Genomic DNA, 56,499 nt, shown 5'->3' on the forward strand with positions numbered 1-56,499 from the left:
TCGGCGCGGGTGAGGGAGAAGGTGGGCTCTTTGTCCGGCGCGGCGCCAAACAGCCGGCGCAAGGGGCCGGGGTTGAACAGATCCATCCCCAGCAGCTGAAAACTGCGCCCCTGTTCATCTTGCAGCCAGCCGTGCAGCTGGGGCATGGCGTCGAGGTTCGGCTGGCTGCGCACCAGCGTCACATAGATCTGCTCGTCCAGCCCGCCGTCCGGCGCCAGCCGGTAGTTCGCTTCCCCCGCCAGCTGGCTGCGGGCGGCGACGAAGTTGGTGCGGGCGCTGTGGTTCAAGAGCTCGATGGCCACCACCAAAGAGACCCCCAGGGTGAGCCCGACCAGGCTCATCAACAGCAGCCAGGGATGAGCGCGATAGAGGCGCAGCAGCGCCTTGAGCGGCAGCGGCAACATCACAGCCCTCCGTGGTGGGCGTCAGTCATGGCGGCGCCCCTTGAGCTCGACCAGCTGGCCCCCTTCGAGGCGCAGCACCCGATCTGCCAGGGCGCCATAGGCGGGGTTGTGGCTCACCAGCAAGAGGCCGGCGCCGGTGCCCCGCACCGCCGTCATCATCAGCGCCATCACCTGCTCGGCGTTGTGTTCATCGAGACTCCCGGTGGGCTCGTCGGCGAGTAGCCACTTCGGCTGGTGAATGAGGGCGCGGGCCAGCGCCACCCGCTGACGCTGGCCGCCGGAGAGCTGCTCCGGCCAGGCGTGGCGCTTGTGGGCGAGATCGAGGCGCTCCAGCAGGCCGTCGATGCGTGTCTCATCGCGGGCAAGCTGGTTGATGGCAAGGGGCAGGGCGAGGTTCTCGGCCACGGTCAGGGTCGGCAGCAGGTTGAAGTCCTGATAGACGATGCCGAAATGGCGGCCACGCAGGCGGGCCCGCTCGTCCGGCGACTGGTTGTCGAGGCGGGTCTCCCCCAGCCAGATCTCCCCCTCATCCGGGGGGAGGAGGCCGGCGATGAGGTTGAGCAGGGTCGACTTGCCGCAGCCGCTCTGCCCAAGCAGCAGGGTGATCTCGCCGGCCGCCAGGGTCAGATCAAGGTGGTGAAACAGCGGCAGCCGTTCGCTGCCGTTATCGAAGCTCTTGCCGAGATTGCGCAGATTCAGCATGGGATAACCGGTTGATGGCCAATGGCTTTCATTACGTGCCCTCGGCTCGCCTCAGGGTGAGTGCCACTATGCCAGTTAGTGATCAAGGCTGCAAAAGAGGTGAGGATCCTGGCTGGATCCCGCTCGCCTGTGGTGGTTAGAATAGGGGCCTCCATGGGTCACAGGATGCGCAAGGATGTTACACAAGCAAGTCAGTTTTATCGTCGACAGCAAGGGCGCCAAGCAGGCTGCCGTGGTCCCCATCGAGATTTACAACGAGCTGATGACCCTGCAAAAGGCGCTCTCCGACAACAAGCCGGGCGAGCGCGAGCTCTACCACTTCAACGGCAAGGGAGCCGAGGCGCACGGTTATCCGGTGGGCAAGCGGCAGAACCCCGGCTTCATGGTGCTGGCGGGCTCCACCGCCAACGGCGAGGATGCGGCTTCCCTGCGCGAGGCGGTGATCGAACTGCGCCAGGAGCTGCTGGGCAAGGGGATCCTGGCCCCGCGCAGCGAAGGGGGCTTCGTCTTTACCGCCGATCAGCTGTTCAACAGCCCGAGCCTGGCCGCGAGCCTGGTGGCGGGCAACAACCGAAGCGGGCTGGATGCCTGGCAGAACAGTGCCGGCTACACACTCAAACGCTCGGGGTTTGGCAAGAAATAACCCTGATGGCAGGGGCAAGGCGCGCCGCCTGATCTTGCGCCCCTGATGCAAGCGTTCGCCCACCCGGGCCTGGCGCGAGCAGGGAGAGGGCAGGGGGTGACCTCCCTGTCCACTGCCAGCCTCAAAACCAGACGGTTTCCAAGAGAGGGGCCCCATGTCTGGATCTGCACGTCTGTTTTCTTCGGCCATCCTCGGCCTCTTCTGCGCCCCCGCGCTCGCCGACGGCGGCCCTCTGCCCATGACGCACACCGGCGCCGGCCTCTTTGCTCTGGCCATCTTCGCCCTGGCCTATGCCCTGGTGATGGCGGAAGAGTACCTGAAACTGCGCAAGTCCAAGCCCGTGCTGGTGGCGGCCGGCATCATCTGGATCGTCATCGGTATCGTCTATGCCGGACAGGGGCAGAGCCCGCTGGCGGTGGCGGGATTTCGCCAGACGCTGCTGGCGTACGCCGAGCTGATGCTCTTCTTGCTGGTGGCCATGACCTATGTCAACGCCATGGAGGACAGGCTGCTGTTCGACGCCCTGCGCGCCCGCCTGGTACGCACCAGGCTCAGCCTGCGCTCCCTGTTCTGGCTGACGGGGATCCTCGCCTTCTTCATCTCCCCGGTGGTGGACAACCTCACCACGGCGCTCTTGATGTGCACCGTCGTGCTCCATGTGGCCAACGGGGAGCGCCGCTTCATCAACCTGGCCTGCATCAATATCGTGGTGGCGGCCAATGCGGGCGGCGCCTTCAGCCCCTTTGGCGACATCACCACCCTGATGGTGTGGCAGGCAGGCCAGGTGCCCTTCGAGCAGTTTCTGCTGCTGTTCGTGCCCGCCCTGCTCAACTTCCTGGTGCCGGCCACCCTGATGAGCCTGATGGTGCCGCGCCATGCCCCCACCATGAGCCATGAGCGGGTGGTGCTCAGACGCGGGGCCTTCACCATAGTGCTGCTCTTCCTGCTCACCATAGTGACCGCGGTCGCCTGCCATCACTTCCTGGCTCTGCCCCCCGTGCTCGGCATGATGATGGGGCTCGGCTATTTGCAGTTCTTCGGCTTCTACCTGCGCAAGACGCAGCCCGTTACCCTGGCCCGCGAGCGGGCGCTGTACGCGCGCACCGGCGACGAGGCCCGGCTGCTGCGCCTGGGCTCCATGGTGCCGTTCGACGTGTTCAACAAGATAGCCAAGGCGGAGTGGGACACCCTGCTCTTCTTCTACGGGGTGGTGATGTGCGTCGGCGGGCTTGGCTTCATGGGCTATCTGGCGCTCGCCTCCCAGCTGCTCTACCAGGGGGATCCGACCCTGGCCAACGTGGCCATCGGCCTGCTCTCCGCCCTTATCGACAACATCCCTGTGATGTACGGGGTCCTCTCCATGGTGCCGCAGATGAGCTCGGGGCAATGGTTGCTGGTGACCCTGACCACCGGCGTGGGGGGCAGTTTGCTCTCCATCGGCTCGGCGGCCGGGGTGGCCCTGATGGGGCAGGCGAGGGGCATGTACACCTTCGTTGGCCACCTCAAGTGGTTGCCCGCCATTCTGCTTGGCTATATGGTCGGCATAGGGGCGCACCTGTGGCTCAACAGCGCCCTGTTCTGAGCGTGATCATGGAGAGACAGACAAGATGGGACAACTGTTCGAGGCGCTCTCGCCGCGCCATGTGGCCTTCATCGAGGCACAGAAGATCTTCTTCGTCGGCACGGCGGCCGCAGAGGGGACGGTCAATCTCTCCCCCAAGGGCGGGGACTCGCTGAGGGTCATTGACCCCCACACCCTGGCCTGGCTCAACCTGACCGGCAGCGGCAACGAGTCGGCGGCCCATGTGCTGCAACACCCGCGCATGACGGTGATGTTCTGCGCCTTCGAGGGGGCACCGCTGATCCTGCGGGCCTATGGCCGGGCACGGGTGCTGCACCGGAGTGATCCTGAGTGGTCGTCGTCCTTGGCACGTTTCTCCCCAAGCGTCGCGGCCCGCCAGATCTTCCTGCTGGACATAGCGCGCGTCCAGGCCTCCTGCGGCATGTCGGTGCCTCTGTATGCGTACCAGGGGGACAGGGAGGATCTCGCCAACTGGTCTGAGTGCCAGGGCCGGGAGGGGATTGAAGCCTACTGGCGCAAGAAGAATCAGCTGAGCCTGGATGGGCTGGAGAGCGAGATCCTGGTGCGAAGCGGACTCTCGCCGGACCCCTGAGGGGCCGCGCACACGAAAGCGAACACAAAAAAGCCCTGTCCATGGACAGGGCTTGGTCATTCTTGGGGCCCTCAGGCGCGCTTGCCGGTGAGCAGCCAGTAGCAGAGCGCCGAGCCAAACCCGCAGCCGGCGATGGCGATGGCCATCGGCAGCGGCGATTCGGGGGGATTGAGGTTGACCAGCACCCCCACCAGGGCGCCGATGCCAAAGCGCAAGGTGCCCGCCAGCGCCGAGGCGGTGCCCGCGGACTGCGGGAAGTGACCCATCAGGCCGGTCATGGCGTTGGCCCCCACCAGGCTGATGTGGCCGACAAACAGCACCACCGGAATGACGATGCCCCACAGGCCGCCGGTCTGGCTCCAGGCGTTGTAGATAAGCAGGGCGCCGGCGCAGGGCAGCACCAGCAGGCCATATTGCAGCATGCGCTCGGCGCCCACCCCCTTCACCAGCCGGCTGTTGACGAAGGTGACCACCATCATCAGCAGGATGTTGAGGCCGAACAGCCAGCCATAGTGCTCGGTCGGCACCTTGAAGTACTCGATGTAGACATAGGGGGAGGCGCTGATAAAGGCGAACATGCCCGAGCTCGACAGGGCGCCGCACAGCACGTAACCCATGGCGCCACGATGGGAGAGCACGCCCCAGTAGTTGCGCAGCACCTGGCCCAGGTTGAGGGGTTGCTTGTGCTCAGGCTTCAGGGTCTCCTGAATTTTCCACTGCATCACCAGGCAGATGAGCAGGCTGATCCCCATCAGCAGCCAGAAGATCACCCGCCAGTCGCTGTGGGCACTGATGTAGCCGCCCACCACCGGCGCCACTAGGGGCGCGAGCGTCATCACCAGGATCACGAACGACATGGCGCGGGAGAAGGCCTCCTTCTCGAACAGGTCGCGCAGCAGCGCATTGACCACCACAGAGCCGGCCGCCCCGCCGGCTGCCTGCAACATCCGGTAGGCCAGCAGCTCGGGCAGGGAGTCCGCCATGGCGCAGCCCACCGAGGCGATGGCAAACATCACCAGCCCCGCCAGGATCACCGGTTTGCGGCCATAGCTGTCGGCGAGCGGGCCGTAGAACAGCTGGCCGATGGCAAAGCCGCCCAGAAAGGCGCTGATGGTGAGCTGGGCGCCGTCGATGCTGGTGGCCAGATCCCGGGCAATGGCCGGAATGGCGGGCAGGTACATGTCCACCGCGAGCGGCGTGAGGCCTGCCAGGGCGCCGAGCAGGATGAACAGAAAACGGGGGGAGAGGGGGGCGTGGGGCATAGGCTATCCAGTCTTGATGAGTGCGAAGTCAGGGAGTGACAAACATCCAGTCTACCAGTTTTGGTGACGGGGGTGATCCTGTATGCCGAGCCACAGGCCGGGCTCGGCGTGAAAGCGGGGGGCAAACCAGACTCGCTGGCCACCTGCGGGCAGATCCTCCGGGTCGAGGGGACGCCGGCTGAGCCGGCAGGCCCCTTGCGCCAATGCAAGGCGTGCATCCCCCTGATACCAGCCGTCGGTGACGGGCAGGGCCGTGGTCTCGCGCAGCAGCCTCACTCCCCACTGGGTCACCAGCGCCGGGCACGCCTGCTCGGCCAGTCTGGCGGCCCGGGTCATGGCTGGCGCCGCCGGCGGGGTGAGGGTGCAGAGCAGCAGCACGAGGGCTCCCAGCATGGCCGCCAGCTCGCCCCGGCGTGGCAGCATGCCCGCCAGCAGCACAAGGCCGAGCAGGGTGATGGGGGCCAGATGGCGGGGATTGTCCGGATTCTGGCCAAACAGGGTCCAGAGCAGCAGGGCAAGCCAGTAGAGGGACCAGGTCGGGGAGAGGGCGGCGCTATGGCCCTTGCATCGTTGCCACAGCGGCTGCACCAGCAGTCCCCCGACAGCTAGGGGCCAGAGTGGGGTGAGCTGCTCGTTGAAGGTCTTCGCCCAGCTCAGCAGCCGATCGCCGTGGGCCGCCGCCGTGTTGCCCCACAAGGTAAAGTGACCGTCGGTAAAGCGGCGCCCCTCGCTGAAATAGGCCCAGCCATCGGCCTGCCAGACAAACATCAGGCAGGCTAGCCCCACCAGCGTGATGGGGAGCATAAACCTGACGCGCATTCCCTTTTGCGCCATCCCCAGCCAAAGGGGCAGCAGGGCCAGCACGAAGTAGGAGGGGCGCAGCGCCAGCATCAGGCCCAGCAGCAGACCCGCCAGCGCGATTTTGCGCTGTTGCAAGGCCAGGAGAGCTCCGAGCCAGGCGGCCAGCGCCGGCCCGTCAGAGAGGCCGGAGAGCGCCAGAGTCGGGGTGAGCGGCAGGGCCAGCACCAGCAGCCAGACCGGCGCCAGCAGGCTGGGCCGTTGCCACAACTTGACCGCCAGCGAGGCGGCGAGCGGCGCCAGCAAACTGCTCCCCAACAGGCTTGCCCACTGCACCGCGCGGGCCGGTTCGTCCACCGCCAGATTGATCAGCCGCGCCAGCCAGATAAAGGCGGGGTAGCCCGGAAAGTGGGGGGAAAACTCCAGCACGCTGAAACGCACCACCCCGTGGGCGAAGTTGAGGGCATCGTCGGAATCGAGGGCCACCGGGAAGGCCAGCAGCCAACCAAGCCAGACCAGTTGTAGAAGGATCAGCAAGTAGGGTCGATTGGCGAAGCGTAATCGGCCATGGTGACGCCCCCCTTCTCCCCTTGTGGGAGAAGGGTCGGGGATGAGGGGGGCCGTCGTCATCAATGAGAGGTCATCAAAGTGCGTAGGGTGGGTAGCGCGCAGCGAAACCCACCGCTTGTCACAGCGAGGTGGCGCAGTGATGGGCAGGTAGCCATCAGAGCGGCGCCAGCACGGCCATCAGCGCTTTTTCTGCATCGCTAAAGGCGGCCGCATCGGCGGGCTTGGCGCCCACCCCGAACACCCCCGGGTTACCGATGGCATCGAGCACCTTGGCCAGCGCCTGCTCGGCGGCCTTGCGATCCCCTTCACTGAGGGAGGGGAGGATCAAATCGAGGAAGCGCTTGCTCTTGACCACCAGCACCTTGGCGGTCTGGTAGTCGCCAAGGTTCTGGCTGGCCCCCTCGAGGCGGCGTTCGATCTCCGCCTTGTAGGCCCGGTTGAGCAGAGCCGCGGTAGCCGCGGCGTCTTTGGCCTTGATGGCGGCCGCGAGCGGTGCTTGCAGCTCAACCTTGTGGTGCTCCTCCAGATAGGTCAGCTCCTCGGCGATCTCGCTCAAGGTGGCACTGGCATCCTTGCCGTCAGTGGCGGCGCCCAGCAGTGCCTCGCGAGCATCGATCAGCGGCTCCTTGCCGGCAGCGGCGTAGGAGTAAGCCTGCGCCTGCCCGCTCAGGGCCAGCAGCAGGGTGAGGGCAAGTAAACCCGGGCGGATGGTCATCCTCTTCTCCTTGTTTGTTTATGGCGCGGCCATCAGGCCACGCTCTGGGTCTCAATCACGGTATTTTCGTTGCGATGATTGAAGGTGTTGCGGCGTCTGTCTGCCTGTTGAACACCTGTCATCGTGCTCACGCCACGCTCTGGGTCTCGATCACGGTGTTTTCGTTGCGATGGTTGAAGATGGCGTGGCGTCTGTCCACCCCGTCGATCACCATGTCAGCGGCCATCATCCCCATCTCCATGGCGGTGTCGGTGAAGATGTAGCGGAATGTCCCCTGACGGCCGGTCATGATGAGGTTGGTGATGGGCATCAGCGCCTTGATGGCCTCGTTGCGGCGGGCCTGATAACCGAGGTCCATCAGCGGATAGGCGTACTCGCTGCGCGCTTCGAAGGTCTCATCGCCAAGTTTGGCGGTATCGACGCCGAGGCTGGCGAGATCAGTGGTGACCCGGCCGCGCAGATCAGCGAGCGGCGCCTGCCAGGTGGCATCCCCCGGATTGCAGGGGATCTCCAGCATCACCGAGGTCTGGCCCTGGGGCGCCATAAAGGGACTGCGGCGGCGCGGCTCCTGCAAGCGGGTGGCCAGGATATGGGGGTCGGAGAGGTACTGCCAGGTGTTGTCCGACAGGTTCTCCTGTTTGAGCGGCATATTGACGAAGCGCAGCGACCGGTAGTGCAGATCGCACGGCAAGCCCAGATGCTGGCAGGTGAGCGGCAGCGGCAGGGTGGAGATCACCTGATCAAATCGCTCGCTCTGTTCAATCCCCTGCTGTTGCCAATAGACCCGTTCGATACGGCCATCAGCCTGCTCAAGGCGGGTGATGGTGGCGCCGGTTTTCAGCTCAACCCCCTCGGCCACCAGCCGCTCCCCCAGGGTGGTGAAGATCTGGCCGAAGCCATATTTTGGGTAGCGGTACTTGCGGGCATAGGTGCGCACCGAGATGCTGCCGTTGCGTCTTGGCAGCAGGCGGCGCGCCACGTCTTTGAGGTCGATCAGGCTGATGCGCTGGCCAGCCCAGTCGGCGGAGAGCTGGTCCGGGTTGATGCCCCACAGCTTGCCGGTGTAGCCCTCGAAGAACTGGCGATAGAGGGTGCGACCGAAGTGGCTCTGGATCCACTCGGCAAAGCTCGCCTTGGCAAAATCGGTGGGCTTCCTGGCAAAGGGTAACAGCAGCAGATCCTTCACCGCCCCGGCCATCAGGGCGAGCGGCGCCGTCTTGAGCAGATTGGGCAGGTTCAAGGGGTAGTCATAGGTGCGCCCGCCAAAGCGGATCACGCTCTTGCGCTCTGCGTGGAGCAGATCGTCCCCCATCAGCTCGTCGATAAAGGCGAGCAGTTCGGGGTTCTTGGTGATGAAGCGGTGGCCGCCGTAGTCGAAGCGATACTCACCGTCGCGCCCCTTGAAGGTCTGGGTGGCGCACATGCCGCCCACCACGCTCTCCTGCTCGAACAGGGTGACCGCAAAACCGGCCTGGCGCAGGCGCCAGGCGGCCATCAGACCGGCCGGGCCGGCGCCCAGTACCGCAATGTGTTGTGTGTTGTTGTCGCTCATGACTCTTTATCCGAAATGCTGACCAAAAGAGAAAAAGTGGAAAAGGCGGCCCCGTTGAGCCGCCTTGTCATCCGCTGCCGCGCTGGGCGATCAGCGCTGGGGACGATAGTTGCGATGCCAGACGGTGACGAAGATCACCAGGTAGCTGGCCCAGGTCAGCAACTGCAGGCCGGCTGGTGAGGCATTGTAGCCAAACAGGGCGCGCAGGAAGGTACCAAATACCCCCTGATCGTCGAGAATGTGACTGATGTTGAAGACAGGCTCGGTCCAGAAGGTGATGAGCCCGGCTGCCTGCAGCATGTTGACGGCGGACGACAGCAGGCCAGCTGCGATGATGATGATAAGCAGACCGGTCCAGCGGAAGAAGGGGGCCAGCGCCACCTTGCGGGTGGAGCGCAGCAGCCCCCACACCAGCACCACCGACAGCAGCAGGCCGCCCAGCGCCCCCATCAGCCCCTCGTGCAGATCCACCCCTTGTCCGGAGTAGACCAGGGCCGAGAAGAAGAGCACGGTTTCAAACCCCTCGCGCATCACCGCCAGGAAGGCGAGCAGCACCAGACCGAACAGGTTGCCGCCGTCGATGGCGGCATCGATGCGCGCCGTCATGGCCCCCACTTGGGATTTGGCCTGCTTCTGCATCCAGACCGCCATGTAGGTGAGCACCAGGGTGGCGAAAATCAGGATCCCCGCCATCAGCAAATGGTTGTAGCGCTCGCTCTCGAACTGGCTCACCACCACCTGGAACAGGAAGGCGACCACGAGAGAGGCAAGCAGGCCCAGCACCACCCCCAGATAGACGAATTTGTTGTAGCGGCTCGCCCCCAGCTTGGCGAGGTAGGAGAGGCAGATGCCGACCAGCAGGAAGGCTTCCAGCCCCTCGCGCAGGGTAATGAGAAAACTTGCAAACATCAGGTTTGAGGCTCCGTAGCGGGCGTGACGGGGAGAGGCTGCAGGGTGAGTTGCAGCCGATTGAGTAGCACTATGGGTGGCTCCGGCAAGCTCGGCTCGGCGGCGCGCACCGCATCATTGACCCACTTGGGGTAGGTGCGGAAATTGAGTTTGATATCGGCCTTGAAGGGGCCCTGGGCATCCACCGGCAGCGGCCAGGCTTCATCGCGCCAGCCATCGGCCGGAATACGGGTATCTTCAAGGAGCTTGGCGTAGCGCCAGAACTTGAGCCCCACCGGCTTGCCCTCGGCATCACCGAATACTTTTCTGAACAGTCGCGCATCTTCAGGGACGGCGCCATCCACCGGCTGGCCGCTGGCAAGCACCAGCTTGCCGCTGGCATCGGTGACGGTCAGCTCCAGCCAGAGTTCACGGAAATCGGCGACCCCGGTGGGCAGGGCGTGGCCGGCGCCGGTATTGGCGACCCGCACCACCAGTGCAGGCTGGCCGCTCTGGTTTTCAATGCGGGCAGAGAGGGTGGCGCTTGAGCGCAGCAGCGCCAGGCTCTCCTGCTCGAGCGTTGCACTCCTCAGCCCCACCAGCTGGTGCTGGGCGCCGGTAAAGTTGTGGCGATAGAGCCGTTCTTTCACTGTGCCGTTTTCGGTGGACTGGCCGGCCACCGGCGCGCCGCCGTTGCCAGGTGTAGGGTTCATGTGACAGTCGATGCAGGTGCGCCGCTTGGCGGGATCCTCCGCCTTGGCGAAGCTGGATTTTTCCCACTCATCCCAGGTGTTGACGATATTGGCGCCGGTACCGGGGGCAAACTCGTTGTGACAGGACTTGCACAGGGCCGCGTCCCGGTAGAAATCCTTCTGGTAAGAGGCCTTGTGCATGGCGGGGCGGGCGTTGATCTGCCGCTCCGCCAGCCAGTGCTTGAGGCTGCCACCGGTGGCATCTTCGAACACATAGCTCTCGCGGTCTTTCAGATTCACGGTAAAGGCGCTGTTGCCGCCAGCATCCTCGAGTTTGGTGATGCGATGGCAGAGCACGCAGCCGGTCCCTTCCTCCACCACGGGCTCGCCTTTCTGGTGTGCTGCGATCAGCGAGGCACCACCCCGCTCAAACATGTGGGATCCCTTGGGCAGATCCTGCTGACCGTTCATTACCTGCTGGGGCATGTGGCAGCCCTGGCACCACTGGCCGAAGGCTTCGCCCTCGGTTTCGCGGGCCAGCGCCTGCACCACCTTGTAGTAGGGGTGGGAGTTGCCCATCAGCCGGTGGTTGCTCTCGCTCCAGTCCTGGAACGCCTGTTGGTGGCAGTTCTGGCAGGAGGCGGAGTTGAGCCACTCCTTCGGGTGAGTGGTCGGTGCCTTGGCGGGATCCCTGCGCGGGGCATCGAGCCGCAGCCAGTTGGCAAGATAGGGGAGGTTGCCATCGGCGGTGACGAAGGCGTGCAGATCTTCCATCATCGCTTTCACCTCTGCTTGGGGCTTGGCGGGGTCGACCGCCTCGGCGCCATCGCGAGTGTCATGGCCCATGCCGCCCTGGGTCTGCTGGGTCATGCGCAGGTATTCGCCGATAAAGTCCCCCGCCACCATGTTGGCGAGGTTGGCGTGGCCGTTGATGGCATTGTCACCGCTCTGCTGGCGGTGGGCCGCCATCAGATAGCTGTTGGTGAAGTTGAACCCGTCCAGATGGCAGGAGTTGCAGCTCATCCAGTTGTCCCCCGCCATGGGGAAGCGACTGTTGGCGGCGGTGTTGCCAAGGTTGAACAACCTCTCGCCGCGCTTGAGCGGTTCGGGGCGCGGATCCGTCTCTACCAGCCTGGCGAAGTGGGGCACATCGACTGTGACCCGGGCGAAGGGGCCGCTACCGCCGGTGTTGAGGCGGGTGAGATCCTGCCCCATGACGTTGTGCACCAGGATGTGGTTGCCGTCTACAAACAAGTCGCGCGGATTCTGGCCCGGCAGGTGGCGAAGGAGCTGGGTCGCCTTGGCGCCCCCCTGAAACTTCTTGCGTCTGTGGCGGTTGCTGTTCTGCTTGCCGCTGCGCGACAGGTCGAACACCAGCAGGTCCTCCGAGCCCGCCAGGGTCAGGTAGACCCGCTTGCCATCGGCGGCGAAGCGCGCCGCGAACGGGTTGGAGACGATCTGGCTGCGGTTGCCGGCGCTGGGCAGGTTGATCTGCAAGAAGAGCTGCTTTCTTTCATCGACCCGCTCTTTCTCTTCATCCAGATCGATGATGGAGACCGCCGGGAAGACGGTGCTCTGAAACTGGAAGGGGTGATCGAAACTCCACAGCACGTGGGGCAGCCAGGCTTCGCTGCCATCGGGGGAGAGGGCGATGCCATCCAGCAGGCGTGGCAAGCCCTGCGAGTCGCTCGGGGTATCGCTGTGGGTTTCAGCCAGGGTGATGAGTCTGGGCTTGGGCAGGGCAGCACTCTTCGCGTCCTTCTCAAGCTTGGCGAGATCATAGATGGCTAGCTGGCCGGTCATGGCGTGGGTGAGCAGCAGGCGATCATTGTCGGTCAAGGCCAGTCCGCGCGGGGTCTCGGCAGTGGCCACATCCAGCTGCAGCTTGCCCGCCGTGTCATAGGCCTGCAGGCGAGCTGATTCGAACAGCGTGACCCAGAACCACTGCCGCTTGGGATCGAAGATGACCCCGTAGGGTCTATGGCCGGTGGGGATCGCCTTTTCCAGCTCGAGTTCATCATCCAGCAGCAGCAGGCGATCGCCACGGTAGTCAGTGACCAGCAGGGGGCCATTATCGGCGCGGGCCAGCTGGCGCAGATCGCCTCCCAGTTGCACCTCTTTGAGTCGTTTGCCGCTATCGCGCTCAAGCAGGGTGATCGAGCCGGCGTTCTGGTTGGCGGTGACAAGGCGCGGGGCACTCCCCTCGTCATAGGCAATCATGGCGGTGCCCATCTCCTGCGCCGAGGCGGTCCCAAGCAGCAGGGTGGCCAACATCAGGGATAACAACAACTTCAACATAAGATCAGGTGCGCCATTTCAAGATGGTCCAGCGCCAGGCGTGGCGCAGCACCAGGGGAGTCAACGCGAGCGCGCTCAGCCAGTGGGCCCAGCTGGCAAGGTTGCCCATGTCATCGCCCGGGGTGCCGTGCAGCACCAGCAGCAGTCCGCTGGCCAGACAGACCAGCAGCAAGGCTTCGATGATGCGGCCGGTGGTGCGCAAGAATGGCTTGCGGCTTTTGCTCAGCAGGCTGCGATGGGAGAGCCAGAACGCGCCGAACAGCAGGGGAAACAGGGTGAGCGAGAGGGCGACGTGCAAAAACAGGTTCCAGCGTGCCAGCGACCAGAGCGGGGTCAGCGGTTCCCACAGCAGCAGGCCGGAGAAGAACATCAGATAGAGGGAGCCCTCGGCGGCCTGATGGTGATAGGCCAGCCACTGCCAGCAGTGTCGTGGTGAGAGGGAAAGGCTTGTCATAGGTGCTCCAACGCCCAGGCACTGCAGCCTGGGGGGAGCAAGTTTACAATGCAGGAAAGGTAATGAAAAGAGTTATCAATTCCGCTCTTAATGAATAAAGGCTGAATGAAAACCGGCGCTATTTATGGTCCGCCAGTCGCTCGGTGACCGCGTAGATGAGTGCCGCGGTGGAGAAGGCGAGAAACACCACCACGGACCACTTCATCTCCACCTCATTGGTGATCCCATCTTCGAGAAACGCCTTGAGCACCTCCACCCCGGCGATGGTGACCAGGGAGTTGATGACGATGAGCTTGAGGGAGGCAAAGTTGATCTTGCTGAGCCAGTTGTCGCCGATGGCCTCGCGCTGCTCCTGGGTCTGAATGAACTGCACATAGCCGCAGACCGCGACCAGGATCAGCATCTGGGCCACCAGTACGAAGTCCACCAGGGTGAGTACGCCGGTGATGAGGTCCATGTAGTGGATCTCGATGATGTTGGTGCAGAGCAGATAGAGCTGCATGGCAAATTTCACCATCAGCAGGGCCACGCACACCAGAATGCAGACATAGAAGGGGAACATCATCAACCGGCTGCCATTGAGCATGAAATTGAATCGACGCATGAAAACTCCTGAAGAGGGTGAGGTTGAGCTGATTATGGCGCGGATCCGCCATCGAGGGCATCCCGGTTTGCGCTCAGAGGGCTGATGGCGGCAAAGAAAGGGGAAACGAAAAAAGCCCAGCCATAAGGCTGGGCTTTAAAATGTGGCTCCCTCGACAGGACTTGAACCTGTGACATACGGATTAACAGTCCGCCGTTCTACCGACTGAACTACGAGGGAATTGGCTCCTCCTACTGGACTTGAACCAGTGACATACGGATTAACAGTCCGCCGTTCTACCGACTGAACTAAGGAGGAATTGCCTGTCTCGTCGAGACGCTGCGGATATTAATGGCCCATCCGCCGGGTGTCAACCCGCGATCCGCTGCAAAAAGGGGATTTTGGCCCGTTTGCCCAAAACTTGGCCGCTGTGGACTATTTTCAGCACAATCAGCAGCTTGGCGCTGCCCTCTCGGGCTCATCGAGACGGCTCAGTGGCATAAGGAGGGGATGGATGAGGATATGCCGATACTCGGGATGGCATGGTGCGGGATGAGCCGTTGTCTTATGGCCGAGCAATGGCAGATATAAAGGAGGGGAGAGACAGGGGATGCATAAGGGCGGGATAAATTGGTTAGCAGGCGAAGTGAGTGTGCTGCGTAATGGTGAGAAAAGTGGTCGATATGCTGACAATAAACGCTAATTTTGCGTGGTAACGGCCATTCATTGATCCCGCCCATCGAAATATTTCATCGGCTGGGGTATGGTTGGCCAGGATACCATCGCCGTGTCGACAGCTCTGCCGGCCCTTGATGATGATCGGGCGCCGGTTCAATCCGGCCTTTATCTCCCTCTTCTGGTATTACGAATACATGCACAACCAAGCACCTTTGCAAAGCGTGAAGCTGGCCATTGCTTTACGCCAATCCTGTATTGACGAACCCTACAGCGTTCCCCGTTTCGGCCGCGACCTGATCGCCGGCATCACGGTCGGCATCATCGCCATTCCGCTGGCCATGGCGCTGGCCATCGCCAGTGGCGTGCCGCCGCAGCACGGTCTCTATACCGCCATCATCGCGGGCATCGTGATCGCCGTGACCGGCGGCTCCCGCTTCTCCATTTCGGGGCCGACTGCCGCCTTCGTGGTGATCCTCTATCCGGTGGCCCAGCAATTCGGCGTGGGCGGCCTGTTGATGGCGACCCTGATCTCGGGCTTCTTTCTGGTGGCCATGGGGGTGGCCCGGCTCGGACGTCTCATCGAGTACATTCCGCCTTCGGTGACTCTGGGCTTCACCGGTGGTATCGCCATCGTGATTGCAACCCTGCAGATAAAGGACTTCTTCGGCCTGCACGTGCCCGAGATGCCGGAAACCTACATCGGCAAGGTCGAGGCGCTGGCCCATGCCCTGCCCAGCTGGCAGTGGGGGGATACGCTGGTCGGGATTGCGACCCTGGCGGTGCTGCTGCTCTGGCCGCGCCTGCGGCTGCCGGTGCCAGGCCACCTGCCCGCCGTGCTGGTGGGGGTGGGCCTTGGCTTTGGCCTGCATCAGTTCGGGGTGGACGTCGCCACCATCGGCAGCAAGTTCAGCTATACCCTGGCCGACGGCAGTCAGGGCATGGGGATCCCGCCTATCGCGCCGACCCTGGTGATGCCCTGGGCTCTGCCGGGGCCGGATGGCTCGCCGGTGGAGTGGAACCTGGCCGCCATCGAGCGCCTGTTGCCCGCCGCCTTTTCCATGGCGATGCTGGGGGCCATTGAATCCTTGCTCTGCGCCGTGGTGCTGGACGGCATGACAGGTCGCAAGCACAGCTCCAACGCCGAGCTGGTGGGGCAGGGGCTTGGCAACATAGTCGCCCCCTTCTTCGGTGGCATCACCGCCACCGCCGCCATTGCCCGCTCCGCCGCCAACGTGCGGGCCGGGGCTACTTCTCCCATCTCCGGCATCGTGCATGCGCTGGTGGTGCTGGCGGCCATCCTGGTGCTGGCGCCCTGGCTCTCCTGGCTGCCGCTCTCGGCCATGGCGGCCCTGCTGCTCATCGTCGCCTGGAACATGAGCGAGGCGCACAAGGTGGTAGAGCTGATCCGGCGAGCACCAAAATCCGACGTGCTGGTGCTGCTGGTCTGTCTGTCGCTGACCGTGATCTTTGACATGGTCATCGCCATCACCTTCGGGGTGATCCTCGCCTCCCTGTTGTTCATGCGCGAGATTGCCAAGATGACCAAGCTGCACGATCTGGCGGATCACAAGCGTTATGCCCATGAGGTGCCGGAGCAGGCGCTGCTCTACAAGATCAACGGCCCGCTGTTCTTTGCCGCTGCCGAGCGGGTGTTCGGCGAGCTGGTAGCCCAGGTCAAGGGCCACAAGCTGCTGGTGCTGCAGATGGAGGCAGTCTCCATCCTGGACGCCGGCGGGCTCTCCGCCTTCCTGCAGTTTGAAAAGCAGATGGCCAAGGCGGGAGTGCAACTGCGGGTCGCCGAGCTGCAGTTCCAGCCGCTCAAGACCCTGGCGCGCGCCAAGGTGCGTCCGGTGCCCGGTCAGCTGGAGTTTTACGGTTCGCTGGAAGAGGCGCTCAAAGGCGAGCACTTGCACGAAGCGACTGGAAATTGATGGAAAGGGATACGAAACGGCATGTTTTTAGTCACTTGGTTCGGATAATGAGCAAACGAACGCAAAAAGTGAAAAATTGCATTGACCGCATGCCGTCGTATCCCGTACATTACGCCCCGTTCCAGCGCAACAGCGCAGCGAACATCGTGCTGGCTGAGCACGTTAAACAGCAGACCAAAATTTGGTGAGGTGTCCGAGTGGCTGAAGGAGCACGCCTGGAAAGTGTGTATACGGCAACGTATCGAGGGTTCGAATCCCTCCCTCACCGCCAAATTACAAAAAACCGACCTGATGGTCGGTTTTTTGCTTTGGGGGAAGAATTATCAGCTCATGTCGAAGAGGGAGGGTAAGAACCCTCGCTGGGTTCGAGCAGAGCAGCTTGCTGCGATGAACGGCCACAGGCCGCCCCGAAGGGGTAAGCCACGTAGCGGCTAATCATCCCTCCCTCACCGCCAAATAAAATAAAGGGCCTGTCGCAAGACAGGCCCTTTATTTTATCCGATGACGGTAGCTCGGTTCGAGCCGCCCGCAGGGCTTGCCCGAGATGCCGCTGGCGGCGTTGCAGGAGGCCGGTGCCAGGCTGGGGGACGGGCTGCGGTGCATGATGCCTGACGCCCGCATCGAGCAGAGCCTGGTCGGCTTCGATTTTCCTTGAACCCGGCAGCAGGGACGCCCTTCATGCCAATGCTAAGAGGCAGGGGCTCCTTCTGTGAAGTTGCTGCTCTCGCTAGGAGGCTGGGTATAAGGCTTACCTGCTCCTGATTACGGCATTAAAGGGGCCACATCGCAGACCCGTACTCGCTGCTCAGGCAAGCTTCAGCATCGGCATCTGTTCGCGTTTGTCGCAGTGCGTCAGATGGACCCGGCTGGTCAGGCGGGTCAGCAGCTCGTAGGGGATGGTGCCTATCTTTTCGGCCACCTGTTCCACCGGCAGCCCTTCCCCCCACAACGTCACCTCGTCTCCCACCTTGTCGCGGGCCGCCGGCCCCAGATCGACGGTGATCATGTCCATGGAAACCCGACCCACGATGGGCACCCTGCGGCCATTGATCAGCATGGGGGTCCCTTCGGGTGCCATGCGCGGATAACCATCCCCGTAGCCCGCAGCCACCACGCCGAGAGTGGTATTTCGATCCGCCACCCAGTGCCCCCCATAGCCGACCGCTTCGCCCTGCGCGCAGGCGCGGGTGGCGATGAGCTGGCTCTTGAGGGTCATGACCGGGCGCAGGTCATGGTCGGCGGCGAGCTGACCGGCAAACGGGGAGGCGCCGTAGAGCATGAGGCCAGGCCGGATCCAGTCGCTGCGGGACGCCGGCCAGGCGAGGATGCCGGCGGAGTTGGCCATGGCCCGCTCGCCCGGCAGATGAGCAGAGAGGCGGTTGAATTCCTCGATCTGCAACTGAGTGGCCTGGGTATCCTGTTCATCGGATTGGCTGAAATGCGTCATCAGATGGAACGGTTGTACCACGTTGCGACAATGGCTCAGCCGCTCGATGAAGGCGGGCAGCTCCAGGGCGCGCAGCCCGAGCCGGTTCATTCCGGTATCGAGCTTGAGCCACACCTTGATGGGGGCGGGCAGACTGGCCTGCTCGAGCAGTGCCAACTGCTCCCAGGTATGCAAGGTGGTTTGCAGTTCGTGTTTCGCCAGCAGCGGCAGCGCCTCGGCACTGAAGAAGCCTCCCAGCACCAGAATGGGCTTGGTGATGGCGTTGGCGCGCAGCACCAGCGCCTCCTCGACCCTGGCCACCGCATAGGCATCGGCCTGGGCGAGTGCATGGGCCACCGGCAGCAGCCCGTGGCCATAGGCATTGGCCTTGAGTACCGCGATGATCTTGCTGTGGGGGGCATGGCGGCGCACCACGGCAAAATTGTGCTGGAGTGCATCGATATCGATGCTGGCCGTAACTGTATTCATCATGGGGTCGGGTGTCTGCTCGATGAGAAGTTGGCTGCTGGTTTCAATCCCGATCCGGTGATCCTGGCTGCCGGGACGGGCAAACGGGGGGTCACCGAACCATGTTGTTTTATGTGCTTTAAAATGTAAAAAGATGTTATCAGTTGTTTTTTTGTTGGTAAATTATGTGGCGAATAGGAATGCGTAAATGCGCAAAATACGGGATATTCCTCTGTATAAATTTGCCTGCCGACGCTTTCTCTGGCTCCCTATGACCCAGTATTTATCACTGGTTTTGTCCCTCAAAACGGGAGGGGAATAAGGCTGTTTTGGGCCATTTCTGATGGATGTTTGAGCGGATGCCGCTCTGATGTCGGCACTCCTGCACCGGACCTTCGGGAGCCCGTAGCAAAGAGGCGGGGTCAAGATGGGGTCTTGATGGCAGGATAAGGAAGAGAGACCCGCCAGGCCCATGGCTGGGCGGGTCTCGGTGTTTTTATTAGACCTTGAAGAACCCGATGCCCTGGTTGAGCTGCTGGATGATGGTGGTCAGCTGGGAGGCGTCGTGATTGACGCTCTCGGCAGCGGAGACGTTCTCCAGCGACATCTGGGTGATCTCTTCCACCGACTGGGCGATGAGCTGGCTGGCGGCGGCCTGCTCGTGGAGCATGGAGCTTATCTCCTGGATCAGTTCCACCACCTTGCGGGAGCTCTGATCAACTTGAGCCATGGTTTCACTGGATCCCTCGGTGGTTTCCCGCACCGTGCTCATGCTGTCGGAGCAGGCGCTCATCCCCTTGACCGCGCTGGTAGCCCCCTGCTGGATGGAGGTGAGCATCTCGTTGATCTCCTGAGTGGCCTGGGTGGTGCGCGCCGCCAGGGTCCGTACCTCGTCGGCCACCACGGCGAAGCCGCGGCCCATGTCGCCGGCCCGGGCCGCTTCGATGGCGGCGTTGAGCGCCAGCAGGTTGGTTTGATCCGCGACCCCCTGGATCATCACCGAGATCTGGCTGATGCGGGTGATGTCGTCAAACAGTCCCTGCACCTGCTTGGCGGAGTCGTTGACCGCCGTGGTGACCCTGAGCACCTCCTGGGAGGCGTGCTTGACCTGCTTCTCGCCGGCCTGGGCAATCTCTCCGGATTGCATCACCACGCTGTTGGCCTGATTGGCGAACGAGGAGAGCTGGGAGACGGAGGTGGTGAGCTGTTCGACCGAGGCGGCGGTGTTGGCGGTGGCGAGGGACTGCTGCTGGGAGCTGGTATTGACCTGCTCGGCCGCCGCCCCCAGTTGGGAGGCGCTGGCGGTGAGGCTTTCAGCGGCATGCTGCATGGTCGAGACGATGTCGCGCAGGCTGCGGCGGGTGCTGATCATCGCCTGCTGCATGCGGGTCAGCTCGTCGTTGCCCTCGGCCTGATCCGGGGCGGTGAGCCTGCCCTGCGCCAGTTGTTGCAGATCCTGCATGATGGCGAGCAGCGGCTGGTTGATGCTGGTGCTGAGCAACCAGCCCAGCAGCAAGGAGAGCAGTACCGAGATGGCGAGTATGGTGTAGGTGGCGGTGTTGATGTTGCTGGCAATCACGTCGCTCTCATGGAAGGCCTGCTTGCCCAGCCCCTGATTGATGTCGACCAGCTTGCTGAGCAGATCGTCCACCACCTTGAAGCTGGTGGCCGCGTCCCCCTTCATCAATTTGATCGCATTGTCGTTGTCATTGGCTGCACTTGCCGCCATCGCCTTGTGTGCCGCCTCCTTGTAAAGCGGCCAGGCGCGGTCAAAGTCCGCCAGTACCAGTTTTTCCGGTTCGCTCAGCGGGGTTGCCCGGTACTTGTCCAGCAGGGCGGCCATCTTCTGCTCGTGCAGATCCATATCCCTGGCAATCTGGTCCATGCCGCTTTTGCTCGGCTCGATGACATAGTCGAACAGCGAGCGGTTGTGATAGATGGCCTGCATGTTGGCGTTGGCGACATCCGTGATGGGGGTCAGGATGTTGAGGTACATGTCATTGAGCATGTCATTGATGGTGTTGGTGTTCTGCTTGCCGTAGAGGCCGACCCCGATCAGGATGAGATTCAGCAACAGGAAGGAGACGATAAGCCGCGTCTTGATGGAGAGCTGGCGAAGTAGGTTGTTCATGGTAGCCTCATGCTTGTTTCAAGCGTCCATGCAGCGATGTCGATACTGCCGGTGTTGTTGTTATCCCGCCCTCTCAGAGCGGGGTTCCTCAATAGCGCAAAGGGTCACGACTCAGGTCGCTCTGGCCTGCCATTCGGCAAACCATTTTCCAATCTGATCGACCGGCAGCGGTCGGCTGATGTAATAGCCTTGCGCCAGCTCGCAGCCGAGCATTGCCAGCTGCTTCCAGTCCTCTTCGGTTTCCACTCCCTCGGCGACCGTCTTGAGGTTGAGCTTCTGGCTCATGACGATGGCTGAGGTCAATATAGCCAGCTTCTTGGGGCTGCTATGGGCGTCGTGCACGAATTCCTTGTCAATCTTGATCTCGGTGAAAGGACAGCGAGATAGCTGCTTCATGGAGGAGTAGCCGGTGCCATAATCATCCATTGCGATGCCGAATCCCCGCAGTCTCAATCGTGCCAGGGTGCCCAGCGACATGGCGAGATTGGACATGAAGGTGGTCTCGGTGACTTCGATGATGATGGCGCTGCAGGGCAGTTGATGGGCCTGCACGATGGCAATCATGTTCTCGACCAGCTTGTCCGTCAGCAGCAGGCTGACCGGCATGTTGATGGAGCAGGTGGGGTGATCGGACAGTGCGTCCAGAGTGGTGAGTGCCTCGCAGGTGGCATGCAGAAACTGGTAGAAGAAATCGAGCGCCAGCTGCCCCTCTTCCAGGTGGTGAACGAAGCAGATGGGGGGAATGACCCCGTGCTCGGGATGGATCCAGCGCACCAGCGCCTCGAAGCCGTAGAGACTGGCGTCCGCCATCAGCACCTTGGGTTGCAGAAAAGGGATCAGTTGCCGGTTGTCCAGCGCCTGCTGCACATCCTCGGCGGTGAAGGTGAGCTGCATCCACTTCTTGTTTTCCCGGTGTGCCAGCGGATCGCAATGCTGCAGCATGTTGCGCAGATCGCTTTGTCGCAGCGGCTTTGACAGCACGCCGATCACCTCCAGGGTACTGGCATCGGCAATGGCGTGGATCACGTCCAGCACGTCTCGCTCCACCCCGCTCATGACGGCCACGAACATCCGGTAGTGGGTGTTCTTCTCCAGGTTGCTGATGAGCTCGACCCCGTCCATGCCGGGCATGTTGAGGTCGGTCAGCAGCAGATCGATGCGCTCGAGCTGCTGCAGCTTGTTCAGGGCATCCTGGCCATCATGGGCCAGGTGGATTTGGCCGAACCCCAGCTCCTGCAGCAGACAGGTCACTTCGTACTGCTGGGTACGGGAGTCATCCACCACCATGGCACTGCGGCCTTGCCATTTTTCCAATGACATAATTACACGCCTCGTAGATCCGGACGGCTGAGCGTCTGGGTAATGTGGGTGAGGGACATGACTTCATCCACTCCGCCGTGGGCTATGGCCTCTTTGGGCATGCCGAACACCACGCAACTGGCTTCATCCTGGGCGATGGTACGAGCGCCCGTGTCGTGCAGCTCCCGCATGCCGCGGGCGCCGTCATCCCCCATGCCGGTCATGATGACGCCAAGGGCGTTGCGCCCCGCACTCACCGCCACCGAGCGAAACAGCACGTCCACCGAGGGGCAGTGACGGGAGACCGGCGGCCCCTCTTTGACTTCCGCCAGATACTGGGTGCCGCTGCGCTGGATCAGCAGGTGCTTGCCCCCTGGCGCTATGATGGCGACCCCGGGCAGCAGGCGATCGCCGGTCTCGGCCTCTTTCACCTCCAGCTGGGAGAGGCTGTTGAGCCGCTCGGCAAAGGAGGCTGTGAAGCGGGCCGGCATGTGCTGGACAATGGCGATCCCCGGGCAGGTGGCGGGCAGGCGGGAGAGCAGATACTCCAGCGCCTGAGTGCCACCGGTGGAGGTGCCGAGTGCAACTATCTTCTCGGTGGTGCGAAAGGAGATCCGCTCCGCCGGCGGGGAGAGCACCTCGTCGGCATTGCGCCTCGGGGTGACCGGCAGCGGGGCGGCGCCGGGCAGCAGATTGCGCAGCTTGGCGCCGACGGCGCCCCGGATCTCCTGGATGAAGTCGTTGGCGGACTGCTGCAGGAAGCTCTTGATGCCGACACTGGGTTTGGTGACGATGGAGATGGCCCCCGCCGACATCGCCTCCAGGGTGATCATGGCCCCCTCTTCGGTGAGGGAGGAGCAGATGATGACCGGGGTGGGGTGCTCGGCCATGATCTTCTTGAGAAAGGTGAGGCCGTCCATGCGTGGCATCTCGATGTCGAGGATGATGACGTCGGGCCAACACTTCTTCATCTGCTGCATGGCGAAGATGGGGTCGAAGGCGGCGCCGATCACCTCGATATCTTCCGCCTTGCTCAGCATCTGGGTCAGTACCTCTCGTACCAGGGCCGAGTCGTCGACGATAAGCACGCGTATGGTCATGGCAGCTCCTTGGGCTGAAGGGGCAGGCAGCGGTAGCGGGAGGGGGCCTCCTGCACCAGCGGCAGATCCTGCTGGCGGATGATCTCGGAGTGGCCGACCAGCAGGTAGCCGTCCGGGCGCAACAGGTTGCAAAGCTGCGACAGCACCCGGGCCTTGGTCTCGTCATTGAAGTAGATGAGCACGTTGCGCAGGAAGATGACGTCGAAGTTGCTCTCCGGATAGTCGCCGCAGGTCAGCAGATTGAGGTTGGCAAAGGTGACCTTGCCGGCCAGCTCCGGCTTGACCCGGATCTTGCCGGCGAACTCATCATGGCCGCGCTGAAAATAGCGCAGCCACAGATGGGGCGGCACGTGCTGGGCCCGCTCGACCGAGTAGACGGCGCGGCGGGCAAAGGGGATGACCCGAGTGTTGATGTCGGTACCATGGATGCTCCAGCGATCGTTGATGCCGAGCTGTTCGGCCAGCACCATGGCGGCGGAGTAGGCCTCTTCCCCGGTGGAGCAGGCGGCGGACCAGATCCGCAGCGGCTGGCGGCGAGTGGCAAGCAGCTGTTCGGCATGGTGCTTGAGCCAGCTGAAGTGCTGGGATTCGCGAAAGAAATAGGTCTCGTTGGTGGAGAGCAGGTTGATGGCGACTTGCCGCTCGTGGGGATCGCTGGACTGATTGATCCGCTCCCAGTAGGCGTGATAGCTGGTAAGGTGCAGCGCCCGCAGCCGCTTGGCGAGTCGGGATTGCACCAGCGCCCGCTTGCAGGGGGCAAGATCGATGCCGGCCGAATTCAGGATGAAGCGGCGAAACAGATCGAACTCACTCTGGCTGAGGGTCGGGGTGAGTTCGGCCGTGAAGGGGGGCGCCACCATGGTCAGCCGCCCTGTTCCGGGGAGAACTGCTGCTCGGTGGCCGCCTCGGCCATGGCGCTCAGCTCGGCGATGGAGAGGGCTCTGTGCATGTCGAGCAGGATGGCAAACTGCTGATCGATGGTGACCACCCCCTGAATGAAGTCACCGCGGATGTGAGTGCCAAAGGTGGGGGCCGGTTCGATGGCGTCGCTGCGGATCTCCAGCACCTCGCAGACCGCATCCAGCAGCATGCCGATCTCCTGCTCCTCGCCGGTGCTGTTGGGCAGGGAGAGGATGGCGACGCAGGTGGTGGGTTGCAGCAGGGTCTGTCCCCGGCCGAAACGGATGGAGAGATCGATCACCGGCACCACGGCGCCGCGCAGGTTGATGATGCCCCGCACGAAGCGCGGCATCATGGGCACCGGGGTCATTCCCTCGAACTCGATGATCTCGCGGATGCAGCCGATGTCGATGCCGTACAGTTCGCCGCCCAGCATGAAGGTGACGCAGTGAAAGTGGGCGCTGGTGTCAGGGGCAAGCTTGTCTCTCATCGCCGGCTCCTAGTAGTTGGTGAACTTGCCATCATCTATCTCTCGCTCCAGATCCTCTTCATGAAAGGGGTAGGGGCGGGAGAATGCCGACTTCGGCTTGCTGCGTCGGACAACATGGGCGCCGCCGTGCGGGGTATAGAGCTGGCGGGTGTTGCCGCCGCGCAGGGTGAACTGCTGCATCAGCTCCTGCAACTGCAGGGCGGTGGAGCTCAGCTCTTCCGAGGTGGAACTGAGCTCTTCCGCCGAGGCGGCCGAGGCCTGCATGCCATCGCTTATCTGGGTCACGGCGATGTTGATCTGGGAGACGCTGGCCCGCTGTTCGCGGGAGGCGGAGGCGATCTCCTGCACCAGGGTGGCGGTCTGATCGATGCCGGGCAGCATTTCACGCAGCAAGGCTCCAGCCTGCTCGGCGACGCTGACCGAGCGCCCGGCCAGCTCGCCAATCTCCTTGGCGGCGGTCTGGGAGCGTTCGGCCAGTTTGCGCACCTCGGCGGCGACGGTGGCAAAGCCCTTGCCGTGCTCGCCGGCGCGGGCCGCCTCGATGGCGGCGTTGATGGCCAGCAGGTCGGTCTTGTTGGCGATGTCGTTGATGACGGTGATGCGCGACGCTATCTCCTTCATGGCGTGCACCATCTCGCCGACCGCCTTGCCGCTTTCGGTGGCGCTGCTGGCCGCCCGGGTGGAGATATTTTCGGTCACCTTGGCATTGTCGGCATTCTGGCTGACGGTGGCGGTCATCTCCTCGACCGAGGCACTGGTCTGCTCGACGCTGGAGGCGAGCTCGGAGGAGGTCTGGGAGAGGGCATTGGCGGTGGCGGCCACCTGCTCGGAGGCGGAGCCGATGGCTTCCGACATGGCGCCCACCTCGTTGAGGGTGTCGGAGAGGCGGTGGGCCATGCTCTTGATTGCATAGAGCAGGCTCGAAGTGTCGTCGGCCTTGAGCTGCACCGGGGTGGAGAGATCCCCCTCGGCGACCCGGGCCACCACCTGCACCGTGTAGGAAGGGTCGCCCCCCAGCTGGCGCAATATGCTGCGGGTCACCAGCAGGGCCAGGATGAGGCAGATGAGAAAGGCGGCGCTGGCGATGGCGATGAGGAGCTGCAGGTTGTCCTGATAGATGGCCTGGCTCTCATCCATGGATTGGGATGCCAGTTCGGCATTGATCTTGACCAGATCGCTCAGCAGTCCATCGGCGATGTCGAAGGCCGGGCGCCCCTTGTCCCCCATCAGCCGAAAGGCGTTGCGCTCAGGTTCTCCTTGCTGCCCCGGGGTCTGAACCAGTTTCAGGATCTCGCTGGCGTACTGCTTGTAAGTGGCCCAAGCCTGATCGAAGCGGGCCAGCAGGTCCACCTCCCGCTGGGTGAGGTAGGTTTTGCGGTAGCTGGCCAGAAAATCCCACATTCCCTTTTCGAACTTGTCGACATTGACCAACGCCTGGGCCTTGAGATCCGGGTCGACCTCGCCGATGTAGCGATAGAGAGCCCGGTTCTGGTAGACCGCATAGATGTTGGCGTTGGCGATGTCCTTGATCGGCAACAGCTGGTTGGCGTGCATGTTGCTGACCAGCTGCACCATGGTCCTGGTGGAGTAGTAGCTGGTGAGCGACAGCACCACCAGCAGCACCATGAGGATGGAGAACGAGAACACCAGCTTTGTTCTGACTTGCAAGTTGTGAAACCAGTCCATGGTCTGACTCCGTCAATTCCGTTGATGTGCTTAAGGTGTGTGGTCAATCTCTGAGGCTGTAGAGGGCATCGGCCTGTTGCCGGAGCGCATGTTGTTCCCGCCGCCAGGCCAGCTGGATGAGCTGGGGGACATCTAGGATGAGCGCTGGCTGGCCGTTGCCAAGAATGGTGGAGCCGCTTACGTAGCGCAGGGACTTGAACAGCTCGCCGAGCGGCTTGATGACGGCCTGCACCTCGCCAATCAGGCGATCCACCACGATGCCGGCGCGATGGTCGGCATAGTCCACCATCACCACGAATTCGGGTTCGTCGGCAGGGGGCAGGGCAAACAGCTCGCGCAGGACGATGAAGGGCACCCACTCGCCACGCACGTTGATTTGGCGGGCCGGGGTACGCAGGGCATCCGGCGGCAGATCGATACACTCGACCATCATGTCGAGGGGGATCACCAGGGAGGCGTGATCCACCTCGATGCGAAAGCCGTCGATGATGGCCAGGGTGAGCGGCAGTCTCAGCCTGAAGGTGGTGCCCAGCCCCAGCCGGCTGTCGATGGTGGTTTCGCCGCGCAGAAACTCCAGGTTGCGCTTGACCACGTCGAGCCCGACCCCCCGCCCGGAGAGATCGCTGACATCGCTGGCCGTCGAGAAACCGGGCAGAAACAGCAGTTGAAAGATCTCCTGTTCACCCAAGACCTTGCCTTCCGGCAGCAGCCCCTGGCCATGGGCCTTGGCGAGGATCTTGTCGCGGTCGATGCCGCGGCCGTCGTCGCTGACCTCCACCACCACGGCGCCGGCGTCGTGATAGGCGTTGAGGGTGATGGTTCCCTGCGCCGGCTTGCCGGCGGCGAGCCGAGCCTGTTGCTCTTCGAGGCCATGATCGGCGGCGTTGCGCACTAGGTGCATCAGGGGGTCGGTCAGCTTCTCGACCATCGACTTGTCGATGTCGGTATCGGCGTTGCGGATCTGCAGCTGGATCTCCTTGCCGGTCTGCTGGGACAGTTCGTGCACCAGTCGCGGGAAGCGGTTGAAGATCTCGTTGATGGGCACCATGCGCAGGGTGAGCGCATCATCGCGGATCCCTTCCACCAGGGTGTTGACGATGGCCACTGATTCGATGAGATCCGCATCGCCTCCCATCCTCGCTTGCAGGGTGGTGGCCGAGGTGGCAATCACCAGCTCGCCGACCCGATTGATCAGCCGATCGAGCTTGGCCGCCTCGATGCGGATGTAGTGCCCCTCCGCCCGCAGCGGTACGGGTCTGGTCTGCTGTGGGGGGGCCTCCTGCTGCGCGGGGGCTGACTGGATGGGGGGCGCCAGGGCCGGTTCGACGCTTGCCGCGCCGGGCGTCAGTTCGCCCCGCGCGATGCAGGCAGCTTCCTCTTCGCTCAGCGCGCCGGCCTGCACCCAGCGTTGCAGCTGGGCCGCGAGCGGCTCATTGCACCAGGCCGCCAGCTGTTGCCCCTGTTCTGAAAACTGCGCCAGATCCTGATGAGGGCTGAGCAGGCAGATGAGACTGGCGTGGGCAACGAAATCAAAGGTGCTCCGGATCCGCTCGGCCGGTTCGGCGCTGAGCAGGCCAATCTCGTAGCCGAGAAAACACTCGGTGGCATCGAGCAGTTGCAGCGGGGGCCACTCCTGCCAGACCGGCTGGATGACGCGGATCTCCCCTAGGTTGCCGAGGTAGCGAATGAAGGCCAGCAGATCGAAGCCGTCCTGATAAAGGGCGGGATAGAAGCGTAGGGAGAGGTGCCAGGCGCGCCGGTCCGTCTGATTGACCGGTGCGGGAGCCGGCATGGTCAGCGGCTGGCTGGGCAGGGTCTGGTGCCCCTGCAGTTGGGAGAGCAGGGCCAGGATCTGCTGGGTCTCGGTCTGTTGCAGCTCGGGGTTGTGTTCGGCCCCTTGCAGCAGGTCGCGCAGTTGATCGTTGCAGGCCAGCAGCAGGTTGATGAGGTGTTCGTCCAGCGCGATCTCGCCGCTGCGCAGCCGCTCCAGCATGTTCTCCATGGCGTGGGCGAAGCGCACCAGCATGGCCAGCCCCAGCATGCCGGCCGAGCCCTTGATGGTGTGGGCGGTGCGAAACATCAGGTTGTAGGTGTCGGGGTGGGCCGGATAGGTGTCGCGATCCAGCAGGGCGTGTTCCAGATTGTCGCACTGCTCGTAGGCCTCCTCGAAGAACAGGGCGCGGGCCTTATTGATGTCCATCCACACGGCCCTCCCCATGGTCGGTTGGCCACAACCCCATCAGGCTCAAGACATGGCGGGCCTGGCTGCCTTCAGCGGCCTCGAGTCGCAGCTGCTTGCCCTGCTGACCGGCCTCCTGCTGCAGGATGGCGATGAGCTGGGCACCGCAGCCATCGAGCATCTCCAGCGGGGTGAGATCCAGCGTCAGCACGGAGAAATTGAGCAGGCCGAACAGATCATCCTGCAGATCCCCCAGCGTGATGACGCTGAGCTCGCCGCTCAGGGTGGCGGTCACCGGCGTTTGCCGGGTGTCGATCGCCAGGCTCATGGCTGCACCACCTTGCAGACATCGTCCAGCAGCTTGAGCGGTTCGAACGGCTTGGTGAGCCAGATCCGGGCGCCGGCCTCGAATCCTTCCCGCTTGATCTGCTCGGAGTCTTCGGTGGTCAGCATGATGAAGGGGAGGTAGCGGGTACTCTGCTGGGCCTTGACCCGTCTTAGCAGGGCCATGCCATCCATGCCGGGCATGTTGAGATCGGAGATGATGAGGTGTACCCGCCGCTGCTCCAGTTCGATGAGGGCGGCTTCGCCGTCGCCGGCCTCAATCACCTCAAAACCGGCGCTGCTGAGCGTCATGGTGATGGCCGCCCTGATCCCCACGGAATCATCCACCACCAGTATGGTTTTGCTCATCGGTCATCCTCATCGACTTCATGGGTTCCTTGCCATTAGCGCCAAGGGCAGAGCCCATTCAGGGCTCAGTGATAATTGTTGTTCAACAGCTTGATGTTGGAGAGATTTTTATGTCATCACTGACTAATGGAGACAAATGGCGCCAGTTGTACGGGCCAGGTGGTGCAGCCGGGCCGGGAAGGAGGGGGTGGGTCACATGTTGCAAGAGGGGGAATAGGGGGGAAATGCAGATACCCTGTTGATGACAGTTAATTAATCAAGTAAGGGGGATATTTCTTGAAATAGACAGGTAAGCTTATTTTAGAAGCTGATAATAAATATCGTTCGCGCGTCCATTTCACTTGTTTACATATAATCATACAAATATAAAGGTATATATTATCAGCCACTTTCGGCGAGGTAAAATAGCCTATTGCTGGTAACATAAAGACCGGGTCAAATAGTGTGACAACGCTTTCATTCTGATTATTTAACATCACGAATTAACGGGTAATTTAAATGAATTAAATTCATTAACACACAAAATTACCCCCTAGTGGGTATTTCCGCGGTTGGCGATATGCTTTCTAAGTCTATGCTACATATGAAATTTTTAAATCCATGCTGATGAGTTTTCTATTTGAATAATGTTCCGTCACTTGATGGAGATCAACGCGGGGCAGGGGGGGAGTACTTAGCATTTCCGCTATTAAGCATTTATCAAACAAGTGCTCACTACGGGAATAAAAAGAATGGTCGAGGATACTTTTTTATCGGCTCATGGAATTAATCGCCGTGACTTTATGAAATTGTGCGCCGGGATGGCCGCAACCCTTGGATTAAGCCAGCATGCCGTGGCCAAGATGGCCACCGCGCTCACCAGCCCCGAGCGGCCACCGGTGATCTGGATAGGGGCGCAGGAGTGTACCGGTTGCACCGAATCGCTGTTGCGCGCCACCCACCCCACCATCGAGAACCTGATCCTCAACACCATTTCGCTGGAGTACCACGAGGTGCTCTCGGCGGCCTTCGGCCATCAGGCCGAAGAGAACAAGCACAATGCCATCGAACGCTACAAGGGCAAGTATGTGCTGGTGGTGGACGGCTCCATCCCGCTTAAAGATGGCGGCATCTACTGCATGGTGGCGGGGGAACCCATCGTCGACCATATTCGCCGCGCGGCTGCCGATGCGGCTGCCGTCATCGCCATCGGCTCCTGCGCCGCCTGGGGCGGGGTGCCCGCCAGCGGCGGCAACCCGACCGGTGCCGTCAGCCTGGAGGAGGCCCTCGGCAACCTCGGCACGCCGATTATCAATATCCCGGGCTGCCCGCCCAATCCCCACAACTTCCTCACCACGGTCGCCTACTACATCACATACGGCAAGCTGCCGGCGCTCGATGCCAAGAAGCGGCCGCTGTTTGCCTATGAACGGCTCATCCACGAAAACTGTGAGCGTCGCCCGCACTTCGACGCCGGCCGTTTCGCCAAGGAGTTTGGTGACGAGGGCCACCGTCAGGGCTGGTGCCTCTATCACCTGGGCTGCAAGGGGCCGGAGACCTACGGCAACTGCTCGACCCTGGAGTTCTGCGACGTGGGCGGCGGCATCTGGCCGGTGGGCATCGGCCATCCCTGCTACGGCTGCAACGAGCAGGGGGTAGGTTTCAGCAAGGGGATCTTCCAGCTCGCCAAGGTGGAGAATCCCACCCCGCGGGTGAACAAGCCCGACGTGGCCATTCAGGAGGGGGGGCACATGTCGCCCACCGCCACCGGCCTTATCGGTGGGGCGCTCGGGGTGCTGGTCGGGGTGAGTCTGATGACGGTGCGCGAGCTCGGTCGCCAGCAGAAGCGCCATGAAGCCGGGCAGCACACCTCACGGGAGGAGTGACCGTGAACAGACGCAATTTCCTCAAATTCGCCTCCGTCGGTGCGCTGGCGGCGGGCACCACCGTCTCCGGCACTGCCCTGGCGGCGGCCGAGAACAAGCCGCCCATTCCCGGCGCACTCGGCATGCTCTACGACTCTACCCTCTGCATCGGCTGCCAGGCCTGTGTGGCGGAGTGTCAGCGCCTCAACGGCAACCCTGCCAATCCGGCCGGGGAAGCGACCTGGTCCAACAACGACAAGCTGAGCCCCTACACCAACAACATCATTCAGGTGTGGAAGAGCGGCGCGGGTGAGCACAAGGATCAGCTGGTGGATGGCTATGCCTACATCAAGAAGCAGTGCATGCACTGCGTCGATCCCAACTGCGTCTCCGTCTGCCCGGTGCAGGCGCTGACCAAGGATCCCAAGACCGGCATCGTTCATTACGACCCGGACGTCTGCACCGGCTGCCGCTACTGCATGGTGGGCTGCCCGTTCGACGTGCCCAAATATGACTACGACAACCCGTTCGGGGCGATCCACAAGTGCGAGCTCTGCAACCAGAAGGGGCTTGAGCGCATCGATCAGGGCAAATTGCCCGGCTGTGTCGAGGTGTGCCCCACCGGCGCCGTCATCTTCGGCACCCGCGAGGCGCTGATGGCCGAGGCCAAGCGCCGGCTGCTGGCCACCCCGGGCAGCGAATATGCCTACCCGCGCCAGACTTTCAGCGCCAACGATCCCTACCTGCATGAGGTGCCCAACTACCAGCCTTACGTCTATGGCGAGAAGGAGGGGGGCGGTACCCAGGTGCTGGTGCTGGCCGGGGTGCCCTATACCAAGCTCGACATGCCTGACTTGCCGGAGCTCTCCTCCGGGGCGCGCTCCGAGCACATCCAGCACACCCTCTACAAGGGAATGGTGCTGCCGCTGGTGGTGCTGACCGGGCTCTCGGTGCTCATTCGCCGCAACACCAAGGACCATCAGGATGGCGACGATCATGACTCGCACGCGGGCCATGACAAGCAATCGGGAGGCAAGGATCATGAGTAATCACAAGGCACATCCGCTGGGGGGCAGGCTGGTCAGCTGGCCGGTCATGGTGCTGGCGCCGTTCGTCATCCTGTGCGGCATGCTGATCCTCAAACGCCTCATCTTCGGGCTGGGCTCGGTCACCGATCTCAACGGGGGTTATCCCTGGGGGCTCTGGATCTCGTTCGATCTGCTGATCGGCACCGGTTTCGCCTGCGGCGGCTGGGCGTTGGCCTGGGCGGTCTACGTCTTCAACCGGGGCGAGTATCACCCCCTGGTAAGGCCGGCCCTGCTGGCGAGTCTGTTTGGCTACTCGCTGGGGGGCCTCTCCATCACCATCGACGTCGGCCGTTACTGGAACCTGCCCTACTTCTACATTCCGGGTTTCTTCAACACCTCCTCGGTGCTGTTCGAGACGGCGGTCTGCATGACTATCTACATCGGGGTGATGGCGCTGGAGTTTGCCCCCGTGCTGCTGGAGAAGTTCGGCTGGAAAACCTCCATGGTGCGTCTCAACAAGATCATGTTCTTCATTCTGGCGCTGGGGGCACTGCTGCCCACCATGCACCAATCCTCGATGGGCTCGTTGATGATTGTGGCGGGGGAGAAGATCCATCCGCTCTGGCAAAGCTATGAGCTGCTGCCGGTCTTTTCGCTTCTGACCGCCTTCATCATGGGCTTCTCCATCGTAGTGTTTGAAGGCTCCCTGGTGCAGGCGGGGCTGGCGGGGCGCGGCCCCAACGAGAAGTCGCTGTTTTACAAGCTGACCCAGGTGATCGACATCTTCCTGATCCTGTTCGTGGCGCTGCGCTTTGCCGAGATCGTCATCAACGACAAGTCGGAGTATCTCTCCGAGTGGAATCGCTACGCCTTGATGTTCTGGAGCGAGATCGCGCTGATGATCTTCCCGCTGCTGGTGTTCCACTGGGACAAGAGCCGCCGGGACTCGCGCATGTTGTTCCTGGGGGCCCTCAGCATGCTGCTGGGCGCCGCCCTCTGGCGACTGGACTACTCCCTGCTCGCCTTCAACCCCGGCAATGGCTACCACTACTTCCCCTCCGCGGCGGAAGTGCTGATCTCCTTGGGCTTCGTCGCCATCGAGGTGTGTGCCTATTTGCTGCTGATCCGGCTGCTGCCGGTACTGCCATCACTTGAACGTGTTCACCAAGATTATCAGGCCCGAGGGAAAGCCAACGTATGAGCCAACGTATCACCATAGACCCCATCACCCGCATCGAGGGTCACCTGCGTATCGACTGTGAAATCGAAGGCGGCGTCGTCACTAAGGCCTGGTCGTCCGGCACCATGTGGCGCGGGATGGAGGAGATCGTCAAGGGCAACGACCCGCGCGATGCCTGGATGATAGTGCAGCGCATCTGCGGGGTGTGCACCTCCATTCACGCCATCGCCTCGGTGCGGGCGGTGGAGAACGCCATCGGCGCCAAGGTGCCGGTCAATGCCCAGTTTATCCGCAACCTCATCATCGCGGCCCATAACATCCACGATCACATCGTCCACTTCTATCAGCTCTCCGCGCTGGACTGGGTGGACATCACCGCGGCCCTTGAGGCCAATCCGCAAAAAGCGGCGGACATGCTCAAGGGGGTATCGACTTGGTCCCTCAACAGCGTCGACGAGCTGACCAAGGTGCAGGAGAAGATCCGCGCCCTGGTGGCGAGCGGCCAGCTCGGCATCTTCGCCAACGGCTACTGGGGCCACAAGGCGATGAAGCTGAGCCCGGAGGTGAACCTCATCGCCGTGGCTCACTATCTGCAGGCGCTGGAGTGCCAGCGCGATGCCAACCGCATCGTCGCCATTTTGGGCGGCAAGACCCCCCACATTCAGAATCTGGCGGTGGGCGGGGTGGCCAACCCCATCAACCTGGATGCACCGAGCGTGCTCAACCTCGAGCGGCTGCTCTACGTAAAGAGCTTTATCGACCGGCTCGGCGAGTTCATCGAGCAGGTCTACAAGGTGGATGCCGCCATCATAGCTGCCCACTACCCCGAGTGGCTGAACCTGGGGCAAGGGGCCAAGCACTACCTGAGCGTGCCTGAGCTGCCCACCGACGGTGACGGCGGCAGCTTCCTGATGCCCGGTGGCTACATCGAGAACGGCGATCTGGCTGGTTATCGCCCCATCGAGAGCCATCAGGATGCGTGGCTGATGGATGGCATTGCCGAGAGCAACAAGCACGCCTGGTACAAGGATGACGCCCCCCTCAAGCCCTGGGAGGGCAAGACCGAGCCGAACTACACCGGCTGGCAGGATGACGGCAAGTACTCCTGGGTCAAATCTCCCACCTTCTACGGCAAGGTGGTGGAGGTGGGGCCGCTTGCCGACTTGCTGGTGAAGCTGGCCGCCAAGCACCCGGAGACGGTGGCGCATTTCGATCAGCTGAACGGTCTCTACAAGACGCTCACCGGTTCAGCGATCAAGACCGAACAGCTGCACTCCACCCTGGGCCGCATCATCGGCCGGGCGGTACGCTGCTGTGTGCTCAAAGACACCCTGTCCCATCAGTGGAAGGCGCTGGTGGACAACATCGGCAAGGGGGATTTCAGCGCCTACATCAAGACCGAGATTCCGGCGGACAAGGAGTTTCGCGGGGTGGGCTTTGAAGAGGCGCCGCGCGGTATGCTCTCCCACTGGGTAGTCATCAAGGGCGGCAAGATCGAGAACTATCAGGCGGTGGTGCCATCGACCTGGAACTCGGGCCCGCGCAACTTCAACGACGAACCTGGCCCCTACGAGCAGGCGCTGGTGGGCACCCCGGTGGCGGATCCCGCCAAGCCACTGGAAGTGGTGCGCACCGTTCACTCGTTCGACCCCTGCATGTCCTGCGCAGTGCATGTGGTGGATACCCAAAATGGCGAAACGACTCAGGTGAAGGTGCTGTGATGAACACCTTGATCCTGGGTGTGGGCAACCTGCTCTTGAGTGACGAGGCCGTCGGCGTGCGCATCGTTGAGGGGCTGGGGCGCGAATACCGTTTCGCCCCCGGTATCGAGCTGCTCGATGGCGGCACCGCCGGCATGGAGTTGCTCGAAGCGATGGCCAGTCGCGATCACATCATTCTGGTGGATGCGGTGCGCAGCGGCAATCCGCCGGGCACCGTGGTGACCCTGAAGGATGAGGAGATCCCGACCCTGTTTGGCCGCAAGATCTCCCCTCACCAGCTGGGGCTGGCGGACGTGCTCTCGGCGCTGCACATGACGGGGGAATCCCCCAGGCGGCTCACTCTGATCGGCGTCGAGCCCGAATCCCTCGAGCCCCGCATCGGCCTCACCCCTGTGGTGGCGGCTGCCATGGTGGAGGCGACGGATCGGATTTTGACCCTGCTGGCCGCCGTTGGCGCGCCCGCCATTCCGCTCTCTGAGCAGGAGAAAGCTGAACAAGCACGGGAGGGCCTATGGCGCAGTCCAATTTAAGCGAGGCTGAGAGAGTGCTGGAGATAGTACCGGAGACAGCGCAGGAGTTTGCCGGCTTTGCCAGCAATCCCGCGCCTCTGCTGGTAGCCCAGTACGAGCGGATCGCTCGCGAAGAGATGCAGGCGCTGCCCTTCTATCACCCGGACATGCCAATCGTTGCGGAGTGCGTGGTGTTTGAAGGTCAGTGGCTCGGCTGCGTGCTCACCCCCTGGATGCTGAGCGTGGTGGTGCTGCCGGGGCCGGATCAGCTGTGGCCGGTGCGTAGCAACAGCGATCGGCTCGCCCTGCAGCTCCCCTGCGGCAACCTGACCTTTATGGTGGGGGCATTGCCCGAGACGGGGCAGTTGCTGGCCTGCTCGCTCATGTCCCCCATCGACCCGCATCTGGGGGCCGACGAGGGGCGTGCGCTGGTGAGCAGTACCCTCAAGATGCTGCTTTCGCTTCCGGTGCAGCAGGGGGAGGGCGGCGTGAACTTGAGCCGGCGCCGCCTGTTCAGCGGCCGGCGTGGCGACCCTGTTGGCGACACCCAGCGCTAGGTCTCATCTGCAATCAGGTTTAGAATAGGGGCCGTTTTGGCCCCTCACTCGCTTCTGTCGTGCCCCTGTTTTTCGATAGTGAGTGGTAAAACGAATAAGGGATCTTATGACCATTCAATGCTTTGGCTGCCACTCAGGCAGCAACGCCGGCCACCGTAAAGGCCTCTCTGTCACTGCGGCCGCCTTGCTGGCCCTGCTCTCGGGCGGTTTCTCTTCCATGGCGCAGGCTGCCCAGCCCGTCCCCGCCGAACTCAAGCTCGCCATCGGCGCCGAACCCACCGAAGGGTTTGACCCTTTGCTTGGCTGGAGTCACGGCAGCTACCTGCTGCTGCACAGTCCGCTGCTCAAGCAAAACGCCGATCTCAGCTGGCAAAACGTGCTCACCCAATCGGTGACTCCGAACCAGGATGGCAAGGGGTGGCTTATCCGCCTCAAGCCGGATCTGACATTCTCCAACGGCGCGCCGCTCACCGCCGAAGACGTCGCCTTTACCTACAACAGCGCAGCCCAGGGCGGCGGCAAGATCGACATGGGCAACTTTGTCTCGGCCAAGGTGCTCTCGCCTACCGAAGTTGCCATATCTTTAAGTGCTCCCCAGAGCACCTTCGTCAACGTGCTGGGATCTTTGGGGATAGTGTCGAAGCGGGATTACGATCCCAAGGCTTACGCCCGCCATCCGGTCGGTGCCGGCCCTTACCGGTTGGTGAGCTTCCTGCCCGGTCAACAGCTGGTGGTAGAGGCGAACCCCCATTACGCCGGCGGCATCAATGACTTCAAGCGGCTGGTGTTTGTCTTTATTGATGAAGAGAGCGCCTATGCCGCCGCCCAGAGCAGCCAGCTCGACCTGGTGCGCATCGCCCCGTCACTGGCGCCTACCGTGCCTGCCTCCCTCAAGCTGTGGGTGCGGCCGAGTGTCGAGAACCGCGGCATCGTCTTCCCCATTCCTGCAGCGAGCAAGCGTGGCGAAGAGGGTAAAAAAGATGCCAAGGGTTATCCCATCGGCAACGACGTGACCTCGGATGTGGCGGTGCGCCGCGCCATCAACTACGCCATCGACCGCAAGCTGCTGGCCGACCAGCTGCTGGAGGGGCACGCCATCCCCGCCTACAGCGCGGTAGAAGGCTTGCCCTGGCTGAACAAAGCCACCGCCTTCAAGGACGGGGATGCCGCCCACGCCAACGCCCTGCTCGACGAAGCGGGCTGGAAGATGGGCAGTGACGGCATTCGCTACAAGGGCGACCTGCGCGCAGCCTTTACCCTCTGGTACACCAGCGGTGATAGCACCCGCCGGGATTTGGCGGAAGCGGTGCGGGCCATGCTCAAACCCATTGGCCTTGAGGTGAGCCTCAAGTCCGGCAGCTGGGAGCAGGTGGAGCGGGAGATGCACGCCAATCCGGTGCTGATGGGGTGGGGGAGTCTGGATCCCATGGAGCTCTATCACCACTACCAGAGCGGCTCCGGTGGCGTGGAGTTCTACAACCCGGGCTACTACAGCAACCCTGTGGTGGATGGCCACCTCAAGCAGGCGCTGGATGCCCCGAACTGGCAGGCGGCCGTGCCGTTCTGGCAGCAGGTGGAGTGGGATGGCAAGACCGGCGCCGGAGTGCAGGGAGATGCCGCCTGGGCCTGGCTGCTCAATGTGCAGCACACTTATCTCGCCAACCGTTGCATCGATCTTGGCAAGGGGGCGCCGGAAATCCACGGTAGCTGGTCACTGCTCAACAACCTGCAGGATTGGCGGTGGACGTGCCGTTAAGTTCGTCCACTATGATGACTGCCACTCTAAAAGCCCTGCTGCGTCTGGCAGGGCTGCTTTGTCTGGTCTCGGTCGCCACCTTTGTGCTGCTGAGCTACTCCCCCATCGACCCCATCAAGGCCTATATCGGCAACGACCTGCTCCATGTGCCGCCGGAGCAGTACGCCCGCATTGCCGCCCGCTGGGGGCTGGATCAACCGCTCTGGCTGCGCTACTGGCACTGGTTTACCCAGGTGCTGCAGGGGGATCTCGGTTACTCCATGCTCTACAACGCGCCTGTAGGTGAAGTCATAGGCCAGCGCTTTGCTGCCTCCTTCCTGCTGCTGGCGGGTGCCTGGCTGCTCTCCGGCTTTTTCGGCATTCTGCTTGGCCTCTGTGCCGGTCGCTATCTCAATCGCTGGCCCGATCGCCTGATTTGCCGGTTTGCCTATCTGCTCGCCTCCCTGCCCACCTTCTGGGTCGGCCTCTTGCTGCTCGCCCTGTTTGCGGTGCACTGGCCGCTGTTGCCGGTCTGCTGCGCCTGGACGCCGGGGCTCGCTGCCGAGGAAGCAGATTGGGCATTGCGAGCGCGCCATCTGCTGCTGCCGGTCACCACGCTCGCCCTGCTCGGACTGGGCAATATTGCCCTGCATACCCGGGGGCGGGTGGCCGAGGTGCTGGAGAGCGACTTTATCCGCTACGCCCGCGCTCAGGGAGATGGCGGCTGGCCCATGCTGCGTTTTCATGTGCTGCGCCACGCCCTGACCCCGGCGCTCTGCCTGCAGTTTGCCTCCCTTGGCGAGCTGATTGGCGGATCGCTCTTGGCCGAGAAGGTCTTCTCCTACCCGGGGCTCGGCCAGGCCACTGTGGATGCGGGGCTGCGGGGCGATATCCCCTTGCTGATGGGCATAGTGCTGTTCTGCACCCTGCTGGTCTTTATTGGCAACACGGTGGCCAGTTTGCTGCTGGCCCGCATCAATCGGGGTTGGGAGGGTGAGCATGCTGTTTAATCCGTTTCCCTCCATACTGCGGCTGGTTTTTGCCCTGCTCGGATTGGCGCTGCTGGCTGCTTACGGCTGGAGCCTCTCTCATCAGGATGTGCCGATGGATCTACTGGCGCGCCAGCAGCCTCCCTCGCTGGCCCACTGGTTCGGCACCGATCAGATGGGGCGGGATCTCTGGTTGCGGGCCTTTCAGGGCACCCTCACCAGTCTGGAACTCGGCATCAGCACGGCTCTCTGCAGTGGCCTGCTGGCCATGGTGGCGGCAAGCGTATCGCTCATTCACCCCAGATGCGATGCGGCGGTGCGAATGGTGATCGACGCCATGCTGGCGCTGCCCCATATGCTGCTGCTGATCCTTATCTGCTTTACCGTGGGGGGGGGTATGCGCGGGGTGATCCTGGCGGTGGCGCTCACCCACTGGCCCAAGTTGGCGCTGATCCTTTGCGCAGAAGCGCGGCGGATCGCCTGCAGCGACTACGTAGTGCTGGCCCGCTGTCAGGGGATGGGAGCGCTGCGTCGCTGGCGTACCCACCTGCTGCCGGGGCTGTTGCCCCAGTGGTTTATCGGCACCTTGCTGATGTTTCCCCATGCGGTGCTGCACAGCGCGGCCTTGAGCTTTCTCGGCTTTGGGCTGGCGGCCCACGAGGCCTCGTTGGGTCTACTGCTGGCCGATGCGTTGCGTTATCTTGCCGGTGGCGGCTGGTGGCTGGCCCTCTTCCCGGGGCTGATGTTGCTGCTGCTGGTGTTGCTGTTTGATCAGGCTACCCGCGCCTTGCAACAGTTGCTGTGGCACAGGAGTGAACCATGCTGAGTTTTGACCAGGTGACCATAGAGGCAGCCCACTACTCTTGGCTGGGGCGGCGCAGCTGGCAGCCATTGCTGACCGATATCAGCCTGCAACTGGCGCCGGGGGAGATAGTGGCGCTGGTGGGGGGGAGCGGCGAGGGCAAGAGCCTGTTGCTGCAAAGCGCTCTGACATTGCTGCCGGACAACCTGCGGATGCGCGGCAGCATCTCCCTCGATGGCGTGCCCCTGTGTGATGCCAGCCGGGCCCGTTTGCGCGGCCACACCCTCTGCTATGTGCCACAGGGGGTAAGCGCCCTCAATCCGTTGCTGACGGTGGAGCGTCAGCTGGGACGTGCGGCACGCCTCTGCGGCCAGAGCGGTTCTCGCGAGCGGCTCGGCGAGCAGTTGCTGCGCTACCAGCTGCCCGCCACCACCCTGGACAGATTCCCGCGCCAGCTCTCCGGCGGCATGGCCAAGCGCATTCTGGCCTGCACTGCGGCGCTCGGCGGTGCCCGCTACATTCTGGCAGACGAGATCACCGCATGGCTCGACGAGGGGCTGGCCTGTCTGCTGCTCTGCCAGTTGCGTGAATTGGCCAATCAGGGCAGCGGTATCCTCTGGGTGACCCACGATCTGGCGCTGGCAGCCCGCTTTGCCGATCGCATCGTGGCGCTGCATCAGGGGCAGGTGAGCGACACCTTGAGCAGCCACCATCTGCGTCAGGGGCAGGGGAGCGAGATGCTCCGTGCCCACTGGCAGGCGCTGCCTGAGTTCAATGCACTCTTCTCTATGCCGGAGGTTTCCTGATGTTGGAACTACGAAATCTCACCATCGACCAGGGGGAGCGCCCTCTCTGGCAGGGGTTATCGCTGACGGTGAAAGCGGGCGAGCGGCTCGGTATCTCTGCCCCGAGCGGCCATGGCAAGACCACGCTGGGGCGGGTATTGGCCGGTTGGCAACCAGTTCGAGGAAGCGGGGAAATGCTGCTGGATGGGCAGCCTTTGCCTAAGCAGGTGAAAGGCTACAATCCCATCCAGCTGGTGCCCCAGCACCCGGAGCTCACCTTCAATCCCTATCGCACCACCGGGCAGGCGCTGTGGGATGTATGGCACCCCGATGACGCCATGCTGGCCCGCTTTATGGTCAAGCCTGCGTGGCTCAGTCGCAAGCCCGGTCAACTCTCCGGCGGCGAGTTGGCCCGCATCGCATTGCTGCGTGCCCTCGATCCCCGCACCCGTCTGCTGATTGCCGATGAGGTGACCGCCCAGCTGGATCCGCAAATTCAGCGTCAACTCTGGCGGGAGTTGATGGTTGAGTGCGAGCAGCGTGGTCTTGGCATGCTTGTCTTCAGTCACCAGCAGGCACTGCTGCGTCAGATCTGTCATCGGGTGCTGCGCTTTGGGGAGATGCAGCCCGTGACTGGTGTATTGGCTGAAAATGCGGCCTGAGGGTTAGTTCCCCCTCATCCCCAGCCCTTCTCCCGCAAGGGGAGAAGGGGGCAGACGGTGACTCTCCCCAAGCTTGGGGGCACAAGCTGGTTGTTATGCTCGCAGTGCGCGTACTTCGAACTTATTGCCACTATCCACGAACCGGTCCCCTCTCCCTGGGGAGAGGGTCAGGGTGAGAGGACGCTGGCGACTCCGAACAGATAGCATGGCCGACAAGGTTCGCAGATAAAAGAGAGGGAGGCATCAGCCTCCCTCTCTTGTTATCCGCCGTTGGTAACGGCATTTAACCGGTTCTGGTTCAGGCCGTAGCCAGCCAGTTCAGCCAGGCATCCATCCCTTCGCCTGTGGTGGCGCTGATCTGGATCACCTGGATATAGGGGTTGACCCGTTTGGCGTTCTCGATGCAGCGTGCCACGTCAAAGCTGACGTAGGGCAGCAGATCAATCTTGTTGATCACCATCAGCTGGGCGGCGGCAAACATGTCCGGGTATTTCAGCGGCTTCTCTTCCCCCTCGGTGACGGAGAGGATCGCCACCTTGTACTTCTCGCCGAGATCGAAGCTGGCGGGGCAGACCAGATTGCCCACGTTCTCGATAAAGAGGATGCCCCCTTCATTGGCGGGCAGCTGGTGGCAGGCGTCGTGGACCATTTTGGCGTCCAGATGACAGCCCTTGCCGGTGTTGATCTGCACCGCAGGGACGCCGGTGGCGCGAATGCGATCCGCATCGGCGCTGGTCTGCTGATCCCCTTCGATCACCGCGCAGGGGCGTTTGTCGGCCAGTTGGCGCAAGGTTTCGCACAGCAGGGTGGTCTTGCCTGAACCCGGGCTCGACACCAGATTGAGTACCAGCTGGGCCGCTTCGTCGAAGTGTTCGCGGTTGTGGGCGGCCAGTGCGTTGTTCTTGGCCAGCACATCCATCTCGATGGCGATCAACTGGCGCTGCCCCATGCCGGGGACCGACAATCCTGCTTCCCCTTTGCCATAGTGCAGGTCACCCTGCTGATGGTCATGGTCATGGTCATGGTCATGGTCATGGTCATGGTCATGGCTGTGATCATGGGGATGCGCGTGGGAATGGCCGTGGTCATGAGATTGGGCATGCTCATGATGATGGTCGTGGGGGTGATCATGGTGGTGCTCATGGGGGTGATCATGCCCCTCGTGGCTTATGGGCGCTCGCACCCCGTGGTAGTGGTGATGGACATCCCCCTGATGGTGATAGTGGTGGTGAATGATCAGGGTGTGCGGCGCGCTCTGCTCGTGGTCATGATGGTGATGGGCGTCATGAGCATGATGATGGTCGTGCTCATGACCATGTTCATGGTGATGTTCATGTTCGTGATGATGCTCATGATCGTGCTCATGGCCGGCGATCCGCGCCTGGCCGCATCCGCATACGCTACACATATCAACTTACCTCGATGTCGGTGATGCGCAGGCTATCACCCTGCGCGACTCGTAATTTGTATCCACCACACCCGGGACAGGCCTGCCCGCGCGCGGTGAGGGTGACCGTCTTGCTGCAGTCGTAACACCAGGCCTCTGCCGCCTGGTGCTGAAAGTGAAGCTGGGCCCCTTCGACGGCGGTGCCCTTGGCGGCAGCCTCGAAACAGAAGGCAATGGTGTCCGGGTCGACGCAGGAGAAGCTGCCGACCTCGAGCCAGAGGGCGGTCACCCTGGTAAACCCCCGCTGGGTGGCCTGCTCGGCGGCCAGATCGATGGCAGCCATGGCCAGAGACATTTCGTGCATGGTGACTCCTTAACCGATATGGGGAGGAGCAGTGACTCCTCCCTGTAATTGACCGAACGGCATGGCTGCTCAACAGATCCGCGGCAGCAGCTCCCCTTGCGGCAGCTCCAGATAACGGCGGCTACCCCAGGGGTTGCTCAGGATCACCTTGTGACGATCGCTTGCCTGCACCACGCCGATCTGGCTGGCAGTGGGGTTGAATTGCCGCAAGATGCCCAGCGCGTCCTGTGCCTGTTCGGCAGGCAGGGCCAGCACCATGGTTCCCTCGTTGGCGAGATCATGGGGCTCGAAACCGTAGAGCTCGCACAGGCCACGCACCGGATCGCACACCGGAATGGCGGACTCCTCCAGTTCGATGGCCACCTGGGAGGCGCTGCTCCACTCGTTGAGCACGGCGGCAAGGCCACCGCGGGTGGCGTCGCGCAGGGCGTGAGGGGTAATGCCAGCTTTTAGCAGCGCTTCTACCTGCGGCCAGAGGGTGGTGCAGTCGCTCTTGAGATCAGATCCCAGTTGCAGGGCGTCACGGGCCATCAGGATGCAGGCGCCGTGGCTGCCGATATCCCGTGACACCAGAATGGCGTCACCGGCTTTGAGGTTGCGCACCGAGATGCCCCGGCTCTGCTCAGGCCGCGGGAAGGTGCCGACCCCACTGGTGTTGATAAAGATCTTGTCGGCCGCCCCCTTGGGCACCACCTTGGTGTCGCCGCAGACGATGCGGGCACCGCTGTTGGCAAGCTCAGCCGCCATCGACTCGACGATGCGGGCAAGATCGGCGTAGGGGAACCCCTCCTCGATGATAAAGCTGGCGCTCAGATACTCGGGCTTGGCCCCCATCATGGCGAGATCGTTGACCGTACCGGCGATGGCCAGCTTGCCGATATCACCCCCCTCGAAGAAGAGCGGCGAGACGGTAAAGCTGTCGGTGGTAAAGGCGACGGGGCCGCTTACCGGCAGCAGGGCGGCATCTTCACCGCGCAGCAGGATCTCGTTGCCAAAGTGGCGAAAGAAGAGCTGGTTGATCAGCTGGTTCATTTCTACACCGCCGCCGCCGTGGCTTAACTGAATTTCTCTCATTGGATCCCCATATATCGATAGTAGGCATTGCAGGCCCCTTCGGAGCTGACCATGCAGCTGCCCATGGGCTGGGTCGGGGTGCAGCCCCGGCCAAAGACTTTGCACTGGTTCGGTTTGGCCAGGCCGCGCAGGATATCGGCGCACTGGCACGCCTTGTGGTCATCGATGGGAGTCTGATTGAGTTGAAAGTGGCGCTCCGCATCGCGTTTGGCAAAGGCATCGCGCAGGCGCAGGGCGGAGGCGTTGATATCCCCGAGACCCCGCCAGCGAAAGTGCTCGCGGGTTTCGAAAAAGCGCTCAACCAGCCGCTGGGCGGCTTTATTGCCGCTGGCGGTGACGGCGCGGCTGTACTGCACCTCCAGCGCGAAGCGACCCTCCACCTTCTGGCGCACCATCATCAAGAGCGCCTCCATCACATCCACCGGTTCGAAGCCACTCACCACCACCGGCACCTGATAACGATCGACGATGGGCAGGTAGATATCGGCGCCGGTGATGACGCTGACGTGGGAGGGGCCGATAAAGGCGTTCACCTTGGCCACCCCGTTGGCCATCACCGCATGAATGGCGGGCGGCACCAGCACATGGTTGATATGAAACAGCAGATTCTCGACCTCTTGTTCTTCAGCGGCAGCCAGCAGCGCTGCTGTCATCGGGGTAGAGGTCTCGAAACCGATGGCGAAGAAGACCACGGTTTTCTCAGGGTTCTCACGGGCGATACGCAGGGCATCGAGGGGGTCATAGACCGGACGGATATCGCTCCCTTTGGCGCGCTGCTGGGCCAGCGTGCCCCTGGAGCCCGGCACCCGGATCATGTCCCCCAGGGTGACCAGAATGACGTTCGGTTGGCGGGTGAGCTCGATGGCCTGATCGATGCGCTCTTTGGGCATGATGCAGACCGGGCAGCCGGGACCGTGGACAAACTCGATGCTGGCCGGCAGCAACTGGTGCAGGCCGTATTTCATGATGGTGTGGGTATGGCCACCGCACACCTCCATCACCCGCAGCGGCTCGGGCAGATCTTTGGCCAGTTCATTAATTTGGGCGGCGAGGGCGCGGATCACCTCGGGCTGACGAAAGCCCTGAAAGAGATCATTGAGGGTCAGCATGGCAAGATATCCTGTTTGGGCATCAGGGCCACCATCTGGCGGAAGCTCTTGAGGCTGGCCTGCGCCTCCTCTTCGTCAATCTTGCTCATCACAAAGCCAATGTGGAGCAGCACATAATCGCCCACCTGGAGGGGCTCTTCGAGCAGCATGCAGCTGACGCGCCGCTGTACTCCCAGGGTGTCGACGGTGACGCAGTTATCTTCGGGGTGCAGTTGCACCACCTGAGAAGGGATGGATAGACACATGAATTTCAGGACTCCGACAAGGTGGCACAACCGGTTGTGACAGGCTGGTGCGTGGCAAGATGGTGGATGGCAAACCAGAGCTGACCGGCGGCGATGCCACCGTCATTGAGCGGCAGGGTTTCGCTGGTCAATACCTGCCGACCGGCCGCTTCGAGAGTGGGCACCAGCTGGTCCATCAGCACCCGGTTTTGAAAGACACCGCCCCCGAGCGCCACCGGATAGCCGGGGAAGCGCTCGGCCAGGGCGATGACCAGATTGCTGATGGCGCGGATAAAACCGGCGGCCAGACTGGCGGTGGAGGTGCCTTGGCGCTGCTCGCTGACAAGGGTATGGATCAGCTCGGCCCACTCGATCTGCAGTGGCCCCTCTGCTGATTGGCTGAGATCAAAGGCGAGGGGGAAGGGCTGTTCATCGGGAGTCAGCTGCAAGGCGGCTGCCTCCAGCAATAGCCCCGCTTCGCCCTCGTAATCGGGGGTGTCGATCACTCCCAAGAGCGCCGCCACCGCATCGAACAGCCGACCGATGGAACTGGTGTAGGGGGTGTTGCGACCCAGCTGCCAGAGCTGGTGCAGGTTGCTGATCCGCTTAAGGGGCAGTTTGTTGATCAGCGGAATATCGAGGGCACTGATCTGCTCAGGAGTGTGCGATTCAAACAGCAGCCCCAGCAGCTGGCGCACCGGCTCGCGAATGGCCGCTTCGCCGCCGATCAGCTTGAAGGGGGCAAGGTGGGCAACGCGCTCGAAGCCCTGAACGTCTGCGATCAGCAGCTCGCCGCCCCAGAGGGTGCCGTCATCGCCAAGGCCGGTGCCATCGAAGGCAACCCCCAGCACCGGGCCAGTGATGTCGTGCTCGGCCATCACCCCCAGCAGGTGGGCGTGATGGTGCTGCACCTCGAGGTGGGTTGCACCCTGATCTTGGCAATAGCTTTTGGCCCACTGATGGCTGAGATAGCCCGGGTGGCGATCCGAGACCAGCAGTTCGGGGTTGAGATCGTAGAGTTCGCGAAAGGTCGCCAGGGTCTGCTCGAAGTGCTCCTGCATCGGCAGGCTGTGCAGATCGCCGATATAGGGGCTGTAGATGCGCTGGCGGCCGAAGGCTAGCGCCAGCTGGTTCTTCTGCTGCGCCCCGACCGCCAAGAGCGGCACCCTGACCGCCTCTTGCAGGCTGGGAGTGCAGGGAGCATAGCCCCGGGCGAGGCGCAACGTCTGGCGTCGTCCGCCTGCCCACTGCACCAGACTGTCGTCGCAGGGGTGCAGGATGGGGCGGTTGTGATCCAGGATGCCGTCAATCTCGCTGCCGAGTTCCCTGACCACCGCCTCGCACTCGATAAGGATCGGGCTGCCGCGACCATTGGCGCTGGTGGCCACCAGCGGCATGGCGCAGGCATCCAGCAGCAACTGATGGAGCGGGGTATAGGGGAGCATGATGCCAAGGTAGGGGATGCCGGGGGCGATCCCCTCGGCCAGCGGCGCCGCGCTATGTTGGGATTCTGAGTGCCGATCATCGTTTTTGCGTTTGCGCAGCAAGGTGATGGGTCTGGCCTGAGAGGCGAGCAGCTGCCACTCGTCTTCGCAGCCGGTGACATGCAATTTGGCCTCGGCAAGGGAGCCCATCATCACCGCCAGCGGCTTGCGCGCGCGCCGCTTGAGCGTTCGCAATCTGGCCACACTCTGTTCATTGCGGGCATCACACATCAGGTGATAACCCCCCATCCCCTTGACCGCAATCAGCGCCCCCGCTTGCAGGGCGCGGGAGGCGGCGTGCAGCGCCTCTTCGCGCTCGACCAGCGCATTGCCGCGGCCATTTCGCCAGCTGAGATGGGGCCCACACTCGGGGCAGCTCACCGGCTGGGCGTGGTAGCGTCTGTCCAGCGGGTTTTCATAGGCCGCAGCGCAGCGCGGGCACATGGCAAAGCCTGCCATGGCGGTATGGGGTCTGTCGTAGGGGAGGCGGCGGATGATGGTGTAGCGGGGGCCGCAGTGGGTGCAGTTGGTAAAGGGGTAGTTGTGGTGGCGATCGTTGGGATTGGCCACGTCCCGGGCGCACGCCTCGCACATCCCCTGATCCGGCGAGATGGCGACCGTGGCTGGACTCTGCTGCTGGCTCGCTTTAATTCGAAACTGGCCATGAAATTGGCCATCGAAGTCGGGATCATGAGCGAAGGGCAGCTCCCGCTCGCTGAAATGATCGATGCGGCTCAGCGGCGGCGCCAGTTCCCGCAGTTCGCGGGCAAAGCTGGCGAGCTGCTCGGGCGATCCTTCGGCGCCAATGGTGACGCCGTTGGCATCGTTCAACACATAGCCGGCAAGGCCGTGGCGCAGCGCCAGTCCATAGACGAAGGGGCGAAAGCCCACCCCCTGCACTATGCCGTCGATATGAAATTCGCGGCGCAGCCGGTTGGCCACAGGATTGGAAGAGCCAGAGGGGGCGATGGTGGCGCTCATGCCGGCTCCATCTCATCTTGAGTGGCTGGCAAACGCAGCACCCGGCGCTCGTTCTCCTCGCGCCGCACCCAGCCATCCATCTCCATGCGCAGGCAGAACGGAATGGCGTATTTGCGCGACAAGCCGGTGATCTCCTTGAGGGATGCCATGTCGATCAGATCTCCCACCTGCTGGCCCGCCAGCACGGCGGCGACCATCTGGTTGTAAAGCTCGGCGTCGTAGTAGATGGGGCCATCGAGCTGCACCAGATACTTGAGTCGCGCCAGATTGCGCAGCTGCTTTTGCAACGCGCCTTTTTGCAGCAGGCCCTGCTGCAGGGCCGCGGGCAGCTTGCGGGTGATAAAGGGGTCCAGCTCCACGCCGCCGGGGCCCAGTTTACCGGGCTCGTACCCCTCCTTGCCTTGATCTCGCACCACCTTGAGCACCAGCTGCGCCTCTTCCCCCAAATCATCTTCCGACTCGCCGCTGCCCTGCTGCCACTTGTCATGGTGCAGGCGAACAAGCTGCTCGCTCTTGAGCTGTTGGAGCAGGGCCTGAATGACCGGCAGGGCGATGCCAAAGCGGGTTGCCAGCTCGGCGGCGCTAAGCGGTTCGCTGGCCAGCGTGGCGAGCAGCTGGTCGCGGCTTTGGGCCAGCCAGCAGTTATCCAGCAGCCACTCACCGAGGGGGGTGACCTGCTCTGGCCGCTGGTCAAAGCGGCTGGCCAGCACATAGCCATTGAGCCCCAGCTGCAAGGCTGCAGGGTTGTAGCGCTCCAAGTCATCAGGCAGCTCACCCAGCAGGGCGTGCAGCGCCTTGCGTCTGGCGGGATGGATGTCGCCGCACCAGACGATGCGGGCGCCGTGCAGCAGTTCGCTGCTGCCGTGGCGAATGATGGCAAGCGGCTGGCCAAAGAAGCAGGGGATGGGGCTGGTAAAGATCAGCCGCGCCAGCCGGGTATCCTTGATGGGCACGAAACGGGCTCGGCCATGCCAGCTGCCGAGGGCCACCTCGACCTCCTTGTTGTGCAGAGAGGGGCGCAGCGCCTTGCCGCTCAGGCTCTCGGCGTTGAGTCGCACGATAAGGTGGGTTGCCGCCTCGCACTGGCCCGCCGCGCTGGTGAGGCAGTGACCGCGGGCCACTTCCTTGTGGGGCACTTTTTTAAGGCCCACCGCTACCCGGCAGACGGCGCCGATCTCGTCGACGCTCTGGTGATAGGACTGCAGGGAGCGCACCTGCACCTCCCGATCTGCGGGGTAGAGGCGCAGCTTGTCTCCCACCTTGAGGCGGCCCTGTTGCAAGGTGCCGGTAAGCACGGTGCCGGTGCCGTTGGCGGTAAAGACCCTGTCCACATACAGTCGCGGGGCGCTCTGCTCGCGGGCAGCGTGTGAGGCTGGCAGATCGGCCAGCTGGCGCACGATGGCGGTGTGCAGGGCAGCCATATTGGCGCCGGTTTTGGCGCTGACGCTGACGATATCGGGCACCATGCCGCTCTCGTCCATCACCCGCTCCAGCAGGCTCTCTTCCAACAGCAAAAGCTCGTCGGGGCTGACCAGATCGCACTTGTTGATGCAGACCAAGAGACGCGGCACCCCCATCGCCTTGAGCAGGCGCAGGTGATCGCCGGTCATCGGCATCCACCCCTCGTCGGCGGCAATCACCAGCAGCACCAGATCCAGACTCCAGAGCCCCGCCACCATATTGCGGATATAGCGCTCGTGGCCGGGCACGTCGATGACGCCTATGGTGTTGCCCTGACCGCCGTCGAAGTGGGCAAAGCCGAGATCCTGGGTCATGCCGATGGCCTGCTCGTGGGCACGGGCAGTGGTGATCCCGGTGAGGGCCTTGATAAGCAAGGTCTTGCCGTGATCCACGTGGCCGGCAAGACCGATAACGGCGCGATAGGGGGTCATGGGATCAGGGCTCCTCAGTCGCATTTGTTGCATTGAACGGTGCGGGGAGCAGCAACTCCTTGAGTTGGGCGATCAACAGATCCATTTCCGCTGGCAGCAGGGTCGCCATATTGAGCAGCACCTTCTGTTGGCGCACGGTGGCGATGACAGGGACGGGCAGTTCGCGCAAATCATCGAGCAGCTGCTGGGCCGGGCGCGGGTCGGTGCATTCGAGCGCGGGCGCCGGGTAGAACTCGTCCGGCAAGGTGCCGCCACCCACCACCAGCTGGGCGGGGACCGGCACAAAACAGCCGGGCAGGGCGGTCATCAGCCGGGAGGCTCTCGCCTGCATGGCTGCCGGGTTGCTCAAGGTGCGCTGGGCGATACCCTCACCGACGGGGGATTTGTTGAGCTTGTGGATGAGCAGGCGTTCGAGCAGGGAGTAGACGATGCGGCTCGGGCGGAAGGTGCGCATCATGGGGTGCTTCTCCAGCCGCTTGATAAGGTCGCTGCGGCCACTGATGATGCCCGATTGCGGGCCTCCCAAGAGCTTGTCGCCTGAGTAGCAGACCAGATCCGCCCCCGCCTTGATGTACTGGCGCACCGAGGTTTCATCCGGTGCAAACTCTTCGGTGGTCAAGCCAGAGCCCTGATCCACCGCCAGCACCACGTGCTCGGGCAGGGCGCGCGCCACCTCGCCGATATCGGGTGATTCGGTAAAGCCGCGAATGGCGAAATTGGATCTGTGCACCATCAGCACCAGCGCGGTCTGATCCGTGATGGCATCCAGGTAATCTTTGGCGGTAGTGATATTGGTGGTGCCCACCTCCACCAGTTTGGCGCCGGAGAGCGCCAGAATATCGGGAATGCGAAAGCCGCCGCCAATCTGGATCTGCTCGCCGCGCGAGACGATCACCTCGCGCCCCTTGGCCACCTCCTGCAGCAGCAAAAAGAGCGAAGCGGCGTTGTTGTTGACCACCAGCGAATCCTCGGCCTGGGTGAGGTAACGGAGCAGGGGGGCGATCAGCCCCTTGCGCCCGCCGCGCTTGCCGGTGGCGAGATCCAGCTCCAGATTGTTGTAGCCGGTGTTGAGGTCACGTACCTCGTCCCACAGATCGGCACTTAACGGCGAACGCCCCAGATTGGTATGCACCAGGGTGCCGGTGGCGTTGATCACCCGGGTTTGACGCTGGCGCAACTGCTGTTGGCAGCGTTTGGCAATCAGCGCCTCGATCTGCTCGGGGGCAACGCCATGCTGGCGAAAATCTTCGCTCTGGCGCAGCTCGCTGAGGGTGTCGCGCACCGCCTGGGTCACCAGCGGGCGGCTCAGCGTCTCGATAAACCCGGCGAGAAAGGGTTGCTGCAGCAGCTGCTCCACTTGCGGCAGACGGCGCGTTGGTTGCTGGCTGGGCAGTTGCTGTGAATCTGGCAGTGAATCGTCGGCAGCCTGACCTGATGCGGGCTGGCGGTGGGGGATGGCTGGCGCGTGAGACGAGTTCGGCATGGGATTACCAGTGCAGTGCGTGGGTTCGGGGTGCGCACCGGTTTGCCGATAGATAGGCCGAGCTGACGGGTTATGGCACTGCTGGCGATTTGCGGATGAGTGCAAACTGGGTGCATCAATGAGCGGGTATAAATTAATGCTGCAGCGATGCTGATAAATTAATTTTTGGCCAGCGAGATAACCTGAGTTCGGATTATATTGGCAAGCGGAAAGCACCTTTCTTAAGGTATTATTTCATACATGTTGAACAAACAATGGAAATAACATCCAGGCCGAAAAATTCAGCGAGAGAGTATTTGTTCAATAGATAAATTTGGCGGAAGAGGCAGGAATCGAACCTGCCAAAGCCTTCTCGGCTCACATCGGTTTTGAAGACCGAGGAGGCCACCAGACCCCATCAACTTCCGTTACGGTCGCCATTTTGTGGCAAATTTCTGTGACTGGCAACGCTTTTTTTGTCATAAAAAAGCGAGGGTTAGCGATTTTTTGAAAAAATCAAAGAACCTTGTTTTATATCAAGTTCAGCACAATTAGCCCGATGTTTTTAATTTAACATCGGGCCTCGATCACATTGCCGGAACCGTCGGCCAATAACGGTCGTTAACAACTCGCTAAATAATCACCGCTTGGCGTTGGCAATATTCCACTGATCCAGTTTATCTATTAACAGACTGGTGTCACTGGCGGCATCAAGATGCTGATAAAGATAATCCATCGCCTCGCTCACCATCTCGGTCATCGGGAAGGAGAACGCCACGATGGCCGGTTGTACCCCGACAAAGATCACCTCGTGGACAAAGGTCTTGAGCTCGTCGATCAGGAAATTGAGCGGCATATTGTGGGTCGAGAAGATAAACATCTCGGCGATGGTCTCGGGGGGGATCACCTGCAGGGTTCCCGCCTTCTCGCCGATCTCGGCGGCATCCACCAGCACCACCCGCTCAGGTTGCAGCTCCCGCACCTTGTAGACCACATTTTCCGGCGCGATGCCGCCGTCAATATGGATCCAGCCGGGCAGGGGGGCGGCCTGCAGTTTGTCGGCAAGATAGGGGCCGGCACCGTCGTCCCCCATCATGGCATTGCCCACGGTCAACACGAGATTGCAGCCCATCAGCGGCTCCTTACCATCAGGTACATATGAGGGTCGTTAAAGAGGGCGGTGAGCTGATCCATAAAGGTATTGGTCCAGCCCAGCTCCTGCTCATCGAGTAGATTGCCTGCCTTGCGCAGTCGGTCGAAGGCGCAGGCCAGCATATGGCAGTGCTCGCGATAGATGGTGATCTCGCCAAAGGTGAGAAACCCCTCCATCTTGCGGCGCGCTTCGCTCCCCTCTGGCAGCTTGGCTACCCAGTCGCGATAACCGGTCAGCGAGCAGACCAGGTCTGCTCGCAGGCAATCGACGATGCCGAGGTGGTGGCCGATGGCGAGGCTGTAGTACATCACCTCCTTGGCCTCTTCCGGCACGTCGAATTGCTCGTCGACGAACTTGCGCGAGAGGCGATAGAAGAAAACCTCGTCAGCCATGCACCGCCTCTCTCTTGCCGGCCGCCCGGTTGAGGCAGGCGTTTGCGAGGTTGTTGACGATCTCCGAGAGGCGCGGGTCGTCGTGCTGATCGAGGTAGCTCTGGATGCGCAGATCCACATCCTGCTGGGTTGCCCCTTCGAGCAGGGCCATGAACTCGTCGGCGATGATCCGCCCCTGACGGTAACCGGCCATGCGGCGCGCTTCGCGCTCGATCATTACCCGGATTTCGTTGGGGATGCCGGTGTGGCGCAGCTCGACCCGCTCACCCGGTTGCACCTCGTGGCTGGTGGCTTTGAGTTTCTGTTCCAGCAGACCAAGCGCCACCGCAAAGCCATAAATGGTAGCCGCCGGTGTCGGAGGGCAGCCGGGGATATAGACATCCACTGGCACGATCTTGTCGGTGCCGCCCCATACGCAGTAGAGGTCGTGGAAGATGCCGCCGTCACAGCCGCAGGCGCCGTAGGCGATGCAGATCTTGGGATCGGGCGCCGCCTCGTAGGCGCGCAGTGCCGGTACCCGCATCGCCCGGGCCACCGCGCCTGTAAAGAGCAGGATGTCGGCGTGGCGGGGGGAGGCGACCACCTTGATGCCGAAACGCTCGGCATCGAACAGCGGGGTGATGGTGGCGAAGATCTCGATCTCGCAGGCGTTGCAGCCGCCGCAATCGACCCGGTAGACATAGGCCGAGCGGCGAATGTCCTTGAGCAGGGTCTTCTTGAGTTTGGTGATCTCGGGATCCTGTGCCAGCGGCACGGCGCGGGTATGGGCATGGCCGACAACCGGTTCTATGCCTTTGATCTTGCTCATCACATCCACTCCTTTTGTGCGGCCATCGGTGTGGCTATCGGTGTGATCAGGGCCGAGTCAGGCTGGCTCAGCATGCTCTGTTTTCGTTTGCAGTCGGGGCAGTGGTGCAGTCGCTCCGGGGTCGCGAGCGGTGTGCCCGCCTGCTTGAGGGTGTCCTCCACCAGCGCCACCAGCTTGCTCGGGGCAAAGTAGGTGCCGCACAGGGTACAGGGGGCCAGCGCGAAGCGGGCCTCCTCATAGAGGTCCGCCTTGTTGGTCACCGCCAGCTCGAACTCGGGTGAGAGCGCGATGGCGCGGGTCGGGCACACCTCTTCGCAGCGGCCGCAGAAGATGCAGCGCGCCATGGAGATCTCCCAGCGTCGTTCGCCGGTCTCCATATCCACTTCCATCACCAGCGCATTGGCCGGGCAGGCCTTGGTGCAGGCGGCGCAGGCGATGCACTGATCCGCCTGATATTTCGGTTTGCCGCGAAAATCCCGGTTCACCTCGTAAGGGGCGAAGGGGTACTTGGCGGTCGGGGTGCCAGCCTTGAGGATGGTCTTGAACAGCTTGATCATGATGACCCCTTATTTCAGCGGAGAGTTTTTGCGATCGATGCCGTAGCGCTCGATCTCCTTGTAGGAGACCACGGTGGATTTGCCCTTCTTGGGGTCGACCAGGGTAACCCGGTCGGTACAGGAGTAGCAGGGATCCAGACTACCGATGATGAGCGGCGCATCCGCCACGGTATTGCCGCGCAGCATGTAGCGCAGGGCGGGCCAGTTGGCGTAGGTGGCGGCGCGGCAGCGCCAGCGGAACAGCTTCTGGTTGTCTCCGGTCATGCTCCAGTGGACGTTCTCGCCGCGGGGCGCCTCGGTAAAGCCCAGCGCAAACTTGCCCGGCTGGTAGGTGAAGCCTTCGGTCAAAAGCGGCCCCTCCGGCAGGTGCTCAAGGCCGAACTCAATCATGTCGAGGGAGTCGTAGAGCTCGTGGATGCGCACCAGCACCCGGGATTGCACGTCGCAACCCGCCTTGGTCTGGATCTCCATCGGCAGCTCGCGGTAGCCGGCAAAGTCGTGAACCCGGCGCACGTCACGCTTGAAGCCGCTCGCCCGTACCATGGGACCTACGCAGCTGAAATCGCGGGCAATCTGCGGCTCGAGCTTGCCGATACCGATGAGGCGGGAGGAGATGTTGGCGGTATCCAGCAGCATGGCCACCAGGGGTTTGAGCTCATCACGGAGCTCGCGCACCAGCTGTGCACCCTTGATGCGATCTTCCTTGAAGATGTCGCGGCGCACCCCGCCAATCAGGTTGAGGCCATAGGTCTTGCGGGCGCCGGTGAGCAGCTCGGCCAGGGTCATGGATTTCTCCCGCACCCGGAAGAACTGCATGAAGCCGGTGTCGAAACCGGTGAAGTGGCTCGACAGGCCGATGTTGAGGATATGGCTGTGCAGGCGCTCCACCTCCAGCAGCACGGCGCGGATCATCTTGGCCCGCTCCGGCACCGGAATACCCATGGCGTTCTCCACCGAGGTGGTGTAGGCGACGCTGTGGGTAAAGCCGCAGATGCCGCAGACCCGGTCGGTCAGAAACGCCACTTCGTTGTAGCCCATGCGGGTTTCCGCCAGCTTCTCCATGCCGCGATGGACATAGAAGAGGCGGTAGTCGGCATCGATGATATCTTCCCCATCGACGAACAGACGAAAGTGGCCCGGTTCATCCGAGGTGATGTGCAGCGGGCCGACCGGCACGATGCGGTTGGCATCACTGCCCAGCTCGTTGACGAAGGGGTAGGTCTCGGTGTCGGTGGTTGGCATCGGGCGCTGGCGATAATCCATGGCGTCCTTGCGCAGGGGGTGGATATCCTCCGGCCAGTCGTCCGGCAACACCAGACGGCGTTCGTCCGGCAGGCCGATGGCGCGCAGGCCGTACATGTCGCGGATCTCCCGTTCGCCCCATACCGCCGCCGGAATGGTCGGGGTGATGGAGGGGTACTCCTGGGTATCGGCATCCACCAGCACCTTGACGGTGATCCAGCACTTGGTGTCGCCCTCCATGGAGAAGACGTGGTAGACGGCGAAGTGGCCGTTGAGGCTGCGCTCGTCATTGGCAAAGGAGAGCGGAAGCCAGCCCCCCAGCTGATGGAAGATCAGGCTGGCCGTCTCGACCAGACTGGTGGGTTTGACGGTAATGGTGGCCTGATCGGCGGTTTGCCACTCCTCGTCGACGATGGCGTGGGGCAGTTGTGCTCGCACCTGCTGGATGTAGTCGCAGCCGATGCGATCCGAAATGGCGATGGTCATGCAGTTCTCACTTTAATGTTCGGGAATGAGCATTCACAAATGATGAAATCGGAAAAAGTTGCTGTGCTGGCGGGCATGATTCAGATCCCGACCAGATAGGCGAGCAGCGCCAGCAGGGCCAGCCCCAAGCCGTAGCGGGTGAGCTTGTGGGTGCGCACGAACTGGGTGCGGGCCATGGCGTTTTCGATGATGCCGGCCAGCAAAAAGGCCACCAGCAGCTTGCAGGCGAGGATCAGCGCCGCGCCGATGAGCGCAGGCAGACTCCAGTTGGCCGCCTTGCCGAAGGGCAGGAAAATGACCAGAAAGAGCTGCACCACCACCAGCTGCTTGAGGCCAATGGAGAGCTTGAGCAGGGCGAGGCCCGCACCGGAGTACTCGGTGAGTGGCCCTTCTTGCAACTCCTGCTCGGCTTCGGCGCAGTCAAAGGGCAGCTTGCCCATCTCGACAAACACCGCGAAGGCGCAGGCGGCGCCAGCCAGCAGGGTGGCAACCGGCGCGGCCAGCGGCTGGGTCGCTACATAGCTGCTGATATTGCCCAGATCCGAGCTGCCCACCATCATCGCCATGATGAAGCAGGCGAGCACCAGAATGGGCTCCACCAGAATGCCCAGCGTCAACTCGCGGCGGGCACCGATCCCTGCAAACATGCTGCCGCTGTCGAGCCCAGCCAGCGAAAAGAAGAAGCGGAAGATGGCGAACAGATAGATGTCGGTGATGAGATCCCCGGCGATAGGGAAGGGGGACTCGTGAGTCAGGGTCGGCAGCGCCATCCCCACCAGCAAGAGGGCGGCGATCAGCAGCGCAGGCATCAGGTTGAAGATGATGCCGGCAGGCTCGGGGGTCACCTCCTGACGGCGCAGGAGCTTGGCGATATCCCGGTAATCCTGCAGCAGGCCCGGCCCCTGACGGGAGTGCATCTTGGCCCGCAGCACCCGGTTGAAACCGGTGGCGAGCGGCGCCAGCGCCAGCATGGCGATGGCCTGGGTCAGGGCGAGGGCAACCATGCCCCAGCTCGGCATTTCAAGAACAGGCATATCAGACTCCTACAGCCATCAGGATAAAGAGTGCCAGCACCACACCGTGCAGCAACCAGCCGGTTGTCCCGCTGGTATCGCTCACCCCGTGCAGGGCGCTGGCCAGATCGAGCTGCGGCTGCTTGCGATAGAGTGGCGCGCAGAGTTGGCGCAAGGTGTGGGTGACACCGCCGGAGGTGAGGCTCATGCGCTCCTCGTAGGCGTAACCACAGGCCCACGGGGTGCCAGCGTGACGACGACCCAGCTTGGGCCCCTTGAAGATGGCCAGTACCAGCAGCGGGATGAGGAACAGCCCCAGCAAGGTGATGGCGATAACGGGCGG

General features: G+C 62.6%; 51 protein-coding genes, 4 tRNA genes and 1 other RNA gene (2 of these 56 only partly in view). 18 read left to right on the forward strand and 38 right to left on the reverse strand.

Annotated features, from left to right (window positions below):
* Together AACQ43_RS10850 and AACQ43_RS10855 are read right to left on the reverse strand one after the other, a co-directional pair.
* A protein-coding gene (locus AACQ43_RS10850) for an FtsX-like permease family protein (RefSeq protein ID WP_168967253.1) crosses the window boundary here: on the reverse strand, positions 1-404 show its beginning. The gene continues 2,044 nt to the left of window position 1, outside the view; 404 of the gene's 2,448 nt are visible here — the first part of the coding sequence; it begins with the start codon at positions 402-404; the stop codon falls past the left edge of the window.
* A gap of 21 nt (positions 405-425) precedes the next feature.
* Positions 426-1,106 carry an ABC transporter ATP-binding protein gene (locus tag AACQ43_RS10855; protein WP_168967254.1) on the reverse strand — a complete coding sequence of 227 codons (681 nt, stop codon included), beginning with the start codon at positions 1,104-1,106 and terminating at the stop codon, positions 426-428.
* Positions 1,107-1,281: 175 nt separating this feature from the next.
* On the opposite strand from AACQ43_RS10855, the gene AACQ43_RS10860 reads away from it, so the two are divergent.
* The 3 genes from AACQ43_RS10860 to AACQ43_RS10870 all read left to right on the forward strand — a co-directional run bounded on the left by AACQ43_RS10860 (position 1,282) and on the right by AACQ43_RS10870 (position 3,923).
* Entirely contained in the window at positions 1,282-1,749 is a 468-nt protein-coding gene (locus AACQ43_RS10860; RefSeq protein WP_005302024.1) for a DUF4357 domain-containing protein, read from the forward strand.
* A 154-nt stretch (positions 1,750-1,903) separates the two neighbouring features.
* On the forward strand, positions 1,904-3,331 hold the full coding sequence (nhaD, locus tag AACQ43_RS10865) for a sodium:proton antiporter NhaD (protein WP_168967255.1): 1,428 nt from the start codon (positions 1,904-1,906) through the stop codon (positions 3,329-3,331).
* A 25-nt stretch (positions 3,332-3,356) separates the two neighbouring features.
* A complete protein-coding gene (locus AACQ43_RS10870; protein ID WP_168967256.1) occupies positions 3,357-3,923 on the forward strand; it encodes a pyridoxamine 5'-phosphate oxidase family protein in 567 nt (188 codons plus the stop codon).
* A gap of 71 nt (positions 3,924-3,994) precedes the next feature.
* Here AACQ43_RS10870 and AACQ43_RS10875 read toward each other — a convergent pair whose 3' ends face one another.
* The 10 genes from AACQ43_RS10875 to AACQ43_RS10920 all read right to left on the reverse strand — a co-directional run bounded on the left by AACQ43_RS10875 (position 3,995) and on the right by AACQ43_RS10920 (position 14,053).
* The gene (locus tag AACQ43_RS10875) at positions 3,995-5,185 is read right to left on the reverse strand and encodes a Bcr/CflA family multidrug efflux MFS transporter (RefSeq protein ID WP_017778872.1); all 1,191 of its coding nucleotides are present in this window, start codon (positions 5,183-5,185) and stop codon (positions 3,995-3,997) included.
* A 51-nt stretch (positions 5,186-5,236) separates the two neighbouring features.
* Positions 5,237-6,520, reverse strand: a complete 1,284-nt coding sequence (locus AACQ43_RS10880) for a hypothetical protein (protein WP_168967257.1) — start codon at positions 6,518-6,520, stop codon at positions 5,237-5,239.
* A 187-nt stretch (positions 6,521-6,707) separates the two neighbouring features.
* Positions 6,708-7,268, reverse strand: coding sequence for a hypothetical protein (locus AACQ43_RS10885; RefSeq protein ID WP_005302010.1), 561 nt, complete (start codon positions 7,266-7,268; stop codon positions 6,708-6,710).
* A gap of 127 nt (positions 7,269-7,395) precedes the next feature.
* On the reverse strand, positions 7,396-8,820 hold the full coding sequence (locus tag AACQ43_RS10890) for an FAD-dependent oxidoreductase (RefSeq protein WP_168967258.1): 1,425 nt from the start codon (positions 8,818-8,820) through the stop codon (positions 7,396-7,398).
* Between the two features lie 90 nt (positions 8,821-8,910).
* A complete protein-coding gene (locus tag AACQ43_RS10895) occupies positions 8,911-9,729 on the reverse strand; it encodes an FTR1 family iron permease (protein ID WP_128313280.1) in 819 nt (272 codons plus the stop codon).
* Entirely contained in the window at positions 9,729-12,698 is a 2,970-nt protein-coding gene (locus AACQ43_RS10900; protein ID WP_168967259.1) for a YncE family protein, read from the reverse strand. The genes AACQ43_RS10895 and AACQ43_RS10900 overlap by 1 nt, the downstream gene beginning before the upstream one ends.
* A 4-nt stretch (positions 12,699-12,702) precedes the next feature.
* On the reverse strand, positions 12,703-13,152 hold the full coding sequence (locus AACQ43_RS10905; protein WP_168967260.1) for a hypothetical protein: 450 nt from the start codon (positions 13,150-13,152) through the stop codon (positions 12,703-12,705).
* Between the two features lie 118 nt (positions 13,153-13,270).
* Positions 13,271-13,756: a YqhA family protein gene (locus tag AACQ43_RS10910; protein ID WP_146061300.1), complete on the reverse strand. Its 486-nt coding sequence runs from the start codon at positions 13,754-13,756 to the stop codon at positions 13,271-13,273.
* A 143-nt stretch (positions 13,757-13,899) separates the two neighbouring features.
* Positions 13,900-13,975, reverse strand: a tRNA-Asn gene (locus tag AACQ43_RS10915).
* 2 nt (positions 13,976-13,977) lie between these two features.
* Positions 13,978-14,053: transfer RNA gene (locus AACQ43_RS10920), tRNA-Asn, on the reverse strand.
* 494 nt (positions 14,054-14,547) lie between these two features.
* On the opposite strand from AACQ43_RS10920, the gene dauA reads away from it, so the two are divergent.
* The 3 genes from dauA to AACQ43_RS10935 all read left to right on the forward strand — a co-directional run bounded on the left by dauA (position 14,548) and on the right by AACQ43_RS10935 (position 16,799).
* On the forward strand, positions 14,548-16,344 hold the full coding sequence (gene dauA / locus AACQ43_RS10925; protein ID WP_175610140.1) for a C4-dicarboxylic acid transporter DauA: 1,797 nt from the start codon (positions 14,548-14,550) through the stop codon (positions 16,342-16,344).
* A 183-nt stretch (positions 16,345-16,527) separates the two neighbouring features.
* A tRNA-Ser gene (locus AACQ43_RS10930) sits at positions 16,528-16,615 on the forward strand.
* 55 nt (positions 16,616-16,670) lie between these two features.
* Positions 16,671-16,799, forward strand: a non-coding RNA gene (locus tag AACQ43_RS10935) — RtT sRNA.
* Positions 16,800-17,149: 350 nt separating this feature from the next.
* On the opposite strand, the gene alr is transcribed toward AACQ43_RS10935, so the two are convergent.
* From alr to AACQ43_RS10985, 10 genes are all read right to left on the reverse strand, one after another.
* Positions 17,150-18,262 (reverse strand): alanine racemase, encoded by a 1,113-nt coding sequence (alr, locus tag AACQ43_RS10940; RefSeq protein WP_211162532.1) that lies wholly within the window; start codon positions 18,260-18,262, stop codon positions 17,150-17,152.
* A gap of 475 nt (positions 18,263-18,737) precedes the next feature.
* Positions 18,738-20,369 (reverse strand): methyl-accepting chemotaxis protein, encoded by a 1,632-nt coding sequence (locus AACQ43_RS10945; protein WP_168967261.1) that lies wholly within the window; start codon positions 20,367-20,369, stop codon positions 18,738-18,740.
* 111 nt (positions 20,370-20,480) lie between these two features.
* Positions 20,481-21,689 carry an EAL domain-containing response regulator gene (locus tag AACQ43_RS10950; RefSeq protein ID WP_076360935.1) on the reverse strand — a complete coding sequence of 403 codons (1,209 nt, stop codon included), beginning with the start codon at positions 21,687-21,689 and terminating at the stop codon, positions 20,481-20,483.
* Between the two features lie 2 nt (positions 21,690-21,691).
* Positions 21,692-22,768 (reverse strand): protein-glutamate methylesterase/protein-glutamine glutaminase, encoded by a 1,077-nt coding sequence (locus AACQ43_RS10955; protein ID WP_077096897.1) that lies wholly within the window; start codon positions 22,766-22,768, stop codon positions 21,692-21,694.
* A complete protein-coding gene (locus AACQ43_RS10960; protein ID WP_168967262.1) occupies positions 22,765-23,628 on the reverse strand; it encodes a CheR family methyltransferase in 864 nt (287 codons plus the stop codon). The genes AACQ43_RS10955 and AACQ43_RS10960 overlap by 4 nt, the downstream gene beginning before the upstream one ends.
* Positions 23,629-23,630: 2 nt before the next feature.
* Positions 23,631-24,158, reverse strand: coding sequence for a chemotaxis protein CheW (locus AACQ43_RS10965; RefSeq protein WP_011706355.1), 528 nt, complete (start codon positions 24,156-24,158; stop codon positions 23,631-23,633).
* Between the two features lie 9 nt (positions 24,159-24,167).
* Positions 24,168-25,844, reverse strand: a complete 1,677-nt coding sequence (locus AACQ43_RS10970) for a methyl-accepting chemotaxis protein (protein WP_168967263.1) — start codon at positions 25,842-25,844, stop codon at positions 24,168-24,170.
* A 43-nt stretch (positions 25,845-25,887) separates the two neighbouring features.
* The gene (locus AACQ43_RS10975) at positions 25,888-28,044 is read right to left on the reverse strand and encodes a chemotaxis protein CheA (protein ID WP_168967264.1); all 2,157 of its coding nucleotides are present in this window, start codon (positions 28,042-28,044) and stop codon (positions 25,888-25,890) included.
* Entirely contained in the window at positions 28,031-28,351 is a 321-nt protein-coding gene (locus AACQ43_RS10980; protein WP_168967265.1) for an STAS domain-containing protein, read from the reverse strand. Before AACQ43_RS10980 ends, AACQ43_RS10975 begins: the two co-directional genes overlap by 14 nt.
* A complete protein-coding gene (locus tag AACQ43_RS10985) occupies positions 28,348-28,716 on the reverse strand; it encodes a response regulator (RefSeq protein ID WP_168967266.1) in 369 nt (122 codons plus the stop codon). Before AACQ43_RS10985 ends, AACQ43_RS10980 begins: the two co-directional genes overlap by 4 nt.
* Before the next feature lie 731 nt (positions 28,717-29,447).
* Between AACQ43_RS10985 and hybO the strand changes: the two genes are divergently transcribed.
* The 11 genes from hybO to AACQ43_RS11040 all read left to right on the forward strand — a co-directional run bounded on the left by hybO (position 29,448) and on the right by AACQ43_RS11040 (position 40,528).
* A complete protein-coding gene (hybO, locus tag AACQ43_RS10990) occupies positions 29,448-30,581 on the forward strand; it encodes a hydrogenase 2 small subunit (protein ID WP_011706350.1) in 1,134 nt (377 codons plus the stop codon).
* Between the two features lie 2 nt (positions 30,582-30,583).
* Entirely contained in the window at positions 30,584-31,609 is a 1,026-nt protein-coding gene (hybA, locus tag AACQ43_RS10995) for a hydrogenase 2 operon protein HybA (RefSeq protein WP_010674402.1), read from the forward strand.
* Positions 31,602-32,789 (forward strand): Ni/Fe-hydrogenase cytochrome b subunit, encoded by a 1,188-nt coding sequence (hybB, locus tag AACQ43_RS11000; protein ID WP_168967267.1) that lies wholly within the window; start codon positions 31,602-31,604, stop codon positions 32,787-32,789. Before hybA ends, hybB begins: the two co-directional genes overlap by 8 nt.
* Positions 32,786-34,489, forward strand: a complete 1,704-nt coding sequence (hybC, locus tag AACQ43_RS11005) for a hydrogenase 2 large subunit (protein ID WP_168967268.1) — start codon at positions 32,786-32,788, stop codon at positions 34,487-34,489. The genes hybB and hybC overlap by 4 nt, the downstream gene beginning before the upstream one ends.
* A complete protein-coding gene (locus tag AACQ43_RS11010) occupies positions 34,489-35,019 on the forward strand; it encodes a HyaD/HybD family hydrogenase maturation endopeptidase (RefSeq protein ID WP_168967269.1) in 531 nt (176 codons plus the stop codon). The genes hybC and AACQ43_RS11010 overlap by 1 nt, the downstream gene beginning before the upstream one ends.
* On the forward strand, positions 35,001-35,555 hold the full coding sequence (gene hybE, locus AACQ43_RS11015; RefSeq protein ID WP_168967270.1) for a hydrogenase-2 assembly chaperone: 555 nt from the start codon (positions 35,001-35,003) through the stop codon (positions 35,553-35,555). Before AACQ43_RS11010 ends, hybE begins: the two co-directional genes overlap by 19 nt.
* Before the next feature lie 106 nt (positions 35,556-35,661).
* A complete protein-coding gene (locus AACQ43_RS11020; RefSeq protein ID WP_168967271.1) occupies positions 35,662-37,311 on the forward strand; it encodes an ABC transporter substrate-binding protein in 1,650 nt (549 codons plus the stop codon).
* Positions 37,296-38,300 (forward strand): ABC transporter permease, encoded by a 1,005-nt coding sequence (locus AACQ43_RS11025; RefSeq protein WP_445206789.1) that lies wholly within the window; start codon positions 37,296-37,298, stop codon positions 38,298-38,300. Before AACQ43_RS11020 ends, AACQ43_RS11025 begins: the two co-directional genes overlap by 16 nt.
* Positions 38,290-39,105 (forward strand): ABC transporter permease, encoded by an 816-nt coding sequence (locus tag AACQ43_RS11030; protein WP_168967273.1) that lies wholly within the window; start codon positions 38,290-38,292, stop codon positions 39,103-39,105. Before AACQ43_RS11025 ends, AACQ43_RS11030 begins: the two co-directional genes overlap by 11 nt.
* Positions 39,099-39,887, forward strand: coding sequence for an ATP-binding cassette domain-containing protein (locus AACQ43_RS11035; protein WP_168967274.1), 789 nt, complete (start codon positions 39,099-39,101; stop codon positions 39,885-39,887). The genes AACQ43_RS11030 and AACQ43_RS11035 overlap by 7 nt, the downstream gene beginning before the upstream one ends.
* On the forward strand, positions 39,887-40,528 hold the full coding sequence (locus tag AACQ43_RS11040; RefSeq protein WP_168967275.1) for an ATP-binding cassette domain-containing protein: 642 nt from the start codon (positions 39,887-39,889) through the stop codon (positions 40,526-40,528). Before AACQ43_RS11035 ends, AACQ43_RS11040 begins: the two co-directional genes overlap by 1 nt.
* Before the next feature lie 298 nt (positions 40,529-40,826).
* Here AACQ43_RS11040 and hypB read toward each other — a convergent pair whose 3' ends face one another.
* On the reverse strand, positions 40,827-41,699 hold the full coding sequence (hypB, locus tag AACQ43_RS11045; RefSeq protein WP_339354062.1) for a hydrogenase nickel incorporation protein HypB: 873 nt from the start codon (positions 41,697-41,699) through the stop codon (positions 40,827-40,829).
* Between hypB and AACQ43_RS11050 the strand changes: the two genes are divergently transcribed.
* Positions 41,586-41,960, forward strand: a complete 375-nt coding sequence (locus AACQ43_RS11050; RefSeq protein ID WP_339354056.1) for a hypothetical protein — start codon at positions 41,586-41,588, stop codon at positions 41,958-41,960. The genes hypB and AACQ43_RS11050 overlap by 114 nt on opposite strands.
* Here AACQ43_RS11050 and hypA read toward each other — a convergent pair.
* The 15 genes from hypA to hyfB form a co-directional block, all read right to left on the reverse strand.
* Positions 41,938-42,279: a hydrogenase maturation nickel metallochaperone HypA gene (gene hypA / locus AACQ43_RS11055; RefSeq protein ID WP_168967277.1), complete on the reverse strand. Its 342-nt coding sequence runs from the start codon at positions 42,277-42,279 to the stop codon at positions 41,938-41,940. The two genes, AACQ43_RS11050 and hypA, sit on opposite strands and share 23 nt — an antisense overlap.
* Positions 42,280-42,348: 69 nt before the next feature.
* The gene (hypE, locus tag AACQ43_RS11060; protein WP_168967278.1) at positions 42,349-43,353 is read right to left on the reverse strand and encodes a hydrogenase expression/formation protein HypE; all 1,005 of its coding nucleotides are present in this window, start codon (positions 43,351-43,353) and stop codon (positions 42,349-42,351) included.
* Entirely contained in the window at positions 43,350-44,462 is a 1,113-nt protein-coding gene (hypD, locus tag AACQ43_RS11065; RefSeq protein WP_168967279.1) for a hydrogenase formation protein HypD, read from the reverse strand. The genes hypE and hypD overlap by 4 nt, the downstream gene beginning before the upstream one ends.
* Positions 44,456-44,707, reverse strand: a complete 252-nt coding sequence (locus AACQ43_RS11070; protein WP_168967280.1) for a HypC/HybG/HupF family hydrogenase formation chaperone — start codon at positions 44,705-44,707, stop codon at positions 44,456-44,458. Before AACQ43_RS11070 ends, hypD begins: the two co-directional genes overlap by 7 nt.
* A gap of 5 nt (positions 44,708-44,712) precedes the next feature.
* Positions 44,713-47,151, reverse strand: a complete 2,439-nt coding sequence (gene hypF / locus AACQ43_RS11075; protein ID WP_168967281.1) for a carbamoyltransferase HypF — start codon at positions 47,149-47,151, stop codon at positions 44,713-44,715.
* Positions 47,148-49,043, reverse strand: a complete 1,896-nt coding sequence (gene selB, locus AACQ43_RS11080; protein WP_168967282.1) for a selenocysteine-specific translation elongation factor — start codon at positions 49,041-49,043, stop codon at positions 47,148-47,150. The genes hypF and selB overlap by 4 nt, the downstream gene beginning before the upstream one ends.
* A 4-nt stretch (positions 49,044-49,047) precedes the next feature.
* Entirely contained in the window at positions 49,048-50,526 is a 1,479-nt protein-coding gene (selA, locus tag AACQ43_RS11085; RefSeq protein ID WP_168967283.1) for an L-seryl-tRNA(Sec) selenium transferase, read from the reverse strand.
* A gap of 314 nt (positions 50,527-50,840) precedes the next feature.
* Positions 50,841-50,932: transfer RNA gene (locus AACQ43_RS11090), tRNA-Sec, on the reverse strand.
* 213 nt (positions 50,933-51,145) lie between these two features.
* Positions 51,146-51,637, reverse strand: coding sequence for a hydrogenase maturation peptidase HycI (gene hycI, locus AACQ43_RS11095; protein ID WP_168967284.1), 492 nt, complete (start codon positions 51,635-51,637; stop codon positions 51,146-51,148).
* Complete coding sequence (locus AACQ43_RS11100; RefSeq protein ID WP_168967285.1) at positions 51,637-52,050, reverse strand: formate hydrogenlyase maturation HycH family protein; 414 nt, start codon at positions 52,048-52,050, stop codon at positions 51,637-51,639. Before AACQ43_RS11100 ends, hycI begins: the two co-directional genes overlap by 1 nt.
* Positions 52,043-52,858 carry an NADH-quinone oxidoreductase subunit B family protein gene (locus AACQ43_RS11105; protein WP_168967286.1) on the reverse strand — a complete coding sequence of 272 codons (816 nt, stop codon included), beginning with the start codon at positions 52,856-52,858 and terminating at the stop codon, positions 52,043-52,045. Before AACQ43_RS11105 ends, AACQ43_RS11100 begins: the two co-directional genes overlap by 8 nt.
* Positions 52,858-53,415, reverse strand: a complete 558-nt coding sequence (locus tag AACQ43_RS11110; RefSeq protein WP_005345227.1) for a formate hydrogenlyase complex iron-sulfur subunit — start codon at positions 53,413-53,415, stop codon at positions 52,858-52,860. The genes AACQ43_RS11105 and AACQ43_RS11110 overlap by 1 nt, the downstream gene beginning before the upstream one ends.
* A gap of 9 nt (positions 53,416-53,424) precedes the next feature.
* The gene (locus AACQ43_RS11115; RefSeq protein WP_040065714.1) at positions 53,425-55,143 is read right to left on the reverse strand and encodes a hydrogenase large subunit; all 1,719 of its coding nucleotides are present in this window, start codon (positions 55,141-55,143) and stop codon (positions 53,425-53,427) included.
* A gap of 80 nt (positions 55,144-55,223) precedes the next feature.
* A complete protein-coding gene (locus AACQ43_RS11120) occupies positions 55,224-56,177 on the reverse strand; it encodes a respiratory chain complex I subunit 1 family protein (protein ID WP_139459172.1) in 954 nt (317 codons plus the stop codon).
* A 1-nt stretch (position 56,178) separates the two neighbouring features.
* Positions 56,179-56,499, reverse strand: the 3' portion of a protein-coding gene (gene hyfB / locus AACQ43_RS11125; protein ID WP_168967287.1) for a hydrogenase 4 subunit B. Its footprint extends 1,551 nt past the window's final position; only the last 321 of its 1,872 coding nucleotides appear in the window; the start codon falls outside the window, past its right edge; it ends in the stop codon at positions 56,179-56,181.

This window comes from Aeromonas sp. DNRA1 (assembly GCF_963888745.1).
In the GTDB taxonomy this organism is placed as follows: domain Bacteria; phylum Pseudomonadota; class Gammaproteobacteria; order Enterobacterales; family Aeromonadaceae; genus Aeromonas; species Aeromonas hydrophila.

Excerpts from the sequence above, each read along its gene's own strand:
- AACQ43_RS10855 (WP_168967254.1), bottom strand. The coding sequence starts at position 1,106 with ATGCTGAATCTGCGCAATCTCGGCAAGAGCTTCGATAACGGCAGCGAA.
- AACQ43_RS10860 (WP_005302024.1), top strand. The coding sequence starts at position 1,282 with ATGTTACACAAGCAAGTCAGTTTTATCGTCGACAGCAAGGGCGCCAAG.
- nhaD (WP_168967255.1), top strand. The coding sequence starts at position 1,904 with ATGTCTGGATCTGCACGTCTGTTTTCTTCGGCCATCCTCGGCCTCTTC.
- AACQ43_RS10870 (WP_168967256.1), top strand. The coding sequence starts at position 3,357 with ATGGGACAACTGTTCGAGGCGCTCTCGCCGCGCCATGTGGCCTTCATC.
- AACQ43_RS10875 (WP_017778872.1), bottom strand. The coding sequence starts at position 5,185 with ATGCCCCACGCCCCCCTCTCCCCCCGTTTTCTGTTCATCCTGCTCGGC.
- AACQ43_RS10885 (WP_005302010.1), bottom strand. The coding sequence starts at position 7,268 with ATGACCATCCGCCCGGGTTTACTTGCCCTCACCCTGCTGCTGGCCCTG.
- AACQ43_RS10890 (WP_168967258.1), bottom strand. The coding sequence starts at position 8,820 with ATGAGCGACAACAACACACAACACATTGCGGTACTGGGCGCCGGCCCG.
- AACQ43_RS10895 (WP_128313280.1), bottom strand. The coding sequence starts at position 9,729 with ATGTTTGCAAGTTTTCTCATTACCCTGCGCGAGGGGCTGGAAGCCTTC.
- AACQ43_RS10900 (WP_168967259.1), bottom strand. The coding sequence starts at position 12,698 with ATGTTGAAGTTGTTGTTATCCCTGATGTTGGCCACCCTGCTGCTTGGG.
- AACQ43_RS10905 (WP_168967260.1), bottom strand. The coding sequence starts at position 13,152 with ATGACAAGCCTTTCCCTCTCACCACGACACTGCTGGCAGTGGCTGGCC.
- AACQ43_RS10910 (WP_146061300.1), bottom strand. The coding sequence starts at position 13,756 with ATGCGTCGATTCAATTTCATGCTCAATGGCAGCCGGTTGATGATGTTC.
- dauA (WP_175610140.1), top strand. The coding sequence starts at position 14,548 with ATGATGATCGGGCGCCGGTTCAATCCGGCCTTTATCTCCCTCTTCTGG.
- alr (WP_211162532.1), bottom strand. The coding sequence starts at position 18,262 with ATGATGAATACAGTTACGGCCAGCATCGATATCGATGCACTCCAGCAC.
- AACQ43_RS10945 (WP_168967261.1), bottom strand. The coding sequence starts at position 20,369 with ATGAACAACCTACTTCGCCAGCTCTCCATCAAGACGCGGCTTATCGTC.
- AACQ43_RS10950 (WP_076360935.1), bottom strand. The coding sequence starts at position 21,689 with ATGTCATTGGAAAAATGGCAAGGCCGCAGTGCCATGGTGGTGGATGAC.
- AACQ43_RS10955 (WP_077096897.1), bottom strand. The coding sequence starts at position 22,768 with ATGACCATACGCGTGCTTATCGTCGACGACTCGGCCCTGGTACGAGAG.
- AACQ43_RS10960 (WP_168967262.1), bottom strand. The coding sequence starts at position 23,628 with ATGGTGGCGCCCCCCTTCACGGCCGAACTCACCCCGACCCTCAGCCAG.
- AACQ43_RS10965 (WP_011706355.1), bottom strand. The coding sequence starts at position 24,158 with ATGAGAGACAAGCTTGCCCCTGACACCAGCGCCCACTTTCACTGCGTC.
- AACQ43_RS10970 (WP_168967263.1), bottom strand. The coding sequence starts at position 25,844 with ATGGACTGGTTTCACAACTTGCAAGTCAGAACAAAGCTGGTGTTCTCG.
- AACQ43_RS10975 (WP_168967264.1), bottom strand. The coding sequence starts at position 28,044 with ATGGACATCAATAAGGCCCGCGCCCTGTTCTTCGAGGAGGCCTACGAG.
- AACQ43_RS10980 (WP_168967265.1), bottom strand. The coding sequence starts at position 28,351 with ATGAGCCTGGCGATCGACACCCGGCAAACGCCGGTGACCGCCACCCTG.
- AACQ43_RS10985 (WP_168967266.1), bottom strand. The coding sequence starts at position 28,716 with ATGAGCAAAACCATACTGGTGGTGGATGATTCCGTGGGGATCAGGGCG.
- hybO (WP_011706350.1), top strand. The coding sequence starts at position 29,448 with ATGGTCGAGGATACTTTTTTATCGGCTCATGGAATTAATCGCCGTGAC.
- hybB (WP_168967267.1), top strand. The coding sequence starts at position 31,602 with ATGAGTAATCACAAGGCACATCCGCTGGGGGGCAGGCTGGTCAGCTGG.
- hybC (WP_168967268.1), top strand. The coding sequence starts at position 32,786 with ATGAGCCAACGTATCACCATAGACCCCATCACCCGCATCGAGGGTCAC.
- AACQ43_RS11010 (WP_168967269.1), top strand. The coding sequence starts at position 34,489 with ATGAACACCTTGATCCTGGGTGTGGGCAACCTGCTCTTGAGTGACGAG.
- hybE (WP_168967270.1), top strand. The coding sequence starts at position 35,001 with ATGGCGCAGTCCAATTTAAGCGAGGCTGAGAGAGTGCTGGAGATAGTA.
- AACQ43_RS11020 (WP_168967271.1), top strand. The coding sequence starts at position 35,662 with ATGACCATTCAATGCTTTGGCTGCCACTCAGGCAGCAACGCCGGCCAC.
- AACQ43_RS11030 (WP_168967273.1), top strand. The coding sequence starts at position 38,290 with ATGCTGTTTAATCCGTTTCCCTCCATACTGCGGCTGGTTTTTGCCCTG.
- AACQ43_RS11035 (WP_168967274.1), top strand. The coding sequence starts at position 39,099 with ATGCTGAGTTTTGACCAGGTGACCATAGAGGCAGCCCACTACTCTTGG.
- AACQ43_RS11040 (WP_168967275.1), top strand. The coding sequence starts at position 39,887 with ATGTTGGAACTACGAAATCTCACCATCGACCAGGGGGAGCGCCCTCTC.
- AACQ43_RS11050 (WP_339354056.1), top strand. The coding sequence starts at position 41,586 with ATGGGGATGCGCGTGGGAATGGCCGTGGTCATGAGATTGGGCATGCTC.
- hypA (WP_168967277.1), bottom strand. The coding sequence starts at position 42,279 with ATGCACGAAATGTCTCTGGCCATGGCTGCCATCGATCTGGCCGCCGAG.
- hypE (WP_168967278.1), bottom strand. The coding sequence starts at position 43,353 with ATGAGAGAAATTCAGTTAAGCCACGGCGGCGGCGGTGTAGAAATGAAC.
- hypD (WP_168967279.1), bottom strand. The coding sequence starts at position 44,462 with ATGCTGACCCTCAATGATCTCTTTCAGGGCTTTCGTCAGCCCGAGGTG.
- AACQ43_RS11070 (WP_168967280.1), bottom strand. The coding sequence starts at position 44,707 with ATGTGTCTATCCATCCCTTCTCAGGTGGTGCAACTGCACCCCGAAGAT.
- hypF (WP_168967281.1), bottom strand. The coding sequence starts at position 47,151 with ATGAGCGCCACCATCGCCCCCTCTGGCTCTTCCAATCCTGTGGCCAAC.
- selB (WP_168967282.1), bottom strand. The coding sequence starts at position 49,043 with ATGACCCCCTATCGCGCCGTTATCGGTCTTGCCGGCCACGTGGATCAC.
- selA (WP_168967283.1), bottom strand. The coding sequence starts at position 50,526 with ATGCCGAACTCGTCTCACGCGCCAGCCATCCCCCACCGCCAGCCCGCA.
- hycI (WP_168967284.1), bottom strand. The coding sequence starts at position 51,637 with ATGGGCTGCAATCTCGTGTTGACCGTGGGCAATGCCATGATGGGGGAC.
- AACQ43_RS11100 (WP_168967285.1), bottom strand. The coding sequence starts at position 52,050 with ATGGCTGACGAGGTTTTCTTCTATCGCCTCTCGCGCAAGTTCGTCGAC.
- AACQ43_RS11105 (WP_168967286.1), bottom strand. The coding sequence starts at position 52,858 with ATGAGCAAGATCAAAGGCATAGAACCGGTTGTCGGCCATGCCCATACC.
- AACQ43_RS11110 (WP_005345227.1), bottom strand. The coding sequence starts at position 53,415 with ATGATCAAGCTGTTCAAGACCATCCTCAAGGCTGGCACCCCGACCGCC.
- AACQ43_RS11115 (WP_040065714.1), bottom strand. The coding sequence starts at position 55,143 with ATGACCATCGCCATTTCGGATCGCATCGGCTGCGACTACATCCAGCAG.
- AACQ43_RS11120 (WP_139459172.1), bottom strand. The coding sequence starts at position 56,177 with ATGCCTGTTCTTGAAATGCCGAGCTGGGGCATGGTTGCCCTCGCCCTG.